Origin of the sequence: Paenibacillus sp. S02 (genome assembly GCF_019454065.1) — a bacterium.
In the GTDB taxonomy this organism is placed as follows: domain Bacteria; phylum Bacillota; class Bacilli; order Paenibacillales; family Paenibacillaceae; genus Paenibacillus; species Paenibacillus polymyxa_B.
The window spans coordinates 4740611-4798281 of record NZ_CP073682.1; the positions used below are offsets into that span (position 1 = coordinate 4740611).

At 47.7% G+C, this 57671-nt stretch carries 56 protein-coding genes and 1 pseudogene; 18 read left to right on the top strand and 39 right to left on the bottom strand.

The annotated features are described in order from the left end of the window. Positions 1–69 precede the first annotated feature (69 nt). Positions 70–1647 carry an esterase/lipase family protein gene (locus KAI36_RS21015; protein WP_220025921.1) on the top strand — a complete coding sequence of 526 codons (1578 nt, stop codon included), beginning with the start codon at positions 70–72 and terminating at the stop codon, positions 1645–1647. 116 nt (positions 1648–1763) lie between these two features. On the opposite strand, the gene KAI36_RS21020 is transcribed toward KAI36_RS21015, so the two are convergent. From KAI36_RS21020 to KAI36_RS21030, 3 genes are read right to left on the bottom strand one after another with little or no spacing between them, the layout of a single operon-like run. After that, a complete protein-coding gene (locus KAI36_RS21020) occupies positions 1764–2423 on the bottom strand; it encodes a hypothetical protein (RefSeq protein WP_220025922.1) in 660 nt (219 codons plus the stop codon). Between the two features lie 53 nt (positions 2424–2476). After that, positions 2477–2719 carry a helix-turn-helix domain-containing protein gene (locus KAI36_RS27630; RefSeq protein WP_220025923.1) on the bottom strand — a complete coding sequence of 81 codons (243 nt, stop codon included), beginning with the start codon at positions 2717–2719 and terminating at the stop codon, positions 2477–2479. Further along, positions 2662–3018 (bottom strand): hypothetical protein, encoded by a 357-nt coding sequence (locus KAI36_RS21030; protein ID WP_025719486.1) that lies wholly within the window; start codon positions 3016–3018, stop codon positions 2662–2664. The genes KAI36_RS27630 and KAI36_RS21030 overlap by 58 nt, the downstream gene beginning before the upstream one ends. Before the next feature lie 186 nt (positions 3019–3204). Here KAI36_RS21030 and KAI36_RS21035 point away from each other — a divergent pair, with 186 nt between their 5' ends. Next, on the top strand, positions 3205–3408 hold the full coding sequence (locus KAI36_RS21035; RefSeq protein WP_025719488.1) for a hypothetical protein: 204 nt from the start codon (positions 3205–3207) through the stop codon (positions 3406–3408). A 75-nt stretch (positions 3409–3483) separates the two neighbouring features. On the opposite strand, the gene KAI36_RS21040 is transcribed toward KAI36_RS21035, so the two are convergent. From KAI36_RS21040 to KAI36_RS21055, 4 genes are read right to left on the bottom strand one after another with little or no spacing between them, the layout of a single operon-like run. Further along, entirely contained in the window at positions 3484–4422 is a 939-nt protein-coding gene (locus KAI36_RS21040; protein WP_220025924.1) for a DUF4340 domain-containing protein, read from the bottom strand. Continuing rightward, the gene (locus KAI36_RS21045) at positions 4419–5810 is read right to left on the bottom strand and encodes a GldG family protein (protein ID WP_220025925.1); all 1392 of its coding nucleotides are present in this window, start codon (positions 5808–5810) and stop codon (positions 4419–4421) included. Before KAI36_RS21045 ends, KAI36_RS21040 begins: the two co-directional genes overlap by 4 nt. Positions 5811–5815: 5 nt before the next feature. Next, a complete protein-coding gene (locus KAI36_RS21050) occupies positions 5816–6538 on the bottom strand; it encodes an ABC transporter permease (protein WP_025719492.1) in 723 nt (240 codons plus the stop codon). After that, entirely contained in the window at positions 6535–7650 is a 1116-nt protein-coding gene (locus KAI36_RS21055; RefSeq protein ID WP_258297192.1) for an ABC transporter ATP-binding protein, read from the bottom strand. The genes KAI36_RS21050 and KAI36_RS21055 overlap by 4 nt, the downstream gene beginning before the upstream one ends. A 321-nt stretch (positions 7651–7971) precedes the next feature. Between KAI36_RS21055 and KAI36_RS21060 the strand changes: the two are divergent. From KAI36_RS21060 to KAI36_RS21075, 4 genes and pseudogenes are all read left to right on the top strand, one after another. Further along, positions 7972–9408, top strand: a pseudogene (locus KAI36_RS21060) (NTTRR-F1 domain); the annotation flags it as partial. Between the two features lie 197 nt (positions 9409–9605). Then, positions 9606–10697 (top strand): glycosyltransferase, encoded by a 1092-nt coding sequence (locus KAI36_RS21065; RefSeq protein WP_220025928.1) that lies wholly within the window; start codon positions 9606–9608, stop codon positions 10695–10697. Positions 10698–10751: 54 nt separating this feature from the next. Continuing rightward, positions 10752–11846, top strand: a complete 1095-nt coding sequence (locus tag KAI36_RS21070; RefSeq protein WP_220025929.1) for a tetratricopeptide repeat-containing glycosyltransferase — start codon at positions 10752–10754, stop codon at positions 11844–11846. A gap of 51 nt (positions 11847–11897) precedes the next feature. After that, positions 11898–12992, top strand: coding sequence for a glycosyltransferase family 4 protein (locus KAI36_RS21075; RefSeq protein ID WP_220025930.1), 1095 nt, complete (start codon positions 11898–11900; stop codon positions 12990–12992). 82 nt (positions 12993–13074) lie between these two features. Here the strand turns inward: KAI36_RS21075 and KAI36_RS21080 are convergent, their stop codons facing one another. The 3 genes from KAI36_RS21080 to KAI36_RS21090 form a co-directional block, all read right to left on the bottom strand. Then, positions 13075–14928 (bottom strand): beta-glucoside-specific PTS transporter subunit IIABC, encoded by a 1854-nt coding sequence (locus KAI36_RS21080; protein ID WP_220028179.1) that lies wholly within the window; start codon positions 14926–14928, stop codon positions 13075–13077. 82 nt (positions 14929–15010) lie between these two features. Next, positions 15011–15172 carry a Gfo/Idh/MocA family oxidoreductase gene (locus tag KAI36_RS21085; RefSeq protein WP_220025931.1) on the bottom strand — a complete coding sequence of 54 codons (162 nt, stop codon included), beginning with the start codon at positions 15170–15172 and terminating at the stop codon, positions 15011–15013. A gap of 33 nt (positions 15173–15205) precedes the next feature. Next, on the bottom strand, positions 15206–16486 hold the full coding sequence (locus tag KAI36_RS21090; protein WP_220028180.1) for a glycoside hydrolase family 140 protein: 1281 nt from the start codon (positions 16484–16486) through the stop codon (positions 15206–15208). Between the two features lie 245 nt (positions 16487–16731). On the opposite strand from KAI36_RS21090, the gene KAI36_RS21095 reads away from it, so the two are divergent. Next, complete coding sequence (locus KAI36_RS21095; RefSeq protein WP_220025932.1) at positions 16732–17760, top strand: LacI family DNA-binding transcriptional regulator; 1029 nt, start codon at positions 16732–16734, stop codon at positions 17758–17760. Between the two features lie 112 nt (positions 17761–17872). On the opposite strand, the gene KAI36_RS21100 is transcribed toward KAI36_RS21095, so the two are convergent. Further along, positions 17873–18778 carry an NAD(P)/FAD-dependent oxidoreductase gene (locus KAI36_RS21100; protein ID WP_220025933.1) on the bottom strand — a complete coding sequence of 302 codons (906 nt, stop codon included), beginning with the start codon at positions 18776–18778 and terminating at the stop codon, positions 17873–17875. Between the two features lie 113 nt (positions 18779–18891). Next, positions 18892–19290, bottom strand: coding sequence for an Rrf2 family transcriptional regulator (locus KAI36_RS21105; RefSeq protein ID WP_013311738.1), 399 nt, complete (start codon positions 19288–19290; stop codon positions 18892–18894). Between the two features lie 158 nt (positions 19291–19448). On the opposite strand from KAI36_RS21105, the gene KAI36_RS21110 reads away from it, so the two are divergent. The 5 genes from KAI36_RS21110 to KAI36_RS21130 all read left to right on the top strand — a co-directional run bounded on the left by KAI36_RS21110 (position 19449) and on the right by KAI36_RS21130 (position 25043). Continuing rightward, positions 19449–21374, top strand: coding sequence for a BglG family transcription antiterminator (locus tag KAI36_RS21110; RefSeq protein ID WP_220025934.1), 1926 nt, complete (start codon positions 19449–19451; stop codon positions 21372–21374). Positions 21375–21532: 158 nt separating this feature from the next. Further along, positions 21533–21865, top strand: coding sequence for a PTS lactose/cellobiose transporter subunit IIA (locus KAI36_RS21115; protein ID WP_220028181.1), 333 nt, complete (start codon positions 21533–21535; stop codon positions 21863–21865). Between the two features lie 18 nt (positions 21866–21883). After that, complete coding sequence (locus KAI36_RS21120; RefSeq protein ID WP_220025935.1) at positions 21884–23179, top strand: PTS sugar transporter subunit IIC; 1296 nt, start codon at positions 21884–21886, stop codon at positions 23177–23179. A 70-nt stretch (positions 23180–23249) separates the two neighbouring features. After that, positions 23250–24686, top strand: coding sequence for a glycoside hydrolase family 1 protein (locus tag KAI36_RS21125; protein WP_220025936.1), 1437 nt, complete (start codon positions 23250–23252; stop codon positions 24684–24686). Between the two features lie 30 nt (positions 24687–24716). Next, positions 24717–25043: a PTS sugar transporter subunit IIB gene (locus tag KAI36_RS21130; protein WP_220025937.1), complete on the top strand. Its 327-nt coding sequence runs from the start codon at positions 24717–24719 to the stop codon at positions 25041–25043. A 66-nt stretch (positions 25044–25109) separates the two neighbouring features. Here the strand turns inward: KAI36_RS21130 and KAI36_RS21135 are convergent, their stop codons facing one another. The 3 genes from KAI36_RS21135 to KAI36_RS21145 form a co-directional block, all read right to left on the bottom strand. Then, a complete protein-coding gene (locus KAI36_RS21135; protein ID WP_025722218.1) occupies positions 25110–26042 on the bottom strand; it encodes an NAD-dependent epimerase/dehydratase family protein in 933 nt (310 codons plus the stop codon). A gap of 131 nt (positions 26043–26173) precedes the next feature. Further along, positions 26174–26800: a DUF1796 family putative cysteine peptidase gene (locus KAI36_RS21140; protein ID WP_220025938.1), complete on the bottom strand. Its 627-nt coding sequence runs from the start codon at positions 26798–26800 to the stop codon at positions 26174–26176. Beyond that, entirely contained in the window at positions 26793–27440 is a 648-nt protein-coding gene (locus tag KAI36_RS21145; RefSeq protein WP_220025939.1) for a DUF1796 family putative cysteine peptidase, read from the bottom strand. The genes KAI36_RS21140 and KAI36_RS21145 overlap by 8 nt, the downstream gene beginning before the upstream one ends. 244 nt (positions 27441–27684) lie before the next feature. On the opposite strand from KAI36_RS21145, the gene KAI36_RS21150 reads away from it, so the two are divergent. Both KAI36_RS21150 and KAI36_RS21155 read left to right on the top strand, forming a co-directional pair. After that, positions 27685–28032 carry a hypothetical protein gene (locus KAI36_RS21150; protein WP_025722221.1) on the top strand — a complete coding sequence of 116 codons (348 nt, stop codon included), beginning with the start codon at positions 27685–27687 and terminating at the stop codon, positions 28030–28032. A gap of 25 nt (positions 28033–28057) precedes the next feature. Next, positions 28058–28453, top strand: coding sequence for a hypothetical protein (locus KAI36_RS21155; protein ID WP_220025940.1), 396 nt, complete (start codon positions 28058–28060; stop codon positions 28451–28453). Between the two features lie 88 nt (positions 28454–28541). On the opposite strand, the gene KAI36_RS21160 is transcribed toward KAI36_RS21155, so the two are convergent. The 4 genes from KAI36_RS21160 to KAI36_RS21175 are packed head-to-tail and all read right to left on the bottom strand — an operon-like array spanning position 28542 to position 32501. Beyond that, complete coding sequence (locus tag KAI36_RS21160; RefSeq protein ID WP_220025941.1) at positions 28542–28715, bottom strand: hypothetical protein; 174 nt, start codon at positions 28713–28715, stop codon at positions 28542–28544. Positions 28716–28746: 31 nt separating this feature from the next. Continuing rightward, entirely contained in the window at positions 28747–29967 is a 1221-nt protein-coding gene (locus KAI36_RS21165; RefSeq protein ID WP_220025942.1) for a glycosyltransferase family 4 protein, read from the bottom strand. Positions 29968–30000: 33 nt separating this feature from the next. Further along, complete coding sequence (locus KAI36_RS21170; RefSeq protein ID WP_220025943.1) at positions 30001–31227, bottom strand: sialidase family protein; 1227 nt, start codon at positions 31225–31227, stop codon at positions 30001–30003. Continuing rightward, positions 31227–32501, bottom strand: coding sequence for a sialidase family protein (locus tag KAI36_RS21175; RefSeq protein WP_258382208.1), 1275 nt, complete (start codon positions 32499–32501; stop codon positions 31227–31229). The genes KAI36_RS21170 and KAI36_RS21175 overlap by 1 nt, the downstream gene beginning before the upstream one ends. Positions 32502–32634: 133 nt before the next feature. On the opposite strand from KAI36_RS21175, the gene KAI36_RS21180 reads away from it, so the two are divergent. Then, a complete protein-coding gene (locus KAI36_RS21180; protein ID WP_258382209.1) occupies positions 32635–33021 on the top strand; it encodes a hypothetical protein in 387 nt (128 codons plus the stop codon). Here KAI36_RS21180 and KAI36_RS21185 read toward each other — a convergent pair. From KAI36_RS21185 to KAI36_RS21270, 18 genes are all read right to left on the bottom strand, one after another. Further along, positions 33018–34217 (bottom strand): glycosyltransferase, encoded by a 1200-nt coding sequence (locus KAI36_RS21185; RefSeq protein WP_220025945.1) that lies wholly within the window; start codon positions 34215–34217, stop codon positions 33018–33020. The genes KAI36_RS21180 and KAI36_RS21185 overlap by 4 nt on opposite strands. Positions 34218–34245: 28 nt before the next feature. Then, positions 34246–34962, bottom strand: a complete 717-nt coding sequence (locus KAI36_RS21190; protein WP_071642726.1) for a glycosyltransferase — start codon at positions 34960–34962, stop codon at positions 34246–34248. Next, positions 34959–35957: an SDR family oxidoreductase gene (locus tag KAI36_RS21195; protein ID WP_220025946.1), complete on the bottom strand. Its 999-nt coding sequence runs from the start codon at positions 35955–35957 to the stop codon at positions 34959–34961. The genes KAI36_RS21190 and KAI36_RS21195 overlap by 4 nt, the downstream gene beginning before the upstream one ends. Continuing rightward, positions 35918–36772: a dTDP-4-dehydrorhamnose reductase family protein gene (locus KAI36_RS21200; protein ID WP_220025947.1), complete on the bottom strand. Its 855-nt coding sequence runs from the start codon at positions 36770–36772 to the stop codon at positions 35918–35920. Before KAI36_RS21200 ends, KAI36_RS21195 begins: the two co-directional genes overlap by 40 nt. Next, the gene (locus tag KAI36_RS21205) at positions 36769–37755 is read right to left on the bottom strand and encodes a polysaccharide biosynthesis protein (RefSeq protein ID WP_025722608.1); all 987 of its coding nucleotides are present in this window, start codon (positions 37753–37755) and stop codon (positions 36769–36771) included. Before KAI36_RS21205 ends, KAI36_RS21200 begins: the two co-directional genes overlap by 4 nt. Beyond that, positions 37748–38839, bottom strand: a complete 1092-nt coding sequence (gene wecB / locus KAI36_RS21210) for a non-hydrolyzing UDP-N-acetylglucosamine 2-epimerase (protein WP_023990106.1) — start codon at positions 38837–38839, stop codon at positions 37748–37750. Before wecB ends, KAI36_RS21205 begins: the two co-directional genes overlap by 8 nt. Positions 38840–38960: 121 nt before the next feature. Further along, entirely contained in the window at positions 38961–40622 is a 1662-nt protein-coding gene (locus tag KAI36_RS21215; protein ID WP_220025948.1) for a glycosyltransferase, read from the bottom strand. A 60-nt stretch (positions 40623–40682) separates the two neighbouring features. Continuing rightward, the gene (locus tag KAI36_RS21220) at positions 40683–41816 is read right to left on the bottom strand and encodes a CgeB family protein (RefSeq protein WP_025722611.1); all 1134 of its coding nucleotides are present in this window, start codon (positions 41814–41816) and stop codon (positions 40683–40685) included. A gap of 33 nt (positions 41817–41849) precedes the next feature. Then, positions 41850–42941 carry a CgeB family protein gene (locus tag KAI36_RS21225; protein WP_104497939.1) on the bottom strand — a complete coding sequence of 364 codons (1092 nt, stop codon included), beginning with the start codon at positions 42939–42941 and terminating at the stop codon, positions 41850–41852. A gap of 180 nt (positions 42942–43121) precedes the next feature. Then, the gene (locus tag KAI36_RS21230; RefSeq protein ID WP_220025949.1) at positions 43122–43481 is read right to left on the bottom strand and encodes a FliH/SctL family protein; all 360 of its coding nucleotides are present in this window, start codon (positions 43479–43481) and stop codon (positions 43122–43124) included. Beyond that, a complete protein-coding gene (locus tag KAI36_RS21235) occupies positions 43429–43779 on the bottom strand; it encodes a hypothetical protein (protein ID WP_025722614.1) in 351 nt (116 codons plus the stop codon). The genes KAI36_RS21230 and KAI36_RS21235 overlap by 53 nt, the downstream gene beginning before the upstream one ends. Further along, entirely contained in the window at positions 43779–44111 is a 333-nt protein-coding gene (locus KAI36_RS21240) for an alpha-helical endospore appendage domain-containing protein (RefSeq protein ID WP_025722615.1), read from the bottom strand. The genes KAI36_RS21235 and KAI36_RS21240 overlap by 1 nt, the downstream gene beginning before the upstream one ends. 29 nt (positions 44112–44140) lie before the next feature. Then, positions 44141–44428, bottom strand: coding sequence for a hypothetical protein (locus tag KAI36_RS21245; protein WP_013311765.1), 288 nt, complete (start codon positions 44426–44428; stop codon positions 44141–44143). 117 nt (positions 44429–44545) lie between these two features. Next, complete coding sequence (locus KAI36_RS21250) at positions 44546–46006, bottom strand: glycosyltransferase family 2 protein (RefSeq protein WP_220025950.1); 1461 nt, start codon at positions 46004–46006, stop codon at positions 44546–44548. A 72-nt stretch (positions 46007–46078) separates the two neighbouring features. Next, entirely contained in the window at positions 46079–46810 is a 732-nt protein-coding gene (locus tag KAI36_RS21255) for a sugar phosphate nucleotidyltransferase (protein ID WP_025722617.1), read from the bottom strand. Continuing rightward, entirely contained in the window at positions 46807–47607 is an 801-nt protein-coding gene (locus tag KAI36_RS21260; protein WP_104497941.1) for a glycosyltransferase family 2 protein, read from the bottom strand. Before KAI36_RS21260 ends, KAI36_RS21255 begins: the two co-directional genes overlap by 4 nt. Continuing rightward, positions 47604–48539 (bottom strand): glycosyltransferase family 2 protein, encoded by a 936-nt coding sequence (locus KAI36_RS21265; RefSeq protein ID WP_220025951.1) that lies wholly within the window; start codon positions 48537–48539, stop codon positions 47604–47606. The genes KAI36_RS21260 and KAI36_RS21265 overlap by 4 nt, the downstream gene beginning before the upstream one ends. Beyond that, on the bottom strand, positions 48536–49474 hold the full coding sequence (locus KAI36_RS21270; RefSeq protein WP_220025952.1) for a glycosyltransferase family 2 protein: 939 nt from the start codon (positions 49472–49474) through the stop codon (positions 48536–48538). The genes KAI36_RS21265 and KAI36_RS21270 overlap by 4 nt, the downstream gene beginning before the upstream one ends. Positions 49475–50034: 560 nt before the next feature. On the opposite strand from KAI36_RS21270, the gene KAI36_RS21275 reads away from it, so the two are divergent. Together KAI36_RS21275 and KAI36_RS21280 are read left to right on the top strand one after the other, a co-directional pair. Further along, on the top strand, positions 50035–51813 hold the full coding sequence (locus KAI36_RS21275; protein ID WP_220025953.1) for a M4 family metallopeptidase: 1779 nt from the start codon (positions 50035–50037) through the stop codon (positions 51811–51813). Positions 51814–52279: 466 nt separating this feature from the next. Then, positions 52280–54079 carry a M4 family metallopeptidase gene (locus KAI36_RS21280; protein WP_220025954.1) on the top strand — a complete coding sequence of 600 codons (1800 nt, stop codon included), beginning with the start codon at positions 52280–52282 and terminating at the stop codon, positions 54077–54079. Positions 54080–54209: 130 nt separating this feature from the next. On the opposite strand, the gene KAI36_RS21285 is transcribed toward KAI36_RS21280, so the two are convergent. Both KAI36_RS21285 and KAI36_RS21290 read right to left on the bottom strand, forming a co-directional pair. Next, entirely contained in the window at positions 54210–54989 is a 780-nt protein-coding gene (locus tag KAI36_RS21285) for a WIAG-tail domain (protein WP_220025955.1), read from the bottom strand. A 113-nt stretch (positions 54990–55102) separates the two neighbouring features. Beyond that, on the bottom strand, positions 55103–56266 hold the full coding sequence (locus tag KAI36_RS21290; protein ID WP_220025956.1) for a glycosyltransferase family 4 protein: 1164 nt from the start codon (positions 56264–56266) through the stop codon (positions 55103–55105). A gap of 205 nt (positions 56267–56471) precedes the next feature. On the opposite strand from KAI36_RS21290, the gene KAI36_RS21295 reads away from it, so the two are divergent. Next, a complete protein-coding gene (locus tag KAI36_RS21295; RefSeq protein ID WP_220025957.1) occupies positions 56472–57599 on the top strand; it encodes a YheC/YheD family endospore coat-associated protein in 1128 nt (375 codons plus the stop codon). The last annotated feature ends 72 nt before the right edge of the window (positions 57600–57671 follow it).

A 57671-nucleotide genomic window follows, 5' to 3' on the forward strand; every position in this document is an offset into this window, starting at 1 on the left:
GATTTACCACAAGATGGCATGTATAATAAGCTTGAAAAATACTTTATTTTACAAAGGAGGATTTTTAGTTTGAAAAAGATCACCGTTTTGATGCTCATTTTTTTGTTATCAGTTACTCTTGTCCCCGTTGGCGCTTTTGCAGGCTCCACTACACCCCAACCTCCGAAAGATCCCGCGGGAAGCTGGGCAGAAGGTCCACCACCTAATCACGTTGATCCAGCCAAGCCCGCACTATTGTTCGTACATGGTTTGAACAGTAGCGCTGAAGTCTGGACCAAGAATAATAACGATATGCTTCAGCGTGCACGAGACGCCGGATACCAGACAGCCACCATTAATCTGTACGATACAACTGGCACATCCCAAGATATGTGGGACAATGGTAAGCTTCTGGCCGACAAAATTAAGGTCATCAGCAATCACTTTGGAAAAAAGCTTATCGTCATCGCCCACAGCAAAGGTGGAGTGGATACTCAAACCGCTCTCGTATATAACGGAGCCGCTCCTTATGTACAACGTGTCATCACCCTCAGCAGTCCTCATCATGGCTCACAACTTGCAGATCTCGCCTACAGTAGCTGGGCCGGATGGCTGGCAGATATCGTCGGGTCACAAAATCCCGGTACCTCCACTTTACAAACATCTTATATGAAGTATTTCCGAACCAAGACCGATGCACTCAGTAATGCGACTACAGTTCCATTCTTCACGTTTGCTGGTGATAACTGGTCTGGCGGCACTGCTTCCTACATACTGGGCGGACTTTACCTCTCAACCTTTGGTAAGAATGATGGAGTGGTCACAGTCGACAACGCTAAGCTTCCCGGCGGACGTGTAGTTAAAGTCGGATCTTGGGATCATGCCAAGGTTCGCACTGGTTCTTACGTCTTCTCCCTGATCCAACCCTACCTCCAAGCGAACACTCCAGCATTGAATCAGGAAACTGAGGCACTTTCAGCATCTTCCCTGACTGCTTCTGCTTTACAATCCACCTATAGCGAGATCGATAATTCATATTTTATCCGAGGCGGCGATTATAATGGAAAAGCCTCAGAAACCCTCACTGTTGAAAATGGTGTAAAATCCATTGATCTGGACTGGATCAGCGATAAACGTGTGAGTAAACTGGAACTAACCAAGCCTGACGGTACTAGTGAAATTATTAATCTGAAAGCAGGCTATGATAACGATATTTTTGCCGGTGCCTGGCATCATAACGCCGTCATTCAAAATCCAAAACCGGGCACCTATAAACTGAACGTCACGGCTCCTGATAATGGAGCGTATCTCCTGATTGCACGTTACCAGGCTGTTCAAGTTCCTGAGCTGAAATACAATTTAAATGCAGTGGGCCCGAAGCTAAATCTGAAATCACAGGATTCCCCGAACAGCGTTACACAAGTTACCTACCAAGTTCAATATTATGGTGATCCGCAGCAAGGAGTCACTTCTACATCCAAAGGTTTGACGGTACAGCAAAAAAACGTTAACCCTACCGGACAAATTGAGCTATCCAAAGCGGACAAGCCCGGCCTCTATTCTGTAACCTATGAAATTAGCGGCACCACAGAGGCTGGATATCCGTACCGCCGCACAGCTGTTCAATCCATTTATATTGATGCTGACGGCAACAAGTATGTTGACTAAATAAATCTACAACCTAAAAAGCCTGCGAACCCCCATTATAGTTGGGCGTTTGCAGGCTTTTTTTCATTTACAAAACATCTTGATAGAGGTAATACTTTGTAATCCATTCGTTGTGTTCAATCCGTTGTCTGATTCCTCAGCTTATGAAGCCAATAGTAGCGGTGTAAATCCATAATAAAATGAAAAAGAACACATGCTAGCATCGAGTATACACTTATCAATACTGTGGCAACTAATTGTTGTGTAGCGAATCCGAGGGAAACATTAGCTATCAGATAACCAGCCCCAGTAAATGTGGTGATAGTTACTACAGGTGTTCTCTTGTTTTTTTTCTTAACTTTTGGTTTCTTCTTATGATTTGAAGGATCTTTGAATTTCGCCAAATTATATTTTATAAAGTAATACAAGGCGACTCCATAAAGGGCAAAAGAACCTATAAAATACCATGAAGTATCCAGATCCAACATGCCATAAGCAAACTTTTGTGTCATGATCATGAAGCCAATAGAACAAACCCAACCAAATACACCACGGAATAAAATGTAATTCAACTGCAATTTGCGTGGCATGATAACCAGTACAAGGGCCCAAATGTTTATCATAACAATCGGTGGCAACAGTACATAAACGTAAACTGCAATGTATGGATTTCCCACTAAGGGGATAACCAGAAACAGATCTAACAGTAATAAAACAAGAATGATGACATTGGAACGAATACTGTTGACTGGGTACATCTTCATACTTTTTTCAAAAGAAGCCCTGTTATCACTCATAAACTTAAAGCCCTCCGTTAAATAAGTAAACCTACGGATAAGGATAGCCAAGGCTATATCCATTGTCCACTTTGTACTGTCTTTAACTCTTGTTGCAGTTCTTCTATAAAATCAGTCACAATGCTTTGGACAGCATCTTCACGGGACATACGAATATACCGACTGGTCTTTTGAATGTCTTCCTCGAACAATTGAAGTATCCTACACATGGCCTCCTGATCTCCACTTCGTACTAATTTTAGCAATTGGACGAACTCAGCATCCGAAATAACTCTTTGAGCATTTTCTTTTTCCATTTATTCACCGCCTGTTGGGATAGCTTTAACTCTTTTGCAATCTGTGCTTCGGTTTTGTCTAGTATGTAAAGGTCAAAGATGATCATTTTTCCGATCTCAGAAGATAGAGAGTTGATAAGCTGTAGTGTGTACATATTAGAGTTTGAAGATTCTGTAAAAGATGGGGCACTGACGGCTTCGTTCTTTTCCATTACAAATTCATGATTGGTTTGTACCCGAGCACGATACTGGATTCTCCAAGCAATGCGGTACAGCTTCTTTCGATATTGTTCCACCAATGTTAGCTGAGACTTATCCATTGTAAATCACCCTTTCTCTTTGGATTTGACTTTTTCTAAATCCTCATACTATAGGGTAATTTGCAAACCTATTTTACAACCAAAACAGAACATTTGTTCTTATTTATTATACTATTTTTACATGCAGTTGTATATGGTTCTTTTAATTTACCTTCCTTTATATATGGCTAAAAAGGAGGGAATACATTGCAAATGGATGATGCTCTTTCTCTGGTTACCAACGTAGGCTTTCCGGCTGGACTTTGTTTTATTTTGTTGCGGCACATCCTGCACACGATGGAAGAAAAGCTGGATAAGCTGGATCTCTCGCTTCATGAGCTGATTCAGGTTATCCAAGATTTAAACGACACGAACAGCTCTTCTTCCAAAAGCAGCAAACCTGACGAATAACGAGCACAAAGAAGCTCCAGACGACGATCATCCGCCGTTGGAGCCTCTTTGTGCAGCTAATTTAATTTCTAATGATTATTTTCCAGTCTGTGCTTGGTCGTGGCCATTCTGTTCAGTACGGTTCACGTCAGATACTGACAGACCATAAGCCCAGTTACTTTGTGGCGGCACAACCCATACGGTATCTGGATCATCGCTCAGCGTCCAGCCCTGATAGACCAGCTGGGAATCATCCTTACCCAGCGATATACTCAGCGTAAAGCGGTGAACAGGCTTGCTCAGCTCGGAGGCTTTGCGCAAGGCCTGACTGCTGGCCAGGTTTTTGATTTGCTGCGAGAGGGAAGTCGCCGTGTCATTGGCTACTGACTTTCCGTTCAGCGTCCAAGATGTGGAAGCACTGTCTTCGGTTCCGCTGTTACCGGAGGATTTGAGCATCCATGAAGCATTTTGGCCTTCCCACTCTATTCCGCTCAGCTTGGTATCGTCCCAATCGAACGGCGTTGTATCTATAAAATCATCAGCACCCAGCAACAACCCTGAAAGTGTATCTATAGGTACAGAAGCTATCTCTTTTTTGTCTGATAATACATAAACAGCATCTCCGGAAGGCAACGTTTCACCGAAGGCAAAGGTACGAACGTCGCCCTTCTTGGTCTTAATCTCAATCTGATCATGGGTAGCGCTGATCCCATATTTGGCTACGTCTGTAGGAGAAGATTCCACCACTTCACCCAACTTTACATTTTGAATCGCTGCTAGCCAATTGTCTATTGTATATTGGTTTAGCGGGTAAGTCCGTGGCTTACTCATACTCCATTGACCATCATGTTGTTCAAGTTCCACCGACTTGCCGTCCTTTCCAGTGATCGCGAAAGACGTAATATTCTCTTGCGTTAGCTGAACCAGCTGGCGAACCGCCGGCGCTTGTTCACGAAAGAAGTTTTGGCTTTTTGCATAGATTATACCCGCTCCCAATACAACTAACAGTAGCACTGTGGGTATCCATTTTCTCATGCTCTTCTTCGCCTCCACCATAATAAGATTCCGATGACCGCGAATAGCAACGGCAATCCGATGACAGATATGGTCAATATCGTTTTTGCTTGTGCAGGAGTCAAGTAAGCTACCTTATAATCCTGCTCCTGACGAGGACGAATGGTGAGCCCATCAGAATGTTCCTGCACATAATTCAGACTGTTCAGCACAAAGTCTCGATTGCCTCCTGTGCTGATCTCAGTGTCGCTTAAAAGGGCAGACGTTCCGAGAATAACGGCTTTGGGCTTACCGTCTTTCCCTTCTACTGCATAACCGAGATTCAGCGGCCCCTGCGGGTCCTTGTCATCCTTCTGCGTTTCGTTGTTCAGCAGCCCTTGGATATTCGTTTCACCATAGCTGGCTGCAGAAGATTTCATCAAAAGCGTCGTCTTCCAATCCTTTGGCTCCCCTGCCTGCAAAGCAATAGACAGTGAAAGAACCGGGTACAGATTGGAAGCCGCCAACTTATCGGTGATCGCATGACTGCCGAAGGTAGGAACCGTCCATAGAGGTCCAAGTGTATTCGTCTGTTCCTGATCCACCACGATGGCATGAGTGTCCTTCACTCCATAATCAGCCGCTAATGCATCAAGGTTTTTCCAATCGGACCCCATGTTCGGGTGAAAGCCTAGCGCCATAAAAAGCTTTCCGCCATCATTCAGATACGTACGAATACTCTTCAGTTCCGTTGCACTGATATCACGTTCTGGTCCGACAATAGCCAATACAGACGCATCTTTGGGCACGCTCCCCGCCTGATTGAGCTGAACTTCCTCTGTTTTCACATTATCTTGTGACAGTGAGCTGCTTAATTCAGTCATTTGGGACAATGGGATTTCCTCATGTCCAGTCAGAAAGACCACTTTCCCTTGACGGGTAGATGATAATCCCAGCAGTCCACTAGTCAGCTTTTCTTCCCCGGTAAATTGGTATGCCCCTTCACCACTCCCCTGAGCCTGCGTAAATAGACTCCCAATATCTATAACCCGCTTCTTCTCCCCTTGCACCAACACAATAGACGCTGAAGTAACACCATATTGCTTGGCCAGTATCGGTTCCTGATTCAGATCGTATTGCTCGACCTTGAGCTTGTTGTTACGCTTGGCGTATTCATTCAGCATATCCGCAACATCCCGGTTCAGCTTCTGATTTTGTGAAGTGGATACGGTAAAAGCAATGAGCCGTACGTCTTCCTTTACACCCTGGATGGTCGTCAACGTTTGGTCAGACAGCGTATACTGCTTGCCTGCCGTCAGATCCAGTTGAAAGCCACCCAACGACCGCAGAAATAACGTCAATAAAATAAAAATCCCTACAGCAGCAATCGATAGTATCACACTATTGGTATGACCCAGCCATTTTTTCATATTCATTACCTCCACCGTTTCCGTTCAACCACTTGGATGCTGAATAGCAAAAAGAGCACCGCCACCGTCACGTAGTACATCACATCGGCTCCATTCAGCAATCCTTTGGTGAAACTGTCAAACCGTGCGGTTAGTGAAAAAGGTTCCAGCCATTGCTGTACCGCCGCAGATGCACCCGTCTGGCCTCCAAACGAATCCAGCATCCAGAACACAAGTAAAATAATAAAACTGACGACCGCCGACATCATCTGATGCTGTGAAAGCGTTGAAGCGAATAAGCCGATCGCCATCATGGCTGCGCCAAGCATAAACAGACCGATCACAGATGTAAATACCAGCGTCCAATCCAGCGACCCATAAAAGGACATCACGACCGGATACGCTAGACTGCACAGCACCAATATGAGCAACATGCCCAGCGACGCCAAAAATTTACCCACGATCATTTCCGTCACACTCACAGGTGAGGTAAGCAGCAGTTCATCCGTACCTTGCCTGAATTCCTCCGCAACCAGCCTCATCGTGAGCAATGGGACGACGAACACCAGCATGGACAAGGTGTCACCGAGTACCAGCCGATAGTCCAGAATGCTAGGCTGATACATAACAAAATTTGTATAAAAAAGTAACCCCGTCAGCAGCATGTACACTGCAAGCGCAAAATACGTCGTTGGTGTCCACAGATAGGCTTGCAGCTCTTTTTGACAGACCGCGAACAAACGCCTCATGACCGATTACCTCCTGTATCCTTATCTTCTTCAGCCTTATCGTCCCTGGACGCAGCTTCTCCATGCTCCACCGTGATGGCCGTAGGTGCTGCAGTCTCCGAGGAATGTAGGTCTTGTATTGCTGGATCGCCGACCTGACCTTCTTCCGTCTCGCGGGTCGTTAACTGCTGGAAGATATTTTCCAAGCTAAGGTTTTCTTTTTTCATCTCCAAAATCGGAAGCTTCGCATCAGACAGCACATAAAATAGTTCTTCGCGAAAATCCTCACCGGAGTCTCCTGTGAGTAGCAATCCGGTCATATCTGGCTCTGCGGCAGTCAGCTCCGTGTTCGCTGGAGATAGCATGGTCGCCATAGATTCAACCTCTACTTTTCCCCAAGTACGCAGGACATCCAGCACCTGCTCACGCTTGCCTTTAACCTCCACCTTCACCTTGAATCCATCTTCCATCGAACCGCCGAGCGCGTCAGGGCGCCCATCCATGACCAGTTTCCCTTCATGGATGATGAGAACACGATTACACAAAGCATCCACCTCAGGCAATATATGCGTACTTAGCAGTACCGTATGATTTTCGCCAATCTCCTGAATAAGCTGACGAATCTCCAAAATCTGATTGGGGTCCAAACCTGAGGTCGGTTCATCCAGTACCAATAAATCCGGGTTATGAATAATCGCACCTGCCAGTCCCAAGCGCTGTTTATACCCTTTGGACAAACTGCGGACTAATTGTTTTTCCCGCCCATTCAGTCCCAGTCGGGACATCATCTCCGAAATACGCAGCTTCTGCTCTCTCGCAGGCACGTCCCGAATACTAGCTACAAACTTTAAATAGGATCTTACGGACATATCCTCATACAAAGGGGGAGTCTCTGGCAGATAACCGATTTTGGAACGGGCCTGTCTACCCTTATCCTGAATCGGGATACCGTCAATCGTAATTACTCCCTCGTTGGGTTGAAGATACCCTGTAATCATGCGCATCGTCGTCGTTTTACCCGCACCATTCGGCCCCAGAAAACCAACAATTTCACCGCGCTGCATTTCAAAATCCAGCTTATGTACACCCCGGTTGCCCTCATACCACTTGCTCACCTGCTGCACTTTGAGCACATGTTTCACCCTTTCTTTTATCGTAATCTTCTCCCTGCTGCTCCCCTACCCCATAATGTTGCATGAGTAGCAGGTAGCAGCGATCGGAAGCTCAAAGCCTTCGCGGAGCGGTCTCCTCGCACTCATGCTACACTTTTAAATTCTAATGATAATCCCCCACATATAACTCCAGCTTAACGTCACTTAAATAGAAGCTTAAAATAATGTGTCTGAAATGTGAACACAAAAATACACATCTGCCCTCGGAAACTTGTACGGTTCGCTAGGATATGGATTCGCATCTACTATCATTACAACGTGTGAAGGGAGTGTATAAAAGCGATGAGTGTATTGTTTACCAATCTAGTTTCTAACGGCGACTTCGAGATCGGATCAACCCTTTTTTGGAGCTCTGTCAACGTGACTGTCACTAACTTATCTGTAAAAAAGACAAACTTTTATAGTGCGATCCTGGCAGGAGGCGCAATAGATGCATCTCTTTCCCAGGTCGTTTTTGCTGCACCAGGCGAAAGCTATACGTTAAGTCTTTCAGCTGCAAAAATAGGAAGCCTGTCCAGTCCTCAAGTTAACATATTTCTGTATTACTATGACGCAGCCTTTAGCTTCCTTGGCACGGGGCTAACTACCTATTTTAGCGCAGGCACTTTGCCAGACGCTGTGAACGGAACATGGCAAAGCCTATATGAAGTAACAGCTCCTGTTCCAGCCAACGCAGCCTATGCCTTTTTGGTTATTAGTAAAAATGCCTTGGCTAACACTGCTGATGTAGCCATTGATGCCGTTGCTCTTGTTAAAGCAAGTGCAGCTGGAGCTGTTGGACCAGCCGGACCTGCCGGGCCTACGGGTGCCACGGGTGACACTGGTATTACTGGACCTGTCGGACCTACTGGTGCCACGGGTGACACTGGCGTTATCGGACCTGTCGGGCCTACGGGCGATACCGGACCTACGGGGCCGACTGGACCTACCGGACCATTTGGCCTTGGATTTACTGGCCCTGTCGGACCTACTGGTGCCACGGGTGACACTGGCGTTACCGGACCTGTCGGGCCTACGGGCGATACCGGACCTACGGGGCCGACTGGACCTACCGGACCATTTGGCCTTGGATTTACTGGCCCTGTCGGGCCTACTGGCGCCACGGGGGACACAGGTGCTACCGGACCTGTCGGACCTACAGGCGCTACGGGTGATGCAGGTGTTACCGGACCTGCTGGACCTATCGGGCCTATCGGGCCTATTGGCGACACAGGCGCCACGGGTGATACGGGTGATACAGGTGCTACCGGACCTGCTGGACCTACTGGTGCCACGGGCGACACTGGCGTTACCGGATCTATCGGGCCTACTGGCGCTACAGGCGACACTGGCGTTACCGGACCTGTCGGGCCGACTGGTGCCACGGGGGACACTGGTGCTACCGGACCTGTCGGACCTACTGGCGCCACGGGCGACACTGGTGTTACTGGACCTGTCGGACCTACGGGCGACACGGGCGACACTGGTGTTACTGGACCTGTCGGACCTACTGGCGCTACAGGCGACACTGGCGTTACCGGACCTGTCGGGCCGACTGGTGCCACGGGGGACACTGGTGCTACCGGACCTGTCGGACCTACTGGCGCCACGGGCGACACTGGTGTTACTGGATCTACAGGGCCGACTGGACCGATTGGACCTACAGGAGACACAGGCCCAGAAGGACCGATTGGACCTACTGGACCTACAGGGCCGACTGGACCTACGGGGCCTACCGGACTCTAACCTCCTTTTTCTGTCACATCATGTTTAAGCGATGTACCCTACCCTATCGACAAAGCCGCCCAACACGTTAAGGCTTTGTCATCCATGCCCTGCCGCGATTGCGGCAGGGCTTCTATAACTCAGACCTCTTTTAAATCCAACTTTATGTTTGACCTGAATCCTTAGATGGTTCCCAAAGGAGTGATGCTCAATTGATCAGTATCAGCCTGTGCATGATCGTCAAAAATGATCAACATACCATTGGCCGTTGCCTGGAATCGGTCCATCATATTGTGGATGAGATCAATATCGTGGACACAGGTTCACAGGATCGGACCATTGACATATGTCGCAACTTTACAGATCGAATTTTTCCATTTGAATGGGTAGATCATTTTGCCCTTGCACGTAACTATTCGTTTGAGCAAGCTACGCAGGAGTACATTCTCTGGCTTGATGCCGATGATATTTTGAAGGAGCAGGATGCCGTTAAGCTGCTTGAGCTAAAGCAAACCCTTGATTCCTCAGCCGTACCAACCGTCGATTCTGTGTCTATGAATTATCATTATGCCTTTGATGATCACGGCAATGTCACCCTATATTTTCGCCGAAACCGCTTGATCAGAAGATCAGCCGGATTCCGTTGGCACGGAGCCGTGCATGAGTACCTCGCCGTAGACGGAAATATTCAACATGCCGATATCGCCATAACTCACACCAGAACACATACAGTCTCTCCAGGAAGAAATCTGCGAATTTATGAGAAGTTGCTCGCCCAAGGTCATGCCTTCTCTCCTCGTGACCTCTACTATTACGCTAACGAATTAAGAGATAATGAAAGATATGAACAGGCCGTGCAGGCTTACCGGAATTTTCTGGATACCGGACAATGCTGGGTAGAGGATGCGATTAGTGCATGTAGCAAAATGGCCGACTGTCTGCAACAACTGGGCAAGCTGGAGCAGAGTATTACCGCGGCTCTCCATAGTTTGACCTTCGATACACCCAGGGCAGATCTATGCTGTCGGATAGGTCATTATTTTTTGCATAAAAATGAGATCACCAAAGCTATTTATTGGTACGACATGGCTACCACTCTCAATCCTCCCGACACGATGGGCCCAGTACAGGACGCGTACCAAACGTGGTTTCCTCATATCCAGCTATGCATTTGCCATTTTCGGCTGAAGGATTACACACGTGCGAATTGGCACAACGAGCAAGCTGCCACGTATATTCCCAACGACCCGCATGTCCTGCATAATCGGCAATTTTTCAGCTCAATCCTGAATCCTCTCCAATAAAGTGTCCCCCATCCCCCCTCAATCTTTAAGTAAGTCAAAGGAGGAGCAAGCGGAATGCAACAATCGAATCGGTACAAGATAGCTGTCTATGCCATTAGCAAAAATGAAGCCCGATTCGCCAAACGCTGGATGCACACCATGCGTGAAGCCGATATTGTCATTGTAGCGGACACCGGCTCTACAGACGATACCGTTTCCCTGCTGCGCGAAGCGGGTGCAGAGGTGCATTGTATCCAGGTAACTCCTTGGCGTTTTGACAAGGCTCGCAATGAGTCCCTACGCCTGGTCCCTGACGATATAGATATTTGTGTCTGTACGGATCTGGATGAAGTCTGGGAGGAGGGTTGGCGGTCGCGGCTGGAACGCAACTGGAGGGAAGGAACTACCCGAATGCTATATGCCTTTACGCATGGACAGCCTGGTCAAGATACCGGTTATACATGGTTCTGGAAAGAAAAAATACACACTCGTCACGGTTACCGCTGGGTACGCCCGGTTCACGAGGTGCTTGAATATATCGGGGAGGGTGAAGAACGCAGCATCCGATCAGACCAGCTCCGCTTGTATCATGATCCCGATCCGCACAAGTCCCGCAGCCAATACCTTCCACTGCTAGAGCAGTCTGTGCGCGAGTTTCCCGAGGATGACCGCAACATGCATTACTTGGGGCGGGAATATATGTATCATGGCCGTTGGGACGAGTGCATTGCTACACTGCAACAACATCTTGCCATGCCGCAGGCACGCTGGGCAGATGAACGCAGCGCTTCGATGCGCTTTATTTCTAGAGCCTATAAAGCAAGTGAACAATGGCAGGAGGCAACGCGTTGGTTATACCGAGCTATTGCGGAAGCACCGTATTTACGTGAACCTTACACAGAAATGGCTCAGCTGGCCTATCATACACGGAACTGGCCCGCCGTCTATCATATGGTCGAAGAAGCGCTGCGTATTTCAACACGACCGGATACGTACATGCAAGAGGATTTTTGTTGGGACGCCACACTGTATGATCTTGGTGCCCTCGCTTGCTACGAGTTAGGCCTTTTACACAAAGCTTGTGAATTTGCCAGAGAAGCCACAGAGCACTCCCCGGAAGACCCTCGCCTTAGCCATAATTATGCGCTAATTCAATCCAGGCTTCCATAGAAACCCACACCCCGTCCTGTAGGTTGAATAACTTGGTATAGGAGCTTGCGATTGGCAAAGGAGGTTATTGAGATCAAAGTTCTATTTACTTTTTATATACCCAGTGGTGGCGTGGAAACCTTGAACCGCCAACGCTGTAAAGTGCTCATGCAGGACGGGATTGAATGTCATCTTCTCTATTATCAGCAAGGTACAGGAATGCAAAACCTGAACGGCGATATTCCTGTATTCATGACTTCCTCTGAAGAAGAAATTCGAATGCTGGTAATTACTAACCGCTATGATGCAATTATCGTCTCATCGGATTATCCTATGCTCCCTAGACTGCGAATGTTGGGCTATCAGGGGATATTAATCTATGAATCGCAGGGCTTTGGTTCTCACGAAGAGGCTGCTTGGGTGGTCGCGGATGCAGTTCCGTATCTTCAGAGACATGCCAACGCAGTGCTCTTGCCCAATACAACTCATCTGGTGCAGCTATTTACCGACATGTGTCCATGGCTTAATCGTTATGTATTTCCAAACGTACTGGATACCAGCGTATTTAATTATGTACCTAACACTCCTCCGACCAATCCGATCATTGCATGGGTTGGGCGGCTGGAGCCCAATAAGAATTGGAGGCATTTTATCGACATTTCTTACTGGATGCTACAAAATCGTGCGGACCTTCGGATTTGGATGTTTTATGACGACACATTGTCACAGCCAGAGGATAAAATACAATTCGAAAAAATGCTTTCTCAGCTTGGCATGTCCTCAATTATCGAGCGTTTTAAAAGCGTGCCTCATGCCAAAATGCCCCTGTATTACTCCATGATTGGCGACTCAGGTGGCTACCTGCTATCTACCTCGCTGGTGGAGGGATTCGGCTATGCCGTAGCTGAGGCGATGGCCTGTCGTTGTCCGGTATTAAGCTCTGATTCAGACGGAGTACGAGCTTTCATTGACCACAACGAAACCGGTAAATTTTATCAGCAGGGAGACATCTTGCAGGCGATACTGGAAGGACTAGACCTGATGAACAACGTATCTCATCGCGAATCTATCCGCCAGAAGGGGCTGGCACGGATCGTTAGCCTGTTGGCACCGGATAAATATGTGCGCTCCTTCCGGCAGATGATGAACACGCTGGGTGTGAGGTAACTAAAAAAAGCTGACGACAACCCTTTTTTACACATGGGCCATCGTCAGCTTTAACTTGCCTTTTATTCTTGAGTATTGGAATCTATCTAATCTTTAGTAAGCGGTCTCCTGCATGAATATCCTTGGAATCTTCAACTAAGATATCCGTGTACACGGCTGTATTGGTTACAATGACGGATGTGGTAATATCATATCCTTCATCCTCTATAGCTTTGGGATCGAATTCAACCAGCTTGTCCCCTTTTTGAATCGTATCCCCTTCAGACACAAAGGAAGTGAAATGTTTTCCTTTCAAGCTGACCGTATTAATTCCAATGTGAATGAGCAGTTCAACTCCATCCTCAGAAATAAGCCCGATGGCGTGCTTTGTTTTGAAAACGGTAACAACAGTTCCGTTAAACGGCGCATAGGCTACTCCTTCTTTAGGAATAATAGCGGCTCCCTGGCCCATCGCACCACTGGAAAAAGCTTCATCTTTTACTGCGGTTAAAGGAATCAATTCACCGTGTAGAGGACTGAATACCACTTTTTCTTCCTCTTTGTTTTCATCTGCAACCTTAATCTCAGACGCAGGTTTTACATTTTTATAACCGAAAAGATAGGTCAGAATAAATGCAACTACAAAAGCTACAACCAAAGATACGATAAAGCCGATGAAGCCTGCATCCATGCCTTTTGGATTAATGAATAGAGGTATACCAAAAATGCCGCCTGAGGCAAATCCATATGCCGTTGAGCCGAGCAAGCCTGCTGCAGCTCCTCCGATACCTCCAGCGATCGAGGCTAAAATAAATGGTTTTTTGGCGGGTAGCGTAACCCCGTAAATAGCTGGTTCAGTAACCCCCATCAAACCCGCAATTGTGGCAGAAGTAGCAATGGGTTTTAATTTAGGGTCCCGTGATTTCAAAGCGATGGCAAATGCCGCACCTGTTTGCGCAAAAGTCGTACAGAAGAGCATACCGTTAATCGGATCAAACCCGTTCGTAACTACATTATTCAGGAGAATTGGAATGAACGCCCAATGCAGACCGAAGATAATGATGCCCTGCCAGAACCCGGCCAGAACGAGGCCAGCTACAGCCGGACTTAACTGGTAAATCCACATAGAGCCTTTGGCTAACCCATCGCTGATTATAGTTGCTATCGGCCCGACAACCAGAAAAACAATCGGTGATATGATGACCAAGGTCAGAAAAGGCACCATGAACATTTTAATGGAGGCAGGTGCATACTTACTTATCATTTTTTCGACCTTAGCTGCCAAGAACGATCCAATAATGATAGGTATAACAGAAGAAGTATAATTAATCAGAACGACAGGTATGGTCAAAAAGGACAGCGCCGTTTTATCCGTAAAGGCGGAAGTAATGGTCGGATACACCAAGGCGGCACCCAAAACAGCAGATAGGTACGGGTTTCCTCCAAATTTTTTACCTGCTGAAAACCCTAGAATAACTGGAAAGAAATAAAACATAGCGTCTGCTGTCGCATATAAAATTTTATACGTGCCCATCTGATCAGTCATCCAGCCCAGGGATGTGCATAAGGCCAATAGTCCTTTTAGAATCCCCACAGCAGCGAGCACACCCACAACGGGCATGAACACACCTGAAATTACATCGACAAATCGGCTAAATAGGCTCGCTTTTTCATTTTTTTGATCGTCTTCAACCATTTGATCTCCATGCTTTACTCCCATTGTATCCAAAAGAGCTTCGTATACTTTGGGAACCTCATTCCCGATGACCACCTGAAATTGGCCACCACTTTCCACAACGGTAATGACACCGTCAATCTGCTTGATCTTTTCTTTATCTGGCAATTGATTATCCTTCAGTTTAAATCTCAATCGAGTGACACAGTGAATGACACTGTTCACATTTTCATTTCCGCCCACGGCACTCAATACTTCTTTGGCTGTTTTTTTATGATCCATCATGTTCGCTCCTTCTTGGATGCGCTTTCTATTTTTCTATTCGTAGTAGCTGGATGTGCAATAACTGCGACAATTACGGCACTTATCCCAATTCAGTAGGTATATGGAATTGAGCTGCTTTTTCAAAAAGTAAGCCTTTATTTCGATCACAAAATCCTTTGATTTCTGCATCCGAGATAAATTGCCATGCTTTTATATGTTTTTCCGACCAATATCCCGTTCCAATAACGCCGATTTTCCACATGTTGCTTCACTCCATCCACATTCTTCTCTGTTTTTATTTCGTTCCGATGATGACAACATCACTTTCAAAGCTGTGCATGTCTAGCACCGATTGATCCTTTTGGACGGACACGTCGGTTTGGGCAAACCGCTTCCCGGCTAAATCAATCGTTGTAAACTTGTAATCCTGCACGTTGATACTTAGTCGCACCTTCGTGTTAACCGGGACATACAAGATAAGGGTATTCTCGTTCCCCGCAGCTCTAATTTCCTCTGTCTTGTTTAAAACAATATCTAGCGGCTTTATGCCAATAAGGTTATACATTTCAAACAAATATTTAATAAAGGAATAATCCCACGCACCTTCAAATCGCAATGCCGTTCTCCAATCATAGGGACTATCGAATCCTTCCCCTTCTACAACGCCGAATTTCTTTCCTTTCTTGTGCCAGCTCCAAATGCCATGCGCCCCGTAGGTAATTCCCGCTCCCCCGCCTGCAAGGAGGCTTTGCCATGCTGCTTTTCTGGCATCCAGTGCAGTGTATCTGCCATACACATTGCGGCTGTAACTAATTTGTTCATAACATGGCTCCCCATTAATGACAGGCCGTATATCTGGCTTATGATAGAAATGTTGAGCAATCTCATGGGCTACATGTTGAAACTGGGAGTTATGTCCTGATTGATACATATAGAATCCAAGACCCTTGTGTTTCTCAAAGGCTGGAGGAATTTCTCTCAATCTCCCTTGAATATGCAGCGTAGTTAAGCTTGCAGGGCTTAATTGTTGTACAATTTCCAGTGCTTTTAAATAATAGGAATTGGCACGTTCGGTCGGAAAATCACTATCCCCGCTAATCAGAAAAATAGGATCAAATGGAGAAAAACGGTTTACGACGTACGTTACATAGGGTTCAACGCATTCAAACGGCATTTTATTACCCTTTTGGAACATTTCAGCCCATGTATCCGGTACATAGTTACACCACAACAGAACCAGTGCCGGAACAAATCCACGCTCTACAGCCATTTTCAACATGATTTCTGCCCGGTCAAAATAAGCTTCGTTCAATGTATAGTAGTCGAAATCCCCATTTTCCAGTAATGCAAACGGCTGTAGATTCAGATCCGATTCACTTGCGTCCCATTGTCGGAGCATGTTGATTTGCAACACATTGAAACCCTGCATCTTCCGATAGTCAAGATAATCGCTCCACTCCTCTATCGTCGCGTTGGTAAATACACTCCAAACCGTATCTGCCAAATAAAAAAAAGGTTTGTCCTCTTTTGTAAAACTTCTTTGATTTTCAGCAATGTTTAAACTCAAATGAATCACCGTTCCTCTCTTGCTGTATTCACAAATTCCCATAAACAAAAAACTAAAATAAACAACTAATTTATATGATTATTTCGCAAATAAACTAAATTAAAGCGCTTTACACTTGCATATTAACACTACGAATGATAAAAGGTCAACATTTTTTTGTTTTAATTTATTTAGTTTAGTTTAGTTTATAAGCTAAACTTTCTTGTAGAGTAATGATATAATTTATGTAGTTTAGTTCAATAGGGGGTTCCACATTGAAAATTGATGATATTGCAAGGCTTGCAGGTGTTTCGAAATCTGCTGTCTCTCTTGCTTTTAATAACAAACCCGGAGTCAGTGAAGAAACCAAGGAGCAAATTCTAAAAATAGCCCAAGAGCATGGATATAAACCACGCACCATGAAGACAAGCAAGGAAGTCATTAAAAATCATCATGTGATTCGCTTTGTGGCCTGTAAAAATACAGACATCGTAACAGAGCATTATGATTCACTTCCATTTTTCAATGAATTAATTCATCATATTAGCAATCAGGTGAGAGAATATGGAAACACCTTGATTTTTTCGTCTTTTGATAGCCATAGCCTCGAAGAAGAATTATCTGCTTTGGAAAAAGATCAGCCCTCTTCAGGCATACTTCTGCTTGGCACCAATTTAACTTCCGAGATTATTCATTCTATACAATCCATTCATTCCAATATCGTGATTTTGGATACCTACTTTGAACACGTCGACGCCAGTTTCGTATCTATTAACAACTATCTTGGTGGCTATCAGGCAGGCCAATATTTAATTCAGTCAGGACACAGAAAGATAGGATACGTACAATCCAGTACCAGAATTCTTAACTTTAAAAAACGAAAGGAAGGTTTTATGGCAGCTTTAGAGGAGCACAATCTTTCCATAGAAAATGGGCTTACATTTGATATGCATCCCATGCTTGTGATGTCACAGGACGCATTTAAAACAGCTATTCATGAATTGAATGAGCTACCTTCGGCCCTATTTTGCGAAAATGATTATATGGCGATCAGTGCCATTAAAACGTTTCAGGAGATGAACATTCGAGTGCCTGAACAAATTTCCATCATGGGATTTGATAATATTCATGAAGCCAAGGTCATTAGCCCGGAACTCACAACCATTCATGTGAAAAAGGATATTTTGGCCCGAACTGCTGTAAACTTGCTTATGGAGAGGCTTAACAATCATCAGGGGCATCATACTCAGGTTCTTGTGAATACAGAGGTTATTGAAAGAAGATCTTGTTTAGCCTTAAAATGACCTATGATCATTGGTTTATTATTGCTTGCTCTCTCTATGATTTTAGAATAAAGCCGCCGTGTTGGCGGCCTTTTCTATCATCGGATTCCATATAGGATATTCCAATTTCTCGTCATTCGTTGAAATCTTCCTCTGTCAAATCCATATTTACGCTCGCAGCGGTTCGACTGCCGTCAGCAGCGGCAAAAATCAACTGAGAAGGCATGAAGTACGATGAATCCCCAGCAGCATATATACCAGGTATGGAGGTTCTCCCCGCTTCATCCGTCTTGATCCCGCCCGACTCCGTTCTTTCACAGCCCAAATGTTCTCCAAACGGTGCACTTTGTACAAACTGGGGAGTCACGAAGCCGCCGACCCTCGGGACTTGAGTGCCATCCGTAAAGCGCACATGCTCCAGCTGCCCATTGTGACCGATGAACGCTGAAACAGGTTGCTCCATTACCACAATTCCCTTGGATTGAAGCCGTTCTTTTTGCTCGTCCGACAGGGATGCATGACCGTTCGTACAGACGATCAAATCCTTACTCCAGTTAAGGAGTAGTTTGGCTGTATGAAATATAGCCGCCGATTCAGAGACGAGGACAAGTGGTTGATCCCGCAACTCCCAGCCGTCGCAATAAGGGCAATTAAATAAACTTTTCCCGTATAACGGATAAAAACCTTCGATCTCGGGGAATGTTTCCTTTACACCCGTCGCTAATATCAATTTTCGCGCTTGAACGCGAAGGCCTGATGAATCAAGCACCTCAAATCCAGATTCTTTTTTCATAATCGAAACAACCTCGGTTTGCAAATGATGGACAGACGGATAACGCAGCACTTCCTCATAAGCTACACGGCGGAACTCGGCTGGCGTTACGCCGTCTCTCGTAATAAAACCATGCGACGCATGCGTAACCGCATTTCTGGGCCGATTATTATCAATCAAAGCCACACTTCTCCTTGCCCTGCCCAGCACGAGGGCTGCATTCAATCCGGCGGGCCCTCCACCAATAATAGCGCAATCGTACAGCATAACACTCAACTCCTTTTAAAAGATATTAAAGACTTATTATATCTGTAATTAAAACAAAAAAAACGCTTTACATAATTGGCAACCACCCTCTTTCTATCTAAAGTTGCTTACTTTTAAACTTGTGTTTGCTTTTGCGCCAAATCGACCAATTTCGTATTTTTTAGATGTCGTTCCATTTTCTCCTCTGCTTCCCTCATTACAGCTTGAATCAGGCACTCAGATCCGTGGACAAAATCACATTCAAACAAAGAATTCGTACCTTCAATGGCATGGATAATATCCAAAAAGGTAATATCATCTTTATGACGGGATAGGCGATAGCCTCCATTGGCTCCAGAAACGGATTCGATCATTCCGGCCTTCACAAGCCTCGTCAAAATTTTTGAAAGATAAGTTGGTGAAACATTTTGGGATTCGGCCAATTGCTGAACACCTACCGGCTTAACCGACGAATCAGCAACGAGCATGAGCATGGTGTGCAGCGCATAATTTGTAGCTTTTGTAAATTTCATAACTACACCTCAATCAAAGACTTATTGTGTCTACTATATCTCTGAATCTGCTAATGTGTCAAGATCATCTAGGATTCACGCTGTTGTCAATCCTTCTTTTGGTTACGCTCTAACCGTTGTATACTGTTCATCAGAACAGCTAAGAAAGGGGGCTCGTTGTGCGTATTTTTGATATTCTTCGTATATTAGTTGCTGAACAGATGGTCAAAGGAGAACACTTGGCAAATGCATTGAAGGTATCCTCTCGAACGATACGAACAGATTTAAAGGAATTGGGTGCGCTGTTGTCAAAGCATGGAGCAGCAGTTAAATCCCTTAAAGGAACGGGCTACAAGTTAGAGGTTCGGGACGAACAAGCATTTCATCATCTGCTGAAGCAATTAAAGGATGATGAAAATAATGTGCCCTATCCATTAGCGAATTCCTCTGAAGCCAGAAATCGTTTTTTAATGAAAAAGCTGTTGCTTACCAATGCATATGTTAAACTTGATGATTTAGCCGAGATCCTGTATGTTAGTCGATCTACTTTACAGAATGACCTCAAAGAACTACGCAAGTTATTGGCAACTTACGGACTTTCCCTGGAGAATAGACCCTATCATGGTATTCGAGTCAAAGGTAATGAGGCCAGGCTGCGTTATTGCATTTCCGACTATATATTTAATAGGATAGATGAAATAGGCGACCAGCAGATGTCCCCCCCTCCTCTGATCTCTAACGAAGAGATGGAATTCATAAGAGAAGTGATTCTGGATCGTATTGAGATCAATGATATTCAGCTGTCGGACATTGCCCTGAACAATCTGGTCATTCATATTGCTATAGCATGTAAGCGTATTCGCGAAGAAAGGTATGTCTCGTATTATCCTCAAGAGATGAAAAAAATCGAAGCGCAAAAAGAGTTTAGGGTGGCCACTGAGATCGTTTCCGCCTTGGAACAAAACATGGAGTACTCCTTTCCACTTGTTGAAGTTGCGTACATTGCTGTTCACCTGTTGGGTGTAAGGACCGTCGTTAGTGCCCGTATGGATGAAGTGGAGATTAAAAAGATCATTGATAAAGATATCTACGAACTGACTATCGAAATATTAGACCAAATTGATCAGCAGTTGAAGATGAACATTCATAACGATCAAGAATTGCTGATTGCATTTTGCCTTCACCTCAAACCGGTGATCAACCGTTATCAATACGGAATGAATTTGCGTAATCCTATGCTGGATGAAATCAAAGCCAATTACCCGCTTGCCTTTGAAGCAGGTATCATTGCTGCGGAGGTCATCAAGCAGCGGCTTCATATACACATTGAGGAAAATGAAATTGGGTATTTAGCCATTCATATCGGAGTCGCGATGGAAAGAAAGAAAATGGAGGACGCGCCCAAAAGATGTATGATCGTATGTGCTTCTGGACTCGGCAGTGCTAAGCTGCTGTATTACAAGCTTCAATCGGTCTTCGGTTCCAGGTTAGATATCGTGGGAACCACTGAATTTTATAAGCTGAAACAAATGCCGTTGGATACACTGGACTTTGTCATTAGCACGATCCCCATTTCAGAACCGATTTCAATCCCCATGATCCATGTGAATACATTTTTAGGCGGTTCCGATATTACTAAAATTGAACAAGCCATTTCTGAGGCCAGACTTCCTGCTGTGCAGTATGTACGAAAAAAAATGGTCTTTCTTCAGCAGAAGTTTGAGAACAAACTCCAAGTGCTTGAATTTATAGCCGAAAAAATACACGAAGCAGATCTTGTAAAAGGCCCCCTGCTGCAATCTGTGATAGAGCGTGAAGCCGTTTCCCCCACTTCATTTGGCAACTTTGTCGCGATCCCGCATCCGATGGAACCTTTCGCAGATTCTACGTTTTGGGCCATCTGTACATTACAAAAAGCTATCGACTGGGATGGCAAGCCGGTGCAGTTTATTTGTATGCTCTGCATACAGCGTACTAAATCAGAAGATTTACAGACGATGTATCATATTTTGCTTGATATTTTAAATAATGAACAGCTTGTCCAACAGCTTATTCGCTGCAAATCGTATACAGAATTCATAGAAGTGTTGCATAAAAATTGTTGAATATAAGGAGTATGAAGAACGATTTATTTCCGTTAAGAAGAGGAAATAATGTGCGTTATGTTGAAAGCGATTCCAAATTATAATAGCGATACGAAGGGATCATTGAAAGGAGAGAAGATCACGTGAATAATGATGAATCTACAGAGCACGACGTGAACATGGAGGACATGGATGATACAGAGATTGTATTCCAAATTATATTATACGCAGGGAATGCACGCAGCTCGGCCATGGAGGCGATTGAGCTTGCAAAGGCGGGGAAATTTCGGGAAGCCAAAGAAGAATTAGCTTCAGCAAAAAAAGAACTGGTGTCCTCCCACAAAATTCAAACCAGAATCATCCGTAAGGAAGCAGCGGGTGAAAAAACAGAGATGTCCGTCATGATGGTGCATGCTCAAGATCATTTGATGAATGCCATTACCATTCGCGATATGGCCTTAGAGTTTGTAGACCTGTATGAACGCATTGATCAATTCGTACCGAAATCGTAGAGGGAGGGGCGCTATCCCATGGCTTTCAAAGACAAACTGGTTGACGGCCTCACATCGGTAGCAAATGCAATCAACAATTTTAAATATATTATAGCGATCAAATCAGCTTTTATCACATTGATGCCCGTTATTATTGTCGGTGCCTTTGCTGTGCTGATTTCCAATATGGTCATGGACCCGGTCAATGGTTTGGCCCATTTTAAGCCATTCTCATTCCTGGCTGAGTACAAACCGATTTTCTCGAGCATTAACTATGCCAGCTTGAATATCCTTACCATTCTGGCTGTTTTCATGATTGGTCTGGAGCTAGGAAAAATTAATGGAGAGAAAAATCTCTTCCCCGGTTTGCTTGCTTTAATCTGTTTTATCTCTGTGACACCAACCACGATAGAGTTGATGGTTAACGGTGAAATACAAAAAGTAACAGACGTCATAGCCCGTCAATTTACGGATACCAAGAGCTTGTTTTTAGGTATTTTCATAAGCATCCTATCCGTTGAGCTATACAGCAAACTGGGCAAGTCCGATAAGCTAAAAATCAAAATGCCTGAAAGTGTTCCCAGCAATGTGGCCGTTTCTTTTTCTGCACTGATACCAACCATCATTACGGTGACGGTCTTCTCAATGTTTGGATTCTTTTTTCATAAGTTTACGGGACTCTATCTGTACGATGCTGTCTATAATGTGGTGCAAAAACCTCTGGAGACCGTAGTACAGGGACTGCCAGGTATACTGGTGCTGATGCTGGTTGCGCAAATCTTCTGGGTGATCGGTATTCACGGGAACCAAATGGTAAAGCCCATTCGTGAACCCCTGCTGCTTGGCGCGATTACCGTCAACATGACTGCTTATGAGCAAGGATTGCCCATTCCGAACATTATTACGATGCCTTTCTGGGACGTATACATGAGTATCGGTGGTTCAGGGATTACGCTGGCCCTCTTGATTTGTATTATGATCGCTTCCAAGCGTGAAGATATGAAGGAAATAACAAAGCTTTCGCTCGGCCCAGGTCTGTTTAATATTAATGAGCCTGTCATTTTTGGACTTCCGATTATGTTGAATCCATTGATGGCTATCCCTTTCATTATTACTCCGCTCATCACAGGAACGATTGGTTACTTCTCGACGTTGCTTGGATTTGCAGGTAAAGCCGTCGTCATGGTTCCATGGACTACTCCGCCTATTATTAATGCCTACCTGTCTACAGGTGGAAGCATTGGCGCCGTCGTAACTCAGATCATTTGTATTGTGGTAGCCATTATCATTTATTTCCCGTTCGTCAAAATTGCCAACAAGCGAACGACTGAATAATGCGCTACTATAGAAATACATCAATTAATTGAAAACGCATTCTTTATACAATGAAAAGGAGAAACATGTCATGGCTAAACATACGATACAAATTCCGTCGAATTTCATCATGGGTGCAGCGGCTTCCGCTTGGCAGACGGAGGGCTGGAGCGGTAAAAAAGAAGGTCAGGACTCATTCCTAGACCAATGGTACAAAAATGACCGCTATGTCTGGCACAATGGATATGGACCCGCGGTTGCAACCGACTTTTATAATCGCTATGCCGAAGATATTGCGCTGATGAAAGAGATTGGTTTAACCCATTATCGTACTTCTATTAATTGGTCCCGCTTCTTAACGGATTATGAGAATGTAGTGGTGGATGAAACGTATGCGGATTATATGGGCCGGGTCATTGATGAGCTGATTGCGAGCGGAGTCGAGCCGATGATTTGTCTGGAACACTATGAGGTACCCGCCTACCTGCTGAACAAATATGAGGGCTGGTCTTCCAAGCATGTCGTGGAGCTGTTTGTAAAATATGCGGAAAAAGTGTTTGAACGGTACGGCGATCGGGTCAAGCACTGGTTTACGTTTAATGAGCCCATTGTTGTACAGACTCGTGTCTATCTGGATGCCCTTCGCTATCCCTATGAACAAAATACGCGGAAGTGGATGCAATGGAACTATAATAAAACGCTGGCTACCGCGAAGTGCGTACAGCTTTTCAAAGCAAAAAACTATAGTCAGCACGGGGCTAAAATAGGCGTTATTCTGAATCCCGAAGTCACTTATGCCCGATCAAGCGCCCCTCATGACCAGTATGCGGCGCATGTGTATGATTTATTTTACAATCGAGTATTTCTGGACCCGCTTATTAAAGGCGAATACCCGCAAGAATTGTTCGATCTCATGGGCAAGCATGATATTACATTTGAAGCTACAACGGAAGAACTGGCAGTCATTAAGTACAATACCGTTGACTACGTCGGGATCAATCTCTATTATCCCCATCGGGTCAAAGCACAGAGTAAAGCGTGGAACGAAAACACCCCCTTCCACCCCTCTTACTACTATGAGCATTTTGATCTTCCGGGTAAAAGAATGAACAAGTCACGGGGCTGGGAGATTTATCCGAAAATCATTTACGATATGGGAATGCGTATCAAGAACGAATATCACAATATCGAGTGGTTTGTCGCAGAAAATGGTATGGGCATTGAGAATGAAGCTGTTTTCAAAAATGAGGAACACATCATTCAGGACGACTATCGTATTGACTTTATAACTGAGCACTTATACTACACATTACAAGCTGTAGAAGCGGGCTCCAACTGTACAGGTTATATGCTGTGGGCCTTTACAGACAACGTTTCTCCCATGAATGCTTTTAAAAATCGCTATGGACTGGTGGAAATTAACCTGGACAATGATCGAAGTCGGCATTTGAAGAAATCCGGCTACTGGTATCAAGCCACTATCAAGGAACGCTCATTTATTGCTGATCTGGATGAAGAGTATAAGTAGCTAAAAATGAATGTCTGGAGGCGCTCAAATATGAAAAAAATTATTTTGGCATGTGCTGCGGGTATGTCCACATCCATTTTGGTTTCTAAAATGAAAAAAGAAGCAGCAGCAAGATCCATAGAGCTGAGCATCGAAGCCATCCCCGAAAGCACCATCAAGGAAGAGCTAGAAGCCGTTACAGATTCTGTGATTGCTATTTTGCTCGGACCTCAAGTGCGGATGCGTAAAAAGGCAGTAACCGAAATTGCAGTTCCCTATGGTATCCCTGTAGATGTCATTGACACGTTGGCTTATGGTAGAGGAAACGGTGCAGCTGTCCTAGATCAAGCCTTGAAGCTGGCTGGCGAGAACTTCTAATTGCTATTCAAATGAAAAAGAGGCTGAGAGTTTCCTCAGTCTCTTTCTTGAGTTGCGCGCTCTTTATCACGACATACCTTCTTTGCCTGAGCCCATACTGCTCACATACGTTTCCTGTAAACCGGCAGAAATGCCGTATAGCGGTTCCCAACGAAGCCAATGTCTGGCGACTGCGTTACTAAGACAGCTATGGTGAATGTCTCCCGCTCGCGCTGGTGAATATACAGGTCGGACAGACGAACCATGCAGCTTTAGTAAATCGTAGGCCAGTCGATTAATGGACGTCGTTCGTCCTGTACTTACATGTACTGTGCGTTGGTCCGCTGCATGGATAGCCGCCATATTCGCTCGAACTACATCCTTGACGTACACAAAGTCTCGGGTTTGTGTCCCATCACCGTGAATGAGCAAGGGGCTTCCTTTTTTCAGCCGCTCCATAAAGAGAGCGACTACACCACCCTCTCCCTTCGCGGCCTGACCGGGACCATACACATTTCCATAACGCAAAATCGTGTAGTTCATACCGTACAGCCGATAAAAAAGTCGAATATACGATTCCGCGGTCAGCTTGGACAGTCCGTAGCCTGAAATGGGCTCCACGGGATCATCTTCCTGTATACATTGCTTTTGCAGCTCTCCATATACACCGGACGTAGACGCAAATATAAATTTCGACACACCTGCTTCATGACAAGCCTGCAATAAATGAATCGTCCCCAGCACATTCACATCCGCGTCCTCATCGGGTCGATGGATGGATTGCTGCACATCCGCCTGTGCGGCCAAGTGAAACACAATATCCGGGCTTTCCCGAATCAGCAGCGTCCTAGCTTCAGAGCTGCGAATATCCGCAATATGCATGACCGCGCGCGGGTCCACATTTGCAATATTCCCGGTCGTCAGATTATCCAGCACATGCACTCTGATGCCCGAATCAGCAAGCGCACGTACCAGCTGAGAACCAATAAATCCGGCTCCCCCGGTGACCAAAGCCTTCACTAGCTCACCCTCCTTTTGAACCGAAGCATATGACTTCCCTTCGCATCATGTTATGCGACTCCCTATAGCTTGGCGCAGGCACAAGCACAGTCCGAAGACAATCTATAATGTGTCTCTAGAATCTCAGCACCTCAGACATGCAGTCTCACGTTTTCCAGCATATAACTCCACATCTCATCCTGACCGTTCCATATATCCTCAGGTGGCAGCTCCACTGAAACCAGCCGCTCCAACCCCCAGTCCAGCTCCGTCACACCATCAGTCCCTGTATAATCCACGTATAACAAGCGAAAATCATGTGTAATCCTCTGTAATAACACATCATGTAGTTCCACCGCTTGCTCCCGACTGCCCCCGAGACGAACCAGTAGCAGACGGGACGCAAGCGTGAATTGATCCAGTAGACGTGCGATGCGGCGATCAAGCGTCGTTTTGAATGCAGGATAGGAAGTCAGCTGCTCCGATGTATTCTCGCTAACCGGAAAATGGTGTGCCGCTGTAATCCCATAGGATGCATCCTCGACCATGAAGTTATGCTCGCCGTAATCGTGCCCCGTGACACGCAGACTCTCAACATCCATAAAACCGTCAAAACGGGATTCCAGCAAGCGACTGATCTGGGACAAGTTACCGGAAATCATCCAGTCCAGCGGCCCCGCATATGGACGCAGTCCGTTTTTATCCAGCTGAATGGAAGGCAAGCAATGTCCACCCAGACTGAATACAGCATCATATTCCCCCTGTAACCGCTCAAGCACGACGCCCTCCCCTTTCCGAAGACAAGGTCATCCCTTTAAAAAGAGTACGCCAGTGCGGATCACTCTTGTAATTCCATACATCGGCAAAAGGCATTTCCACCGCGCATACATGCGGAAGCTGCCAATCCACCTCCGTCAACTCCGTTACGCCGGAACAATTCACCACCAACAAACGAAATTCATTCGCTACCATGCCCGACAAAATACGTTCCAGTTCCTCTACTTCTTCGTAGGTTCCCAGCATACGGACGAACAAGCTGCGCTTCGCTGTCTGTGTTTTTGCAAAAAAACGTTCAATACGACGGTCTATCTTTTCCTTGAACTCGGGATAGGTCACCAGATCTGAGGATGTATTGCGTTCCTGCGGAAAATCATGTACCGAGATCACATTATAAGCGATATCTCTGACCATATAATTCAGTTGGCTCGTACCAACGACACTTAAATTGGGCAAATCCATAAATCCGGCAAACCGATTTTCAAGCAAGCGGTTCACATCGGACAGCGTGTCAGACATCATCCAATCCAGTACCCCGGCAAACGGCCGCAAACGGTTCTTTTCCAATTGAATGGCAGGTGTACAGTTTTGTCCCAGACTGAAGACCGCTTCATATTCCCCTGCCAGCTGTGCGAGTCTCATAGCCGTGCCTCCTTTTTTAATACGACCCTTCCCTCAGATCCTGCTTGGCCCTTCTTCTGTAGTCGAAAAGGGACTTCAGGCCGTAGTTTGTTCCACTCTACATTACATGCACAGCACGGCGAAAAGGGTTGGACACCGATGCGCTTTTTGTCAAAGAGGCGTACAACTATCCAGTCCAATCCCGGCTATTTTTCATATCATATTAAGGCTGGTAACCTAACGGAATTCAAGGAGGCATCATCATATGTCCGTGTTTCTTTTAACCGTCGATCACCATCTCGCTTACCACAGCGCCCATATACAAAGCTGCCATGTGACCTTTTTCAATCGTGAAAAGAGAGCCGTCGATGTGTTGCTGGAAATGGGAAATGACAGTGGCGTTTTCCGACGGCAGCTCCTTCGATTGAACCCTTCTCCCGAAGCTGGCTCCGTGCTAGAACTCAAGGATATGGAGACCGCCCAAAATCCTTTTTACCTGCGAGTGGTAACGAGTATTTACAATCCGGAAACGCTGTTTATCCTGGCTGAATTTTTGGAAAACGGGAACATTGTCGCTAAGCGTACAGCCAGTCATTTTACCGTGACACCCTGATGAACGGGCAGAGGAGGAAGAAGGTATGTTGAAATATTCAGTACAAAACAAAGCTGAGCCAGGCACATATGCACTGCCTTTTCAGGTCACCGAACAGGAGAGCGTGCTCTCTACATTAATCATTCCTGCAAGTGAATCTGAAGGACGTATTGTCATTGAAGTCTCTTTGGCATGGGAAAATCCGCTGCTCAACTGGGATATCGGGGAGCTGGACATTCGATTGCGTCGCCACGATGAGCGGGGACCTATGCTGGATTGGTTGCAGGATTCCTGTTATCAGGAGGGATTTGCCGAGTTAAGCTATGAGGAAACGGGGGAACAGGCAGAGCCTTATGTATACTGCTTGACCGTACAATCAGCTGACCGTCGTGCTGTTGTTACGGGCCCGCTCATAATTCGAGGCTCAGTTTATGAAGATTGACGAAAAACTGGATGGAGAATGAGCTAAAATAAACTAAAGGCAGGTGGGAGTTTTAAGCCCGACCTGCCTTTTTATATGGTCTGTGCCCTCATGGTGCGGATTGTTTCAGACGTTCCAAAATGTCAGCATCCGGCAGCTTATATTCTTCCGGCAACGAGGTGTTAATTCGGTTCCATATTGCGTAATCGACCTTCAGATCCGGGTGCGACTGCTGGATTTCAAAAATACGGTTGTACAAGTCTCCAACGACAGGAAAAGTCATGCTCTGCCTCCTAACTGTTGAATCAACGTACTCAACGTACTTGATTCAGCGCTTGCCCATAAATATTCACGAGTCGCTCAATCATAACATCCAGAGACCAATGCGCGGTCCCCCATGCTTTGGCACGTTTTCCCATAGCTATCCGCACTTCATCCTGAGCCAGCAAATGCTGTAAATGAGCTGCAAGTGCCTCCACATCGCCAACCGGGGAGACCAGTCCGGTGTGTTCATGCTTCACCATTTCCGGCAGTCCGCCCGCATCCGATACCACTGCCGGAAGCCCCAAAATCTGCGCCTCCATGACCGAAAACGGCTGATTGTCCTGTATGCTCGGATGGACAAAAAGGTCCGCCAGTTGTAAAAGAGCAGGTACATCTTCACGATGCCCCAGAAAAACCACGTCTTCCTCCAGCCCTAGCTCCTTCGCCTGTGTTTGAAGCTCTTCCCTTTTATCTCCCTCCCCGACAATCCAGCAAACCCAATCCGTACGACTTGCTTTCAGCAGGCCAAGAGCGCTCATTAAATAATGCAGCCCTTTGATATAGACCAGCCGTGAAGGACAAATTATAACTTTTTTCCCCTCAGGTCGTGTCATGTCTGTTCCCTTGGCATGGATTTCCCAGAAGTGCTCGGTGTCTAAGCCATATTGGAAAGTGGCAATCTGCTGCTCAGGCACTTCGAACTCACGCACCAGCGTCTGCTTCATCCATTCTGTAGACGTAATGGTAATATCCGCGGATATAGCGCCATAATGCTCCAGCGCCCAATAATATTTCCACATCAGCGTCTCGCGGTAACCCTCCTCATGATCCCGCTCCAGAGCCATCATGACTTCACGAGCCAGCGAGCCATGAATATTCGCTACCAACGCGCTGTCTTTGCGTTTGACCCGACTTAGAGCACGCGTGGCTATAACATCTTGCGTATGAATCACATCATACTGCTCAACCCCGAAATACGCCGCTGCCAGCTCCATACAGTATCGATCCTTTTCGACCGTCTGCACCCATGAATCCAAATGTAATACAGGGACAGCCGATTCATTCAGCTTCGTATGCAGCAGGGGCAGCAGTTGATCCTTCAGCAGCTCTCTATCTTCAAAAACAATATGGTATTTAGGTGTATCCGGTCCGTTCCCCATCAAGTCTACGGTGTGACCCAGTTGCTCCAGCCTCCGTTTAATTTGCAGCATAAAGGGCCATACGCCACCCAAATGAGGAATCGGCCAGTACGTAGCCAACAAAATTTTCAAAACAGCCTCACCTCCTCTGTCTCGTACGCTGAGCTACATTCCGTTACTTCCGTAAATTTGCTGGAAACCCGATAACGCATCTGTCCAGACCGCAAAAAATCCATTATTCGGCACGATCGTTACATCAATAAAATTACCGATCGTAACGACTGGAACCGGACTAATCCCGTTAGGATTAAAGGAGCTGTCTGTTATTCTGAGGTTCGTAAATGTATTCCCTCCGTTCGTTGATTCGGCCACAAATACGTCTAATAAAGAGGTCGTTATTTGATTGGTATAATATACGATCTTAATCACGCCTGTCACAGGCGAAACATCAATAGCCGGGAAAAAATGCTGTGCCCCTGCACTGGCCCCTGTCACAGATTGCGGCGCAGTCCAGCTTAATCCACCATCCACCGACCGGGCGAGCAGCACATCCGCATACCCTGCCCGATTATCCTGCCAGACCGCATAAAGTGTTCCCTGATTCGGGCTAGTAGAGCGATCCACGGCAATGTTGGCCATCGGCAGCACATTGAAGCCAAACCCGGGCACGGGCAACGGACTCGGAACCGGGACAACAGAAGATACAGGCAGCGAAGAGCTGAATGCTGTCCCCCCATTGAAGGACACAATGACCTGATATTGGTTAACCGGATTAGTCACAATGTAGCCGACATAAATCACCCCTGTAATGCTCACGGTGATTTCCCCCCGCGTGATCTGATTGGAGCCAGCGGTGAGCACCACGGGTGTATCCCAAGTGATTCCTCCATCCTGCGAACGCTGGAAAAACATTACTGATCCGCCAAAAAAGTCAGGATTGTACTGATGCGTATAACATAAATAGATGTTTCCGGTATAGGAGCTAACCTGAGAAGTATCGAATTTCACGCTGACCTCAACATTGTTGACAAATGTCCCATATCCTCGCTGGGCAATCACGGGTGGATCAAATGTATTACCGTTATCTCTGGATACATAGGTAGCGATGGTACCGCTCAAGCCGTCTGCAGTAAATACGTGACAGGCTATGACAAACAAGTTGGGAAAACCGTAGCTGACGCTATGGGATTCCGCCCCTACATAGCCGGCTGGTAGCGGTAAAATCTGCTGTGTAAAGGAGACACCGCCGTTACCTGAACGGTATACCGCCGTCAACGGCGGCCCTGTCGTAAAATCGATAGCCGCAGACACAATGGTACCGTCGAGCAGGTTGAAAGCTACACTCGGTTCCTGCGCCAGCCTTCCGTTAGGCGTAAGCTGTACGTTCGGCATCAGGACCCCCCTCCCGGTACACCAGCAAAAATTGTCAAACTGCCTGTGCGCGTATCCGTCCAGACGGAAATGTAGCTATTCGGCGGTACAATGGCGACATCAATATAGTCGCCGATCAGCTCTGATTCGCCTCCACCGACATTCGGATTAAAGGAGGTCGTCGTGAGACGGCTGTTCGTAAAGGTGTTGCCTCCATCTGACGATTGGGCGGCGAACACATCCAGATTAAAGCCGTCCAAGCGATTAGTATAGTACACGACAACGACCAGTCCCGTCTTAGGCGACACCGAAATCGCAGGAAAGAAATTTTGCGAGCCAGGCGGGCTGTCTGTCACAATGATCGGAGCACTCCAGGTACCGCCAAAATCGCTTGATTTGGACAACAAAATATTGCTGTATCCCTGACCAAAGTCCTGCCAAACGGCATATAACGTATTCGTTGTAGAAGGCACTCCCGAGCAATCCGCAGCCAAGCTGGGGAAATTCAATACCCGAAAGTCATAACCGGGAACGGGCAAAGGATTGGGCACCAGCGTTATATTGGACACGAGAATATCCCCGCTAAAGGTAGCCCCTCCATTAAAGGAGCGCCGAATAAAAAAAGCCGGTGTTTGCGGACCCGTACGAATCCAACTGACATAGACACTTCCATATTTGTCGACCGCAGGCTCAGGTCGTTCTGTGGAAGATTGGATATTCGAAAGCAATAACGGTCGATCCCAAGTTAGTCCTCCATCGGTGGAACGCTGGTAGAACGCCGCAGATTGAGCATTAAAATCCACATTATATTGGCGGTTATACGTGACATAGACATGCCCAAGATAGGGACTTGCCCCAGCGTTATCCGTCGTAATATTAGTCCAGTCATTATTAATGTAATCACCATAACCGGGATTAATGACCACCGGGGGGGAAAAGGTGGCCCCATCGTCCGTAGAGCGATAGATCACGACAGCCCCATTCTCATTTCCCGGAAACACATGTGCCGATATGATGAAAATATTCGGGAACAGATAGGCTACCATTCCTGCCTCGGCTCCTGTATATCCCGGTGGAATTGGCAGTAAAGAATCCGCCCAGTTCGCTCCAGCATCCAATGAACGATACAGTCCAATTAGCGGAGGCCCGCTACTAAAGTCAACAGCGACAGCCACAACAATATTCGGGTTCAACAAATTAACGGCGACACTGGGTTCAAATTTGGGCAAGCCGCTAGGTGTCACCTGAAAATTCAAAGGCATCGCGAGCATTCCCTTCATTATATAAATGGACATGCCTGAAATATTTCTATTAAAATGTACTTTTTTCAGCACAGTCTACAGACAACCATACAAGCTTTCTTTTCAATAGATTCATAGTATAGAAGCATCCCTTCAGGGGTTTTCCAATATTCTTTTTTTTGAGAGGATGATTCGATTGGCTTTTACAACCGGATATATGACCAACACTAGAGATTTTGGTACTGCCTGCTCCAATGTCGTTGTAAATTTGGTCAACGAGGATACAGTGAATGCAGCAACCGTGACCATCCAAATTTTTTTCTCGCTTGTACCGGATACCAAGATCCCCTTGTACGTGACATCGATTAACGTACCTGCAAACTCCATTGCCCGACGTACCTTCTTTATACAAGGGGTACTTGCCTATGAGGTTCAATACAACGTAGTCTCCGCTGCACCTTCCAATGTTGTGCTCTCCAACTTTGGACTGGACCAGTTTGGCAATGTTGTACAGGAGCATCGTGTTCTGCAGTCGGAGCTGACCACAATTCCGGCGCTGTCTCCTGTCAGCTAAAAACGGCCCTGCTCCAGAGCCTGATGCAATCTGTGGGTGTAATACACGTAATTCCATTCCGGCGGTACGGACTGAACCCCTCGGCCGCTGCCGATGGTTGAGTGGTCATCTGTATAGTAGGAAAAGGCATGTGTATCCTGTAATGGGCGCAACAAATCTGTCAGATACAGCAAATCCGTCACGGCAATATAAGGTTTGACACCGAAGCATACAACAAAGCGGGTCGTTGTTTCACCAATAGCCTGAACCAGTGCTTCCTGGACCGAATAATGCTGACGTGGCGTTACGATTAACCGAGGATCGAGCATCATCGACAGGAAAGCGGCGGCTCCCTGTTCTGGCGTTAAATCCAGCAACCGTACCACGCAATTGCTGTAGTGCTGCTCCAGCAGATTATCCAGCAATGACTCAGCTTGAGCCATATCCGTGACAGGCATTAAAATTGTCATTTCAAGTGGGATGCCCCGACGTGCTCTCGCCTCATGCTTGGCGATTTGGAATGCGCGCCGCCAGCGTCGGTGCTCCTTCTGGCTGTGCAAGCCGGCCGATACACTAAATGTGGAATTCACCCGGTAATCCATCAGGATCTCCGGGATGAATTTCATGCTGCACGTCTCGGTCAGCCGCAGCCAGTAATCATAATCCTCAACTGGTTGCAGCCGATAGCTGCCGATTTGACGGGCATATTTACTTTTGTACATAAATGAAACCCCGACAATACTGGCGTTCAATAATTCATGATGCGGCTGGCTTTGATACCGGATCAGAGCTTGTTGATGCTGCTCGTCATACAACGGGTTCCCACATGCGTCAACCTGGCGGAAGGTGGAGAACACAAGCCCGAGCGAATCTGGCCCCTGCTCCAGCTCCCACCGTAATCGTTCGATAAAGGATGAATTATAAACATTGTCGCTGGATACCCAGGTCACATACATGATCGCAGGATCTTTAAACAACTCGTCGAATCCCCGGTTAAGGGCATGGGATACTCCTTTGTTCTGAGGGAGTGTAACCAACTGAACGCGCGGGTCCCCCATTGCTGCGTTGAGCGCCGGCCCTACCATTTCCGGCGCTCCGTCAATAACAATGATGAAGCGAAATGCCCTGTAGCTCTGGGCTAGTACGGATGAGATCGCAGCTTGCAGATAGCCGATATCCTGTTTGTACAGTGGCATAACAATCCCCGTATCTACCATATCAATCCCCCCTGACAGACTTTCGGCTTCATGAGGATAAACCGCTCAACACCTGACTGAAGCGATCTCGATAACGTGCTTGGGTTATGTTGTACTCCCGCTCCACAGCGGGCCAATGTTTTTTGGTTCCCATTTCATCATGCCAGCGGTAGTTAACCAAGGACTCGTTCAGAAAAGGAAATGGATATCCCGCCAGCATCACTCGGTACCACATATCCAGATCATGTGTGTACGGCAGCAGTTCATCAAACAAACCAATATGTTCAAACAGCTCCCTTTTAAACATAACCGTGCATCCATTAACCGGATTTCCTTGCTGAAAAAAACGGTAAAACTCCGTCATAGACGGAAATACGGCGGCTGCCTGATAGCTTGTGACTTGGCTGTATTGATTGATGAAGTTGAAATTGGTATGGGAGATGTACGCACCGTTTTCCACCATAAAAGAAACCTGATTATTAATTTTGTCCCTATGATAGGTATCGTCGGAGCTGAGCCACGCAATATATTCGCCGCTGGCATGCCGGATACCATGATTCAGGGCGCTGGCTGTTCCACCGTTGGATTTACCCAAATAATGTATATACGGAAGATAGGCTTGAAGCATATCAACATGTTCCGTGGACCCATCATCGACGACAATAATCTCGAGGGGCCCATAAGTTTGCTCTAGTGCACTTTGCAAAGCCTGATCCACATATGCACAGTTATAAAAGGGAATGACGATCGTTACTTTCGGTCTCATATCGTTCCTTCCTTTCCAGCTCGGCGGTATTGAATCATATCCTCCAGAGATTGCCCCAGCTGTATGGTCGGCTTCCAGCCCATGTCCTCCAGCTCTTTCGCACGGTATGCCTCGGTGGATGCTGACTCTTCCACATCCCCCCATTGTATGGGGATAGATGTTTTAGCCAGCGCAACCATACGTTCCACGATATTGCCCAGTTCCACAATGCGGCCTGTGCAGACCGAGTAAACTCGGCCTGGCACACCCTGTTCCAATAGCACACCGTATGCGCGAACGGCATCACGAACGTCGAGGAAATCACGTTGCGCATGTCGGGAAGATACCCGGAACGGGGCAGTTTCAGTTATGGACTGCCCCTCCAGACGTTCCGTCTGAACGATATACCCCGCGAGTAATGCACAAAATCCGGTAGATGGACCCGGACCGATCAAGTTGCAAGGCTCTGCCAGCATAACGGATTGTTCGAACAGCGCGCCCCACGAGAGCGCGACTGCCTCTTGAAGGCTTTTGCTAAGGCTGTATGGATGCGTTGGATGATACGGAGCCTGCAAAGCCGTCTTTAGCCGAGAACCCGCCACGACAATTCTGGCCTTGGGAAAAGGTCGCAGTACATCGAGCAGATACAGAGTGGACAGTACATTAGATTCCATGTATAGCAGGGGACTCTGCCAAGATTCAGGGACGGAATTTTTACCACCCAGGTGAAGCACATAATCCGGAGCAATCTCTCTAATTACTTCGCCTAGACGTTTCTTGTCGAGCAAGTCACACACATAAGGAGTAATACAGCTACGGGTCTCCGCCTCTGGGCTGTTATTTTCATCATCGCGAGCCAGTAAGATCAGTTCTGAGACGGAAGCGGCAGTACGAGTCAGCGCCGCTACCTCCCAGCCGAGCTTTGCAAAATGGCGGCAGGCATGCATCCCGGTATAGCCCGCCGCTCCAGTAATGACTATGACAGGCCGACGTTGTTCCGCTGTGCTTCCGTCCATTCCAGCAGCTCCTTCAGCATGATGCTGTAGTGAGGAACATCGTAGTGCAGATCGGCCCGGGTAGAACGAAGCGTCCGGTCCTGCACCGGCTCATCTTTCGGCACGATCCGAATATCCTCCCTATTCCAGATGTCTTTGAACAGCAGCAGCAAATCATGTTTGCTGATCGGTTCAGGGTGAACCAGATGAATGAGTCCGTTCAGCGGCTCATTCATCTGCACCTGTATCGCCTTCGCTAATTCCAGCGTCGTAACCCCGTTCCAAAAGACCCGACGATACCCGTTAACGTCTCCGCTCTGTTGCAAGAACCAGTGCAGCAGACCAATGCCTCCCGGCCGAATTTCCGGCCCGATAATGGAGGTACGGATGGTCAGATGCCCTGCGGCTTTTACTTCTCCGAGTATTTTCGTCAAAGCATAGGCACTTGTCCCATCGGGTTGATCCGTCTCCTTATATAAACCAGGTACCCGATTTCCTTCGAATACGCAATCCGTGCTGATATGAATCAATCGGGCACCGATACTGTCCGCTGTCCGCCGGAGAAGATGTGGCAGCAATCCATTGATTTGGTATGCTGCAATCTGATCCTCCCCGGCATGCTGATTCAGTACGCCTACCGCGTTAATAATAACGTCTGGCCGTACACTCCGTACCAGCTGCTCCACCATAAAGCTGTCCTTTACATCCAGCAGCAAACCGCCTTTATTTTCGGGATCACGGGTGGTGTAGAACACGTTATACCCGCTCTGGTTTTGGAAATACTTAACCAGAACATGGCCCGCCATGCCGTTACCGCCCAAAATAAGCAGCTTCATTTGATGAACCCCCCGCTTTGGAGAATGCTGCGAATCTCCTCTTTCGACATCAAATTAAACTCCGAACTAAAGCTGCTGAATGACACGGGAGGGCACTGAGTATAGCGGTCCTTTAATTGAGGAATATTCAGCGTTGGGAGAATGACCAAATATTGCTCGTCATAGACTACCGTCGTCAGGCTTTCAAAGTCACTCATCAGAATTTCATGAATTTTCTCGCCGGGACGTACACCTTTTTCTACAATTTCTACGTTTTCCACACCTGAATCCTCAATGAGCACCTCAGCCAAGTCCACAATACGGCAGGTTGGCATGGTCATAATAAAAATTTCCCCGCCGACACTTTCCACCGAGGCTTTGAACAGGAGACTGATCGCATCACGCAGTGTCAGGAAGAAGCGGGTCATGTTCATATCTGTGATCGAAACCTTACCCTTTTGGCGAATCTGGCTTTGGAACAGATGCACCACGCTTCCGTTTGTGCCCAAAACATTACCGCCGCGCACCGTCACGAAACGTGTATCGCTATTCAGCAGATTGGCGTAAACAATCAGTTTTTCTCCAATCGCCTTCGTCATGCCGTAAAAATTAGACGGATTTGCGGCCTTGTCAGTCGATATATAAATGACTTTCTTTACCTGATTGGCAACAGCGGCCTCGATCACGTTTTGGGTGCCTACGACATTGGTTTTGAGTGCCTCATAGGGCTGATCCTCACAGACGGGAACGTGCTTGAGCGCTGCCAAATGAAATACATAGTCCACTCCTTGACAAGCGGTAGTCAGCGCATCCTTATCCCGAATATCTCCAATACAGAAGCTGAGTCGTTCATCCTCAAACTGCCTGTTCATTGCAACCTGACTGGATTCTCCACGTGAAAAGATAATGACCTCTTTGGGGTTACGCGGCAGTAACTGGGCAACCAGCTCATGCCCCCAGGAGCCGGTACCGCCGGTAACCAAGATACGTTGGTTTTCAAACATGCCGTTTCCCTCCAAGCAGAAATTTAACTACCTTATCCGACACATCTTCCGCCAGATAGCCCGCAGGACATTGCCACTTATGGGTCATCCCGGTCATTATGGCTACCGCGTTTGCTATAACCTCGCCATCAAGACCAGACACGATATTGCTGCCGCAATCTACCGTTTCCGGCCGTTCGGTCGTCCGGCGCATCGTAACCGTCGGTACCCCCATGACACAGCATTCTTCCTGTACGGTACCACTGTCCGTCAAAGCGCAGCGGGCATGCCGCTCCAGCAGAACGAAGTCAAAAAAACCGAACGGTTCGTGAAATTCCACTAGCGGGTCAAGCTGGATCGGCGGATGGCTTGCGATTCGGGCGGCAGTGCGGGGATGAATACTGCAAATGACCCGCTGCCCGAACTGCTGGGCTACCCGGTTAAGACCATCTAAAATAGCCAGCAAATGCGGTGGATGGTCCACATTTTCAGCTCTGTGGGCAGTAACCAGGAAATATTCTCCCGGCGACAGTCCCAACTTTTTCAAAATTCCACTGCCCGATACCTCTTTCTTATAATGCTGCATCACTTCGTAGATCGGATTTCCAGTCAGTATAATTCGTTGACTTGGAAAGCCTTCGCGTAGTAGGTGCTGCTTGCTTTGCTCCGTATAAGGCATATTAATGCTAGATATTGCATCAATGACACGCCGATTCTTCTCCTCCGGCACATCCAGATCATAACAGCGGTTCCCCGCCTCCATATGCACGACCGGGTAACCCATACGTTCCGCAAGCAAAGCACATAAGGCGCTGTTCGTATCACCAAGCAATAACACATGATCAGGGCGTTCCTTGTTTAAAATATCCTCCATCTGCGAGTACATGACGGACAACTGTTTGCCCAGTGTCCCCGCTTTCTCCTGAAGTACATAATCCGGGGCACGCAGTCCCAGCTCGCGAAAGAACTGCCCGCTCAGGCTTTCGGTGTAATTTTGGCCCGTATGCACAAGCACATGTTCATCTGCATGGCGGTCCAGCTTCGGAATGATCAGGCTGAGCCGTATAATTTCCGGTCTTGTGCCGAGCACGGTCAATATTTTCATGGTTTTGGAACCCACCTTTGCTGTCATTGTTTCATTGAATTGTAGCGTTCAATGAATGATAGCCATCCAGCAGACTGGCTGTGCTCCAGATTAACGTTCATCTCAACGGTCCGGCGTAGATTCACCCGGACCGTTGTTTTGTATGCTGTCCAGCCTTGAGTGTGACTCGCTTCTGCTTGTGCGCGTTGTGCCGTCGTGACCGGTGCTTGAATTTCCGCTTGAGCTTCTGTCTGGACTTGGTTTTCGGATAAAGTCCCTTCGACAACGGGGACCCGTGAATTTTCTTGAGGCGACTCTTGCCACCGCTTCTTTTATACCTGCGATTCCGCAATCTGGTACGCTTGCGGCCCTTTGGCCATCTCGCCCGAACACTACGCTTGCCGCGGAGCAATTCGGGCGGTGACTCAGGTAAAGGGGATGGTGGTTGTGGCAAGCCCTGAATGGCTGCATATTCGATTGGCGGCAGACCCAGCACAGGCAGTTGACACACCACCGATTCGGGAAATTCTCGAATCGTGCTGGTATATCCCTCCGGTATAGCAGTGACCTGGCGCAGTCCCTCGCCTTCCCTCGTCCATACAGGTCCACCTGGCTGCTGAATCAACGGGAACCAATGCGGATGATGACATACCCATTGACTGACCATGAGGTGCAAACTGCTTCGGTAGGAATCAGGTCCGTATACACGTGTAGCCGCACTGTTGTTACGCACACCAATCCGTTCCACTTCCTCGGGATGATCGAGCAGATAGCCCACTTTTTGCGCCAGCATGTCGCTGTTGCCCGGCTCTACCAAAAAATCTGTATTTCCGGTCGCCTCCATCAATTCCACAAGTCCACCCTGCGCAAAGGCTACCACGGGCTTACCGTAAACTAGCCCTTCCAGGGCGGTCAGGCCAAAGCCTTCCTCCACCATACTTGGGATCACAACAATATCCATTGCGCTATAGGCCGTTGACACGGATTCCTCGAATGAATTGAACTGGAAGCGGCGGCTATAACGAGATTGGCGGATTAAAGAGACACATTTTACGTAATATTCCGAGTCCACCGAGCTGCCGATGATCCAGAAACGACAACGCGAATTGGTTTCGCACAGCTTTAGAGCCATTTGGACAAAAGGTAACAGCCCTTTGGCTTCGTAGATAAAGGAAGAAATATAACCAATGCAAATATGAAAATCCCGCAGCCCCAGTTTTTCACGCTTTCTTTTCCGTTCCAGCACATGCTCTTTGGGAGACGGCATATCCATATCCCGGCAGGGAGACAACACCGTATGCGGACGTGTCAGTCCACCACTATGCAAAGGACGCATTACAGCTTGCGAAATGCCGATGACCCATTGGCTATAGCGCTCAATGATAGAAACAGAAACTGGCGTATGCGCATTCTGGTTAATGACCTCGGTTATTTTCCAGATCACTGGAATATTAAGCTCTTGGGCAGCCATTGCAGGCATGACGTTCACACAGGTATTGACCAGCACCACATCAGGTCGAGCATGCCGAAGCATCTGGAACAACGGTGCATACGCCACATGGGTCCGCAAATTCTCCGCATCTTGCGCCAATCCCTCATATGGGGTATACATGCCATGTAGCATGAACAGGTTCTGTGTCAGAACGGTGATTCCGCGCTTGCGGGCCATTGAGGTCAGCCGCCCTTCACCAGGCGTTACGAGAATACAATCGAAGTACGTACGCATGTCTAGACAAAATTGCAATAGCAGCTTCTCTGCCCCCGTAATACTGCGGACGTTGCTAACATGGCTGAATAGCATCATTTTCGGCTTGATCGGAGTTCACCTCCTTTAAAATAGCAACCATCGGACGTGTGAATCACCTTATGGAAATATGACCGACAACAGTTGGTCAATCCGGTGACCATAGGTGTGCTCCCGCAGGGTTCGTTCCAGAGCACGCAGGGCAATCTCATGGCGTTCTTTTTCATGCGTCAAATAAAACTCAACCTTCTCCAGCAGTTCCTGCTGAGAGCTGTAGGTCTCTATCTCTTCCCCCGGCTTGTAAAAACGAGCCAGATCATCTCTTGTATCTGTCAGTTGCAACGTGCCACTGGCAGAAATTTCAAACGTGCGCGGGTTGGGCGAAGCCCCCGGAATTTTCAGTGAGTTGTTGTTCACCGAATCATCCTGATGGGAACGATGAAGATTAATTACGATTTTGCTGCCGTTATACGAATCATTGGTCTCGACCGGAGACATCCAGCGACCCAGCTCAATTTTGTCACCATACGACTGATAATCCGGGAGACGATCCCACCAGATTCCGTTGATTTTAATATTACGGGCCATGAGCTGAGGCATAATCGGATTGAAGAAATAGATGCGGTTCCAGTAGGCTGAGCCTGTAAACCCAATCTCACGTCGTACCGAAGCGGGCGAGCTGAGTGGGAAATAGTGAGTCAGAAATGCCCCAAAGGGCAAATAGTGCACAGACGTGCAACCCAACTGACGGTACAGCTCCAGGCAGTTCATTTCTAATGTGAACACATAATCATAATTCGTAACGATTTTGGTCGTCGTGTCGGTGTAATATGGATCGTCCGTTAGCCAGATGGCGGTGGGGATGCCCAACTGGCGTACCGCAGTAACCTGTTCCAATGGAAGATCCATTCCATCCAGTGCCAGCATCAGATTCGGACGGAGCTGAGCGGCAATATCTCCTACCGGCTGACGTGGGTCTGTTACGGTAACCTGAGCCGTCATGCTTTGCAACGTGGTAATGACCGCCTCATCCAGCGGAGAATACGGAAGGCCTTTGCCGGAGACGACATACAGTACATGGATTTGTCGAAAAGGGAAAACTGCTTTCATCCGCCCAACCATTGCGTTAGCACGTCCGCGCAGATATCCTTCGTCGTATCCGTCATGCACTCCCGCAATTCTCCCCCTTTCCCAGGAGGCTGCCGCCGTCTGGTGAACAGCCGGGTCATACGGTCCTGTCGTAGATATCGTCATCACTTTCACTCCTCACTGTTTATGGTGTTTACTTTAGGCCATCGCCTTGTCCAGCAGTTCTTCCATGCGATTGGAGTACATATGCTTTTGCATAGTCGTGTACAATGCGCGCCAGGCCATGCGTTCGCGTTCCCAGTCATGCTTGAGATAGTAGTCCAGCTTCACTTTCAGCTCCTCTGCTCCAGAGAAGGTTTCAATGTCATAGCCTGGTCGGTAATAACGGCTCAGATCCTTCCGAATATCCGTCATTTGAAGCGTGCCGCAAGCAGAAATTTCGTATGTCCGAGGATTGATGGACTCCGCTGAAAGCTGGTGTGTATTCCGATTATCCAGTCCAGGGTCTGTCGGGCGGTGCATATTGATGACAATTTTGGAGCCGTTATAATATTGAGCGGTCTCTTCCGGCTCCATAAAACCTGGACGGATAAAGCGTTCCAGCACATCCCGCCGGGTCAGCCGATCCCAGTGCCCACCCACGATCAGCACTCTTTTGTCCGCCAAGAAGGGAGCAAGGTAGTCGAACAGCTTCACACGGTTCCAGAAGGCATTTCCAATGAAGCAAATATCATGCTGATGTTCCCGCTCTACCCGCCGGGGATAAAAGATACGAGTTGACGCAGCCAGCGGCAAATAGTGGACCCTCGTTACTCCCTGATCGCGATAAAACGGCAGGCAAGAAATTTCGTGCGTAAATACGACATCGTAGGATTGACAGATCAACGCCGTATCCTCCGTAAAGTAAGGATCATCTACAAACCATATGGCCGTCCGAATGCCAAGGGCTCGTATTTGCTGTACCTGCTCCAGATGATCCGCCGGAAAAACATGCAGCCCGTTCATGACCAGCACGAGGTCTGGACGTTGAGCCTCGGCGTCAGCTAGCATCGTAGCAGGCGTACCGATGGCGCATGAGCTGCATATTTGGCCTAATGCCTCTTGCACACCTGTGTCTATAGCTGCGAAACCTTGCGGAATATATAACACTTTCAAATGACGAACAGCAGGCTGTATTGCCACGACCTGTGACAGAGCAGCCGCGCAACCGCCCATTCTGCGTCCTTCCCGATAGCCGCATCGGTACGCTTCGCGTTCATTTCCGCTTTGTTGATCGTTCACATCCTTCACCCTGTCCTGTTGTAGGATAAACTTCTGTCACTCCTAAACTATATGCGGAGGGGTCAAACGCATCATGGACGACTGCCACTGCCCGGACAAAATTGGCGTTTGCCCGTCCAACTGCCGAACCGCAAATAACCCCAAAGCTGTTAGCTTCGGGGGAGAACAGTAATAGATGATTTGCACAGTTTACTGAGCTTTGTAAGCGAGCTGGTGTCCATCTTCATAACCTTTGGCAAAGCCTGAATTGAAACCCTCGTTGTAAGCTGCATCATATCCCTGCTGAAATGCCTGCGGATCATGCTCCAATACAACAGTCCCGGGCTGTGGATTCTCCGCAGAAGGGGTTGCCGCCGGGTTAGCTTGAGGTTTTTTCCGCCGCCGCAAAAGAGGATGTCTTCTACGTGCAGAACGAAGTCCTCTTTTACGGCGTCTTAGAGCAAGGAGACGTCTTCTTCTCCGTTTTAATCTCCGCATGCTGGAACGCCGGGCATCTTTACGTCTTTTGCGGGCTTTGTCCCGAGTGGCGCGTTCCCACCTTGTACTCATTTTCATTCCTCCTTTGCTTTCTCGTGGTGGTTTCATTTTTCTGAACAGGCACATGGAGCCACGGCTTAGTCGGTTTCCCATATACCTGTCGTCTTAATGGAATACCCGCCAGCATTTGCGTGATTTTTCCCTGATAGTTGCTGAGTAGACGGATGGTCTCTTCCAAACGGGAAGCCGACATATCCACATGGGGCGTCAAGTCCGCAAGACTGGTCAGCATCCGAGCAACGGCGTGCTGGCTGGCAGCAATAGACTCCATCATATCCAGCTTGATCTCACGTTCACGCCTCATGCTCATTAGTTCATATCCCCCGAGCCCATTCCTCCCATCATCCCTTCCATACCGCCACCCTGCTGCTCATCCTGATCCAGCAATGCTTTAAGGTTGCTGCACAGTCCAGTCTGAAGCCGGGTCAATCCCTCCAGCATTTCCACCATCTGCTCATGAATTTCCAAAGGCCGTCCCAACTGCTCTTCATCGGTTTCAAATGCGGAAGGCGCCAGATGGTTCAGCGTCCAATTACGCATTTTTTCAGCTTCGACCGCCTTGGCCTCCAAAATCATAGACACATTCCGCTGCATCTTGGAAGCTGCGTCCAGCATGTGAATCATTGCTTTTTCCCTACTCATGTGTTCACTCCCTACCTTCGGTTGTTACACTACTCCTCTTCCGGGTATGCCGTCTCCTTCACCACACGAACAAGCATTTCAGCCATGGCTTCCTGAAGGTCGGCAATACCGTTCAAATAGGCAACAATACTTTTGTTTACCTGTCCCGAACTATCGAGAATGCCCGGAATTCCATCAAATCGCGGCTCCTCATCCGGCAGTTCATGTATGATCTGTGCCATGCGCACGACCACCTGCCGTTCCGCATCCAGCAGCCTCGACATCTGCTGCTGCGAGTGCGAAATATGGATCAGCAAATCATCTAACTCGTTATGCATAAGCCCCTCCTTTATGTGTTCCGCCTTGCGGAACGCACGAAATAACTACGGGCTTTCCGCTACTACAGCGTATGCCGCAGCGAGTAGTCGGTTCGCCTAAAAAAAGCCTATTAATCATTACAAATGTCCTCGCAGCACCGGTGGAGCAATAATAGGCTGCTTCTCCGTCAATGCCGACAATTCTTCGGAGGACAAAAATTGAATTGGATAGTCCTCAGCCCGCCAGCTCATCACAGCGTAGAGGGTAAGAAACGGTCTTTTCCAGCCGTTGCCGATTTGGTACAGTTGCCCACCTTCAGCATACAGTAACTCGATCCATCGCTTACGTTGAGCCGGGATATGAAGTGTGGGCAGCATGGACATGTTCTCCAGATCGGGAGCCGCCAGTACAGGAATAGGTTCCTCTGGCGGCTCAGCTACAGGTGCATCAATGCTGCCGGAAACTGTGGCCTCCGGCTTCCCTACCAAGGGAAGCACCAACAAATCCAGCTGAGACACTCTAACAGGGCGCACATTTTCACCTTTCGCAGCACTGACTCCATGCAGATACCGCCTTCTTCCCGGCTCTAACCGAAATACTGCTCCAGACGGTCCCTGAACAACCGCTCCGATGGGATAAAAGCTTGCCGCTGATACGTGTGTTTCCTTACCTGTTGATATCTGGCCGTCCGTCTCCGCTGTACTGAATTTCAGGTTGCGGAACAGCTTATCCGCGTCCCCCCACTTTTGTACAAAAAAGGATCGGTTCCGGCTGCTTTCCTCCATTGAACCGCTTTTTTCGGTCGTTTGAGGAAAACCATACACCGTATCCCGATCTCTTTCCTCATAATGGATAAAAGCATCGCCGGCAATTGCCATACGTATCCCCAACAAACGCACACGCAGTAGCCAATCTGCATGGGCTTCCTGAGTACTGTGGCAGCCTTCGTCCCAGTAGCCCGTTTTTTCCAGTGTCTCTCTGTGCAGCAATAAACAAAATCCGGCTAAGCTTTCGGTCTCTCGCCATGCATCCGGGTTGGGCATATTGTAGGTCATGGCAAATTGACGTGCCCCACTTTCGTTCATATAAGGAACCTCAATCTGCTGTTCTTCGAATGGACCATTCGTTACAGGCCCGACAACACCAATACGCGGATCGCTGTATAAACACCCTAACAACCGATCCAACCAGCCGGGGGTCACCATGGAGTTTTGATCCAGTACCACAATAGTTGTGCCTTTTGCCATCATCAGCCCCTGATTCAGGCTACCTATCATTTGAACATCCTTTTTTAACAGCGCATAACGCACAGCGATGCTTTTACGGAGCAAATAGGTGGATGTCCCGTCCGTCGAGCCGCAGTCCACCACAATAATTTCGTGAGGATGGCTCGTATTCTCCTCAATACGGTGAATGCATGCACGGAGCTGTTGAAGCTGATTGCAGGACGGAATGATAATACTGACGCCTTCAAAAACCTTGCCGAACGAAGCCTGGCCCAACCTGTTGCCTTGCTCCTGGCCCCTTTTATATCCTGACCAATAGCCTTTCTTTCCGAGCCGCTTGCTGTGTTTCCTTTGCATATTCAGGCGTTTCATGCCGTTCACTCCTCCGGGTGGCATTATGCCCATACTATATGCCTGGCCCGGCCGGATGGTGTTTCATTGAAATTAGGGTAGAAGTCCTTTCATTTTCACCCCAGCTTCCTGAAGGGAATCGAAGGTTCCTGCGTCGCTCCAATAGCGCCGTAAAATATCATATTCCAGCTTGCCTTCAGCGGCATAACAGTTGTTAACATCCGTGATCTCAAGCTCACCGCGTGCCGAAGGTGTAATTTGCCGGATCTTATCGAACACGGCGGTATCGTACATATAGATACCCGTAACGCAATATTTGGATTGGGGATGCTGCGGCTTTTCTTCAATCCGCGTAATGCTCTCCGGGCGCTCAGGATCAAATACGGGTACCCCGTAACGACGAGCATCTGCCACCTTTTTCAACAACACTCTGGCGCTCCCCGGGGGCTGTTGCTTGAACCGTTCGATCACAGGTCCCAAGTCTTCCTTGAACAAATTATCACCTAACAAAACAGTGAATTTCTCTTCTGCCTGCATATAGCTTCTTGCCAGTTCGAGTGCTTCTGCAATGCCGCCCGCCTTTTCTTGAATCCGGTATGTCAGTTGGACACCATAATCGCTGCCACTGCCCAAAAAATCGGTATACAGTCCGGCCGATTGTTTACCAATAATAATAAGCATATCGGTGATCCCCGCCTGTCGCAGCCTCTCGATACCATATACGATCATGGGATACTTGCCGACCGGAAGCAGATGCTTGTTGAGTAATGTAGTCAACGGATGAAGGCGCGATCCGGTTCCTCCTGCGAGAATAACCCCTTTCATATCTTCCTTCCTCCTTCGACAGCATGTTCAGTGCATACAACCCCAGCGTTTCCAGTTTCGATGAACATTCTGGGATCTATACTCCATTTCTCTATAAACAAACGATAGTTCCGCTCGATCAGCTCTTCCATCCAGGAAGTTTCCGAGCGTGAGAAGCTCGCATTCCCCTCGTGATAGACAAAACAGTCGTTGCACATGAGCAGCTTGTAGCCATGCACGCGTGCGCGTAGACAATAATCGTCATCCTCATAATGTCCGGGGCTGAACCGTTCATCCAGTAATCCGATCCGTTCCATCAGATCGCGCCGGAACAACAAACAAAATCCAACCAACCGTTTGACCTCCTGCCATCTGGAGGGATTACTTGCATTATTCTGCTCCGCATATCTCAGACAACTGGCCAAATCTCCTTCTAGTCCGTGTATCTGCTGAATACCGCTGACGTAATTCGTCACCGGTCCCACCAATCCCACTATGCTTTCGCTCTGCAATGCGGCTAACATATTCGATAGCCATCCCCGCGTAACCATCACATCATTGTTTAAAATAACGAACTGGTCACCCAAAGCCAGCCGGAGCCCCATATTACATGCTGCTGGAAAGCCTCTGTTTTCAGGAAGACGTATGCTGATCAGCCGCTCGGATGCGCAAAAATCATCCGTTCCGTCATTCGAAGCGTTGTCCACAACAATGATTTCATACGGTACATCTATCGTATGTGTCCGAATCGCCTCAATGCACGGCTTTAACAGATGCAGGCCGTTATAAGTCGGAATAATGATGCTCGTCAGACTCATTGTGCATTCCTCCCTTTGGCAACGTCTACCCGTGTTGGAACAGGCCCGAGCGGGGAATACCCGGCTACCTGAAACACCGCCGTCAGTGCCTCTACATGATCACCGACGATCAACTGTTCCATAGCGTTCCCTTTGCCAACATTGAAGGTCCGCTTACGGTTTGTTTTAATGACATCGACAGCATGTACTGCCGCCACGATCATGCCATGCAGAATTGCCATGGCGTGGGCTTTTGGCGGTACGGCAAGCACGGCTGAGCCAAGCTGATCCAGTAAACGCCGAGATAATGCATGCGGTACGGCAGTCAATGAGCTTGCTCCCAGATCCGGCCTGCGCAGTACGCGATTCAGGAATGCTTTGCACCGTGTCACGCTGTCCTGCTGGGCATAGGGCGGCAAATGTCTGCCCAGATCATTAAGCGCAACATCCGTTCCCTGATCCACCGCGTGGAGAAAAGGCAACAAATCAGATGCTGGAATCGGCAAATCTCCGTCCACAAACAGCACAATATCAGCCTGCGTCATACGCGCGCCTACTGCACGGCCAACATCATGCCCCAGTCGATCCGGCACGTTGACGAGAGTCACACTGGGATGATGTTTGGCTACGGTGGAGCGCGTGCCGTCCGTGCAGCCGTTCAATACGACAATGATATCCGTAAGAGGAAGTTTTTCCAGCTCGCCCAGTACCCGGTCAATCGTTGACTCTTCATTACAGGCGCTGACCACGGCCGCTGCCGTTCCCTGTAATACAATATCTACCGGAACTTCGCGTTCCACAGGCGGAGTCACTTCGGTCATTCCTTTCGCCCGAGGTGTGGGTTTTCTCACCCTACGGCTATGCATTGAAGTCGTCGTTCCTCGTTTTCGCTGAACACGTCTGATCCCCCAGCTCGGTTCTTCACGCTTCCCTCTGCGATACTGTCTACTCACAGTTTCACCTCGTCTCTGATCCGTTTGCGCCCCAAATCCGTATATCCCGCACGCGTTCCCAGACGCGATGTAAGCCAGGCAATGGCATCCAGATGATCCTGAACAATTACATCTGCCAGCGGGTCCTTGCCGTTCTGTTTTTTACGTGTCGCATTTATTTTACCGACAGCTATTCCATATACAGTCACCACTCGTAACCCGGAGGCGATGGACATAGCTTGAAATAAAGGAGGTTTATCCAAGGACTTTAGTCCTATTTTCTTTAGAGCCTTTTGACTTATGGCGTGTGGAATGCCAGTCATAGATGCTCCCCCTAAATCAGCACGATTCGACAAGACATTCAATACATGCTTTGCCTCCACTACAGGATGTACGGGCGTACGATTCACAGGTCCATGGTAATCATTCAGCACCACATCCGCCCCTGCACATATGGCGTGTATAAACGGCCGGAGTCTAACGCAGGGAATGACGATATCCCCATCCAGGAAAAGCAGGATCTGTCCGGATGCCGCCTCCGCTCCAATACGACGGCCAACATCATGTCCGAGCGGTTCCGGGAAAGAAAGTACACGAGCTCCCGCCGCTGCTGCCACCTTCGCCGTTCTATCGTGTGATCCGTTCTCAACGACGATAACCTCTGTATGTGGATGGACACGGCGCGCTTCGCGAATCACAGCTCCGATTGTTTTTTGCTCATTCATGGCCGGGATAATGACAGATATGAAAAACTTTCCCACCGATGACGGTTCAGATGGTCGCTCTTCGCCGATCTGTGCCCCCCTCTCCGTGTCGAGTACCTCCCTCATGGCAGGGGCTACCGGATTCTTATGCATGTTCGGCATTCGTAACGGCAGCCACATCTTAGAATGATAGTAAGCGCCCGAATGCCGCCTCCGTTTGATCTTGTATCCAGCTCTTCCCTGCTTCTTCATGCTCCCGTCTCACCTCCCTTCCTGCTGTATAGATGGACAGCATGATTAGGACAGTTCAACATAACCTATGCGGTCCAAAAGCCGTGTGTAACGGCAATCGTGGAGTCTTTTCGACACAGCAATTTTCGACTTTATTTTACAAAACTTATTAATCCTATTAAATAAATGAGTTATTAGGGTCTAAAGAATCATTTTGGATAAATTTGTGACATAGATCTTCTCGTCCGTCATTCTCTGTGCTAATATCAGAGCCAGATGATGGGAGTTCAAAAAATCAACATTTGTTATTTTTGCATAAGGCAACATTTTTCCATTATCCACCATTATTCTACTTTCTTTATATACGACAGGAAAGGAGGAGTTTGTCACCTTTTTAGGCTACATGCTTCATATTGCAGTACCCTCTTTTCACGTTCGCTTCATGAAAAACACTTCGGTATTTCTCTTCATGTTCCATTTTCTTCTATTCCAGACGACAACACGACCTACATAAATGGCGCAATGCCTTATTCAAGACAGGATGATTCATCCTGACATTAATCGAGGAGAGTGAATTTTTAATGAAAAAAGTATGGGTTTCGCTTCTTGGAGGAGCTATGTTATTAGGGTCTGTCGCGTCTGGTGCATCAGCGGAGAGTTCCGTTTCGGGGCCAACTCAGCTTACACCGACCTTTCACGCCGAGCAATGGAAAGCCCCTTCCTCGGTATCCGGGGACGACATTGTATGGAGCTATTTGAATCGGCAAAAGAAATCGTTACTGGGTGCGGACGACTCTAGTGTACGTGAACAATTCCGAATCGTTGATCGCACAAGCGACAAGTCCGGTGTGAGCCATTATCGGCTGAAACAGTATGTAAACGGGATTCCCGTATATGGAGCTGAACAGACTATTCATGTGGGCAAATCTGGTGAGGTCACCTCTTACTTAGGAGCGGTGGTTACTGAGGATCAGCAAGCTGAAGCTACGCAAGGTACAACTCCAAAAATCAGCGCTTCTGAAGCAGTCTACACTGCATATAAAGAAGCAGCTGCACGGATTGAAGCCCTCCCTACCTCCGACGATACGATTTCTAAAGATGTTGAGGAACAAAGCAGTGTAAGCAAAGACACTTACGCGGAAGCAGCTAACAACGAAAAAACGCTATCTACTGATAAGGACGAGCTGAGTCTTGATAAAGCATCTGCCCTGAAAGATAGCAAAATTGAAGCGGTGGAGGCAGAAAAAAGTTCCATTGCCAAAATCGCTAATCTGCAGCCAGAAGTAGATCCTAAAGCCGATCTGTACTTCTATCCTAAAGGGGAGGACCTGCAGCTGGTTTATGTAACAGAAGTCAATGTTTTAGAACCTGCCCCACTGCGTACTCGCTACATTATTGATGCCAATGATGGCAGCATTGTATTCCAGTATGACATCATTAATGAAGCGACAGGCACAGGTAAAGGTGTGCTTGGTGATACCAAATCATTCACCACAACTGCTTCCGGCAGTAGTTACCAGTTAAAAGATACCACACGCGGTAACGGGGTTGTGACCTACACGGCCTCCAACCGTCAAAGCATCCCAGGTACCATTCTGACCGATGCCGATAATGTATGGAATGATCCAGCCGGCGTGGATGCCCATGCATATGCTGCCAAAACATATGATTACTATAAGGCCAAATTCGGACGCAACAGCATTGACGGACGCGGGCTGCAACTCCGTTCGACAGTCCATTACGGTAGCCGCTACAACAACGCCTTCTGGAATGGCTCCCAAATGACTTATGGAGACGGGGACGGTAGCACATTTATCGCATTCAGCGGGGACCCCGATGTGGTAGGTCATGAACTTACGCACGGTGTCACAGAGTATACTTCGAATTTGGAATATTACGGAGAGTCCGGTGCATTGAATGAAGCTTTCTCGGACGTCATCGGCAATGACATTCAGCGTAAAAACTGGCTTGTAGGTGATGATATTTATACGCCAAACATTGCAGGCGATGCCCTTCGCTCTATGTCCAATCCTACACTGTATGATCAACCAGATCACTATTCCAACTTGTATACAGGCAGCTCCGATAACGGTGGCGTTCATACGAACAGCGGCATTATCAATAAAGCCTACTATCTGTTGGCACAAGGTGGTACTTTCCATGGTGTAACTGTAAATGGAATTGGCCGCGATGCAGCGGTCCAAATTTACTATAGTGCCTTTACGAACTACCTGACTTCTTCTTCCGACTTCTCCAACGCACGCGCTGCTGTGATCCAAGCGGCAAAAGATCTGTACGGTGCGAACTCGGCAGAAGCAACTGCAGCTGCCAAATCTTTCGACGCTGTAGGCGTAAACTAAATCATATACGCTATAATCCTCATATCCCGTCCATAGACCTTTGCCGTTGTGCAACTGTCACTTGGCCCTGGCTCATACAATGGACGAAAAAATAGGGGTGCAGTGTACAAGTCTGCGCCCCTTCCCCCCTTATTTATGGCGTCCCCTCAAAGGGGCGCCCTTTTCTTGTTCATCGGGTCCCTTCGATCATTTTCGACTAAATAAGACAAATAAACAGTAAATGAGGGACTAAAGATTCATTTTGGGGTATTTTGTAAAATTAACCTTCTCGTTCGACAACCTCTGTGCTAATATCAGAGCCGAGACGTTGAAATTGCAAAAAAATAAACCTTAATATTTTACAAAAGGTAATTTTTATCCAGCCTCTTCACGTTTCAAAGGAGCAACAAGACTTACATATATAACGCAAGGCTTCTGCAAACAGGGTGTTTTTACCCCAACATTAATTAGGGAGAGTGAGTATGAATTGAAAAAAGTATGGGTTTCACTTCTAGGAGGAGCTATGTTATTAGGATCTATAGCACCGGGGACCTCCGCAGCTGAAAATTCTGTTTCCGCTCCGACTCAGTTTACGCCAACATTCCAAACGGTCAACTGGAAATCTCCTTCAACGGTAACAGGCGACAATCTGATCTGGAGCTTTTTAAATCGACAACAGAAAACATTAATAAGTCTGGACAATACCAACAGCGGCACCAATGTCCATGAGCAATTTCGTATCGTGGATCGCACCAGTGACAAATTTGGTACAATGCACTATCGGTTAAAACAATACGTAGACGGAATCCCCGTATTTGGAGCCGAACAGACCATCCATGTAAACAAGTCTGGTCAAATCACCTCTTATTTGGGAGCAGTCATTTCAGAAGATCAACAAGCCGATGCTAAAGAAAATACAACTCCTAAAATCAGTGCTACTGAGGCTGTATATACCGCATATGAAGATGCAGCTATACGGGTTCAATCTCTCTCTTCCTCCGTCCAAATCGTTCCTGAACCTTACGAGGATACAAGTAGTGTAAGTAAAGACACTTACGAAAAAGCATCTAACAATGAATTATCAATCTCTTTTGATAAGGACTCCTTGGATTTGGATAAAGCAACTGAACTGGAGAACAGTAAATTGGAAGTGGTAGCGCCTGCATCCTCTATCCCCAAAATTGCCAATCTGGAACCAAGTGTGGACCCTAAAGCAGAACTGTACATCTATCCCGATGGAGACTCAACACGTCTAGTCTATGTAACCGAAGTTAATACTTTACAGCCCACTCTGCTGCGCACACGTTACTTTATTGACGCTAATGATGGAAAAATCGTATTCAAGTATGACATCCTTAACGAAGTGATCGGCACAGGGCGCGGTGTATTCGGTGATACCAAAACATTTGAAACAACAGCTTCGGGCAAGAAGTACCAACTAAAGGATACGACTCGTGGTAAAGGAATCCTAACTTATAACGTCCACAACACCGAGACGCTCCCCGGCACCCTGTATACAGATTCCGATAACGTATGGGAAGATCCGGCTGCGGTGGATGCCCACGCTTACGCTATCCGCACTTACGATTATTACAAGGATAGATTTGGACGCGACAGCATTGACGGGCATGGCATGGCCATCGCTTCGGCAGTCCATTACGGCGCAAAGAACTACAATAATGCCCACTGGGGCGGCACTCATATGCTTTACGGAGACGGAGACGGCACGCTATTTGCCCCTTTTAGCAGCGATCTTGAAATTGTTGCCCATGAGCTGACACACGGTGTGACCGAGCATTCATCAGGGCTCGTGTATTTCGCTGAATCTGGTGCATTAAGTGAAGCCATCTCAGATATTATAGGCAACGACATTGAGCGTACCAATTGGGATTTCGGCAAAGTCGCTTATACCCCTAATATTAAGGGCGACGCCATTCGCTCCCTTTCCGATCCTGTCAAATACGGTCAAGTCGATCACTACAGCAATCTCTATCCTGATCCTAACAACGAGGATTATGGTGGAGCCCATATTAATAGCGGCATTATTAATAAAGCCTACTATCTACTGGCACAAGGAGGCACCTTCCATGGTGTCAAGGTAGATGGAATCGGACGTGATGCAGCCGTATATATTTATTATAATGCCTTCACCAATTATCTGACTTCCACGTCTAACTTCTCCACCGCGCGTGCCGCTGTTATCCAAGCGGCCAAAGATAGTTATGGTGAAAATTCAATAGCGGTAACCTCTGCTATTAAGTCTTTTGACGCTGTAGGTGTGAGATAAGTGAAATAATACAAATTTCCCCGATATTATAAATTTTCCCCCTTCCCTCTTATGTATACGGCGTCCCACTATGGGACGCCTTTTTCTAGTATGAAGTTGATTATTGGCAACTTATATTCCTAGCTTCTTATTATTGCCCCATCGCAATCCAAAGGACCAACCCTTCACATATCGGACCTGAGTGTATGCGTTCCACAGTAAGTACTGCTGAATACCTCTGACGTTGTGTGACGGATACCAGCACTCCCGGTATACTCGCATTGGCAGTGATTACATATTGTGTATCTATAAAAGGCTTCTCAAATACAACGCTCACTTCGCCCCTATCCGCTCGTGCGGGGAGGTGAAAAGAAATGCTCCCATATTGAGATGAAGCTATATGATCGTCAGAAGCCTCGTCACCGGTCGCTGATCCGTCGTGAATGGCATTCAAGTCTAATTCTTTCTCCGTATCGAAAGCTAGATCGATATCTTGCTTAGGCAAGACCACGCGCTGCTTTGGGCGGTGTCTTCCTTCCGCAATGTGAATACTGGTTATGGAACAATCCAGTAACGAATCTTGCTCTGCCTGACCTTCCGTCGTAATAGACGGTATGTCGTTATCCGTCCTGTATTCCGTATCTGACTCAGGCACAGACAACAGCAGTACAGATGCTCGATTCATCTGCATCGCTTCCTCTAGCGTTTTGGGAAGCTTATGCTTCTTCCATGCCGCTTCCTCTATAGCTTGAACCGAGGTATCCTTCTCTACGGGGGCAGGGACCGTTGCCGTCCCGCGCTGGCTCAGTCTATGACTGCCGGAAGTCGAAGCCACTTTCTCCTTGTTAACACGGGGTGAGGGAACTGCATTGGAAAGGTTACGCCGCGCTGTTCTTTTATCCTTAGGGCTATGGTTCGTACGATGGTTCATGGTGATCGCTCCTTTGGCACAGGAGTGAACCAGCGGTCGCCCCGCTTCATTCACCCGGCTGGAAATCATGGCTAATGCCTATAAGATAGCCTATGCGCGTAACAGCGCCTACGTCACTCCGTTGCGCAGTCCGTTATGATTTGTGCCCAGCGTTGTGCTGAGTGCTGCCATAAAAATCGTCTTCGTACCTCGCCAAGTCCGGCTTCTCCCATCCGTCGTCGCAAACCAGGTTGCTGGAGCAGCCTGATGATGGCATCGGCCATTTCCTGCTCACCGTGAGACGGATACACAAGCCAGCCTGTCTCGCCGTGTTGTACAACCTCTGGAATACCGCCGATTCGTGAAGCGACCACAGGCACTCCTGCTGCCATGGCTTCCAGATTGACCAGCCCGAAGGCCTCATCCTTCACTGAAGGAACAACGGTCACATCGGCTAGCTGATATAGCGAGGCCAATGCTGGATGCGGAACATAGTCTAGGAATTGCACATGCTTCCCCAACCTTAGTTTACGCATCTGCCGATGCAACGACGCCGTGTACGGCGTGAGGCGGTCATGCCCGTAATAGGCACTACCTGCAATGAGCAGCAGTACGTCCGGGCAGGCGCGGACGACATGCCGCAAGGCCTTGAGCAGTCGGTGAACGCCTTTTCCTGGCATCAGTCTGCCCGTGAATAACACGATTTGACGGCCTGACCAGCCGAAATCGTCCAATCGCGCCGATCTGGCCGCTTCTGCTGCAGGAGTCCATCTTGGCAGGAAATCGCCAGGATGGATACCCAGCTTGTTTATGACGATGCGTTCCCTGACCGCGTCGGGACAGTCAGAAGCTACGATTGCCCCCAAATACGCACTGTTTACGATAATGCGATCCATCGATGCCAGCAGCCTACCCATCTCCTCCCGTTTGAGGTGGGGCTCCCGGATGAACGTGGTCGAATGCAAAGTCAGCACAACCCGACTATCGGGTAAAGCCTCGCGAATTGCATACGCAACTGCCGGGCGGTTGTGTACATCTACTACCGCTGGTAACCATCTCTTTAAATCAGCAATCACCTCAGAAATATAACCTGCTCCCCGCTTATAACGCATGCAGGGAATTCCGTCGACATCGCCATGATTCGGTGCCTCTGCTCCCTTTATACCATAGATCTGCGCTTGGAGCTCATGACTAGCCAGCGGTACCATGTGGGCAATTACCCGCTCCACAGAACTGCTGCGGGGCGAAGGTATAACAAAGGAGCCCGGTGTAACGACTGCTACCTTCGGCCTCTGCATCACCTCACCTACTTTCTGACCCTATTCCAACACTCTTCAACAATCATCTTGTATCATATCGTCTGCCTCCCTGAAAGGTGCCTCGCTTCTAACTTTGGGCTTACCGCAAGGCTAGCGTCCATGCCTGGCCGATCTTTGATACATATGATGGACTAGAATCACAGTATGATCAGTTGGAGTGACTACAAGGAGGGCGGACATACTCATGTTGCATGTCGGCGTCATGCTCAACCCGGCAACCTACCGGGGCATTCCCGCCATGAGGACGCGATATGAATCTATCGCCAATTACGAGGACGCCGGGTTAAGCTACGAGCTCATCCCCTGCTTTCTTCGTCTGGAGGATATTCATATAGCGACCGGAACATGCCGGGCTTTTGTTAAACACGGCAACGAGTATCGGCAGATGACTCTTCCGTTGCCGCCGGTCATCCACAATCGGACTCTCTATCGGCAAAATGAAAATGCTAGAGATATCAACAAACTTGTACAAAAGGGATTCTATATTTTTAATGAACAAAACCGTTTCCACAAAGACCATATACATGCAATTCTGCAGGAAGACCCTTTGCTACGCATCCACCTCCCCAAAACATTGCAAGGCAACCTTTCCTCCATACATACCTTGATGGAGGAAACCGGAGATGTTGTAATTAAACCCAGTAGCGGCAGCGTGGGTAGAGGAATTATGCGTCTGCGGCATTCCCGCGGAGGCTGGACTTTGCAATGTGCTCATCCGGCTATACCTGAGCGTTGGTCCACACTACGTTTGAATGTCGAAGAACTCCCATTATTTCTACACAAACGACTGCTGCATGCGCCTCATATCGTACAGGAAACCATACCGCTTGCTTTGTACAACAATCGTCCGTTTGATGTCCGTGTGTCGGTTCAGCGCGGATATGGCGGTATCTGGGGTGTAACAGGTATGTATGCTAAAATTGCTCCTTCTCACACCTTCGTCTCGAATGTGGCACAGGGCGGTACGGCCCGTTCCTTACTGGAAGTGTTATCACAAACAGAGACGGTTCAGACTTCGAACGCAGTCCGGCTGATGAATGAACTGGAGCGACTCTCGTTACAAATCGTGCACCGACTGGCACAAAACCTTCCCCGTCTCGCCGACGTCGGTCTGGATCTGGGAATTACCCATAAGGGCAAGATTGTTTTTATCGAATGTAACGGTCGTGACCAGCGCTATGGCTTCAGCCAGGCGGGCATGCACAATGTCTGGAAAGAAACATACTCTCAGCCGATGGCTTACGCTCGTTGGCTTCTCGAACGGATGCCTTCGTCAGACACCGAACGTTCACCAGGCCGTCCACTGTATTGATTTACGTCACATTCTGTGTCAATATAGTTCAGAGCGGCCGGACAGGTTCCGGCCAAGACGGCTCGGAAATGA

What these genes read in the sequence shown, in the direction of transcription:
- KAI36_RS21200 (WP_220025947.1), bottom strand. Translation starts at nt 36,772, where the DNA reads ATGAAGCTGCTTATTTTGGGCGGTAACGGCATGGCGGGCCATGTTCTG.
- KAI36_RS21220 (WP_025722611.1), bottom strand. Translation starts at nt 41,816, where the DNA reads ATGACGATATCTACGACAGGACCGTATGACCCGGCTGTTCACCAGACG.
- KAI36_RS21290 (WP_220025956.1), bottom strand. Translation starts at nt 56,266, where the DNA reads ATGCAGAGGCCGAAGGTAGCAGTCGTTACACCGGGCTCCTTTGTTATA.
- KAI36_RS21080 (WP_220028179.1), bottom strand. Translation starts at nt 14,928, where the DNA reads ATGGATCATAAAAAAACAGCCAAAGAAGTATTGAGTGCCGTGGGCGGA.
- KAI36_RS21020 (WP_220025922.1), bottom strand. Translation starts at nt 2,423, where the DNA reads ATGAGTGATAACAGGGCTTCTTTTGAAAAAAGTATGAAGATGTACCCA.
- KAI36_RS21250 (WP_220025950.1), bottom strand. Translation starts at nt 46,006, where the DNA reads ATGAAACGCCTGAATATGCAAAGGAAACACAGCAAGCGGCTCGGAAAG.
- KAI36_RS21130 (WP_220025937.1), top strand. Translation starts at nt 24,717, where the DNA reads ATGAAAAAAATTATTTTGGCATGTGCTGCGGGTATGTCCACATCCATT.
- KAI36_RS21145 (WP_220025939.1), bottom strand. Translation starts at nt 27,440, where the DNA reads ATGAGACTCGCACAGCTGGCAGGGGAATATGAAGCGGTCTTCAGTCTG.
- KAI36_RS21125 (WP_220025936.1), top strand. Translation starts at nt 23,250, where the DNA reads ATGGCTAAACATACGATACAAATTCCGTCGAATTTCATCATGGGTGCA.
- KAI36_RS21105 (WP_013311738.1), bottom strand. Translation starts at nt 19,290, where the DNA reads ATGAAATTTACAAAAGCTACAAATTATGCGCTGCACACCATGCTCATG.
- KAI36_RS21235 (WP_025722614.1), bottom strand. Translation starts at nt 43,779, where the DNA reads ATGAGCATGAGGCGTGAACGTGAGATCAAGCTGGATATGATGGAGTCT.
- KAI36_RS21260 (WP_104497941.1), bottom strand. Translation starts at nt 47,607, where the DNA reads ATGAGTCTGACGAGCATCATTATTCCGACTTATAACGGCCTGCATCTG.
- KAI36_RS21050 (WP_025719492.1), bottom strand. Translation starts at nt 6,538, where the DNA reads ATGAGGCGTTTGTTCGCGGTCTGTCAAAAAGAGCTGCAAGCCTATCTG.
- KAI36_RS21275 (WP_220025953.1), top strand. Translation starts at nt 50,035, where the DNA reads ATGAAAAAAGTATGGGTTTCGCTTCTTGGAGGAGCTATGTTATTAGGG.
- KAI36_RS21230 (WP_220025949.1), bottom strand. Translation starts at nt 43,481, where the DNA reads ATGAGTACAAGGTGGGAACGCGCCACTCGGGACAAAGCCCGCAAAAGA.
- KAI36_RS21030 (WP_025719486.1), bottom strand. Translation starts at nt 3,018, where the DNA reads ATGGATAAGTCTCAGCTAACATTGGTGGAACAATATCGAAAGAAGCTG.
- KAI36_RS21285 (WP_220025955.1), bottom strand. Translation starts at nt 54,989, where the DNA reads ATGAACCATCGTACGAACCATAGCCCTAAGGATAAAAGAACAGCGCGG.
- KAI36_RS21185 (WP_220025945.1), bottom strand. Translation starts at nt 34,217, where the DNA reads ATGGTAGATACGGGGATTGTTATGCCACTGTACAAACAGGATATCGGC.
- KAI36_RS21270 (WP_220025952.1), bottom strand. Translation starts at nt 49,474, where the DNA reads ATGAAGAAGCAGGGAAGAGCTGGATACAAGATCAAACGGAGGCGGCAT.
- wecB (WP_023990106.1), bottom strand. Translation starts at nt 38,839, where the DNA reads ATGAAAATATTGACCGTGCTCGGCACAAGACCGGAAATTATACGGCTC.
- KAI36_RS21155 (WP_220025940.1), top strand. Translation starts at nt 28,058, where the DNA reads ATGTTGAAATATTCAGTACAAAACAAAGCTGAGCCAGGCACATATGCA.
- KAI36_RS21040 (WP_220025924.1), bottom strand. Translation starts at nt 4,422, where the DNA reads ATGAGAAAATGGATACCCACAGTGCTACTGTTAGTTGTATTGGGAGCG.
- KAI36_RS21045 (WP_220025925.1), bottom strand. Translation starts at nt 5,810, where the DNA reads ATGAAAAAATGGCTGGGTCATACCAATAGTGTGATACTATCGATTGCT.
- KAI36_RS21205 (WP_025722608.1), bottom strand. Translation starts at nt 37,755, where the DNA reads ATGTTTGAAAACCAACGTATCTTGGTTACCGGCGGTACCGGCTCCTGG.
- KAI36_RS21255 (WP_025722617.1), bottom strand. Translation starts at nt 46,810, where the DNA reads ATGAAAGGGGTTATTCTCGCAGGAGGAACCGGATCGCGCCTTCATCCG.
- KAI36_RS21085 (WP_220025931.1), bottom strand. Translation starts at nt 15,172, where the DNA reads ATGTGGAAAATCGGCGTTATTGGAACGGGATATTGGTCGGAAAAACAT.
- KAI36_RS21240 (WP_025722615.1), bottom strand. Translation starts at nt 44,111, where the DNA reads ATGAGTAGGGAAAAAGCAATGATTCACATGCTGGACGCAGCTTCCAAG.
- KAI36_RS27630 (WP_220025923.1), bottom strand. Translation starts at nt 2,719, where the DNA reads ATGGAAAAAGAAAATGCTCAAAGAGTTATTTCGGATGCTGAGTTCGTC.
- KAI36_RS21070 (WP_220025929.1), top strand. Translation starts at nt 10,752, where the DNA reads ATGCAACAATCGAATCGGTACAAGATAGCTGTCTATGCCATTAGCAAA.
- KAI36_RS21190 (WP_071642726.1), bottom strand. Translation starts at nt 34,962, where the DNA reads ATGAGACCGAAAGTAACGATCGTCATTCCCTTTTATAACTGTGCATAT.
- KAI36_RS21215 (WP_220025948.1), bottom strand. Translation starts at nt 40,622, where the DNA reads ATGATGCTATTCAGCCATGTTAGCAACGTCCGCAGTATTACGGGGGCA.
- KAI36_RS21120 (WP_220025935.1), top strand. Translation starts at nt 21,884, where the DNA reads ATGGCTTTCAAAGACAAACTGGTTGACGGCCTCACATCGGTAGCAAAT.
- KAI36_RS21160 (WP_220025941.1), bottom strand. Translation starts at nt 28,715, where the DNA reads ATGACTTTTCCTGTCGTTGGAGACTTGTACAACCGTATTTTTGAAATC.
- KAI36_RS21180 (WP_258382209.1), top strand. Translation starts at nt 32,635, where the DNA reads ATGATTCGATTGGCTTTTACAACCGGATATATGACCAACACTAGAGAT.
- KAI36_RS21170 (WP_220025943.1), bottom strand. Translation starts at nt 31,227, where the DNA reads ATGCCGAACGTACAGCTTACGCCTAACGGAAGGCTGGCGCAGGAACCG.
- KAI36_RS21150 (WP_025722221.1), top strand. Translation starts at nt 27,685, where the DNA reads ATGTCCGTGTTTCTTTTAACCGTCGATCACCATCTCGCTTACCACAGC.
- KAI36_RS21295 (WP_220025957.1), top strand. Translation starts at nt 56,472, where the DNA reads ATGTTGCATGTCGGCGTCATGCTCAACCCGGCAACCTACCGGGGCATT.
- KAI36_RS21175 (WP_258382208.1), bottom strand. Translation starts at nt 32,501, where the DNA reads ATGTCCATTTATATAATGAAGGGAATGCTCGCGATGCCTTTGAATTTT.
- KAI36_RS21245 (WP_013311765.1), bottom strand. Translation starts at nt 44,428, where the DNA reads ATGCATAACGAGTTAGATGATTTGCTGATCCATATTTCGCACTCGCAG.
- KAI36_RS21115 (WP_220028181.1), top strand. Translation starts at nt 21,533, where the DNA reads ATGGAGGACATGGATGATACAGAGATTGTATTCCAAATTATATTATAC.
- KAI36_RS21100 (WP_220025933.1), bottom strand. Translation starts at nt 18,778, where the DNA reads ATGCTGTACGATTGCGCTATTATTGGTGGAGGGCCCGCCGGATTGAAT.
- KAI36_RS21195 (WP_220025946.1), bottom strand. Translation starts at nt 35,957, where the DNA reads ATGGACGGAAGCACAGCGGAACAACGTCGGCCTGTCATAGTCATTACT.